At 61.6% G+C, this 57,671-nt stretch carries 52 protein-coding genes, 1 tRNA gene, 1 other RNA gene and 1 riboswitch (2 of these 55 running past the window's edge); of the genes, 23 read left to right on the forward strand and 31 right to left on the reverse strand.

Features of this window, described 5'->3' with window-relative positions; all coding sequences use genetic code 11:
- From KSW38_RS07475 to argS, 11 genes are all read right to left on the reverse strand, one after another.
- A protein-coding gene (locus tag KSW38_RS07475) for a glycosyltransferase (protein WP_216923960.1) crosses the window boundary here: on the reverse strand, positions 1-374 show its beginning. 583 nt of this gene lie to the left of the window's left edge; 374 of the gene's 957 nt are visible here — the first part of the coding sequence; its start codon is at positions 372-374; its stop codon lies beyond the left edge, outside the window.
- Positions 375-1,160 (reverse strand): WecB/TagA/CpsF family glycosyltransferase, encoded by a 786-nt coding sequence (locus KSW38_RS07480; RefSeq protein ID WP_216923961.1) that lies wholly within the window; start codon positions 1,158-1,160, stop codon positions 375-377.
- A complete protein-coding gene (locus tag KSW38_RS07485; RefSeq protein WP_216923962.1) occupies positions 1,157-1,999 on the reverse strand; it encodes an L-threonylcarbamoyladenylate synthase in 843 nt (280 codons plus the stop codon). The genes KSW38_RS07480 and KSW38_RS07485 overlap by 4 nt, the downstream gene beginning before the upstream one ends.
- 12 nt (positions 2,000-2,011) lie before the next feature.
- A complete protein-coding gene (gene prmC / locus KSW38_RS07490; RefSeq protein ID WP_216923963.1) occupies positions 2,012-2,884 on the reverse strand; it encodes a peptide chain release factor N(5)-glutamine methyltransferase in 873 nt (290 codons plus the stop codon).
- Positions 2,885-2,943: 59 nt separating this feature from the next.
- Entirely contained in the window at positions 2,944-4,017 is a 1,074-nt protein-coding gene (gene prfA / locus KSW38_RS07495; RefSeq protein WP_216923964.1) for a peptide chain release factor 1, read from the reverse strand.
- Positions 4,018-4,255: 238 nt separating this feature from the next.
- Complete coding sequence (rho, locus tag KSW38_RS07500; protein WP_216923965.1) at positions 4,256-6,442, reverse strand: transcription termination factor Rho; 2,187 nt, start codon at positions 6,440-6,442, stop codon at positions 4,256-4,258.
- Between the two features lie 307 nt (positions 6,443-6,749).
- Positions 6,750-7,724 carry a homoserine kinase gene (gene thrB, locus KSW38_RS07505; protein WP_216923966.1) on the reverse strand — a complete coding sequence of 325 codons (975 nt, stop codon included), beginning with the start codon at positions 7,722-7,724 and terminating at the stop codon, positions 6,750-6,752.
- 2 nt (positions 7,725-7,726) lie between these two features.
- Entirely contained in the window at positions 7,727-8,830 is a 1,104-nt protein-coding gene (thrC, locus tag KSW38_RS07510; RefSeq protein ID WP_216923967.1) for a threonine synthase, read from the reverse strand.
- Entirely contained in the window at positions 8,831-10,147 is a 1,317-nt protein-coding gene (locus tag KSW38_RS07515) for a homoserine dehydrogenase (protein ID WP_216923968.1), read from the reverse strand. It lies immediately after the preceding gene.
- Complete coding sequence (lysA, locus tag KSW38_RS07520) at positions 10,140-11,624, reverse strand: diaminopimelate decarboxylase (protein WP_216923969.1); 1,485 nt, start codon at positions 11,622-11,624, stop codon at positions 10,140-10,142. The genes KSW38_RS07515 and lysA overlap by 8 nt, the downstream gene beginning before the upstream one ends.
- 4 nt (positions 11,625-11,628) lie before the next feature.
- A complete protein-coding gene (gene argS / locus KSW38_RS07525) occupies positions 11,629-13,278 on the reverse strand; it encodes an arginine--tRNA ligase (RefSeq protein WP_216923970.1) in 1,650 nt (549 codons plus the stop codon).
- Between the two features lie 229 nt (positions 13,279-13,507).
- On the opposite strand from argS, the gene KSW38_RS07530 reads away from it, so the two are divergent.
- The 6 genes from KSW38_RS07530 (at position 13,508) to KSW38_RS07555 (ending at position 18,164) form a co-directional block, all read left to right on the forward strand.
- Entirely contained in the window at positions 13,508-13,984 is a 477-nt protein-coding gene (locus KSW38_RS07530) for an FMN-binding protein (RefSeq protein WP_216923971.1), read from the forward strand.
- 5 nt (positions 13,985-13,989) lie between these two features.
- The gene (locus KSW38_RS07535; RefSeq protein WP_216923972.1) at positions 13,990-14,862 is read left to right on the forward strand and encodes an FAD:protein FMN transferase; all 873 of its coding nucleotides are present in this window, start codon (positions 13,990-13,992) and stop codon (positions 14,860-14,862) included.
- Positions 14,859-16,361 (forward strand): FAD-dependent oxidoreductase, encoded by a 1,503-nt coding sequence (locus KSW38_RS07540; RefSeq protein WP_216923973.1) that lies wholly within the window; start codon positions 14,859-14,861, stop codon positions 16,359-16,361. The genes KSW38_RS07535 and KSW38_RS07540 overlap by 4 nt, the downstream gene beginning before the upstream one ends.
- A 120-nt stretch (positions 16,362-16,481) precedes the next feature.
- A tRNA-Arg gene (locus tag KSW38_RS07545) sits at positions 16,482-16,554 on the forward strand.
- Positions 16,555-16,761: 207 nt separating this feature from the next.
- A complete protein-coding gene (locus tag KSW38_RS07550; protein ID WP_216923974.1) occupies positions 16,762-17,778 on the forward strand; it encodes a M4 family metallopeptidase in 1,017 nt (338 codons plus the stop codon).
- Positions 17,779-17,861: 83 nt separating this feature from the next.
- A complete protein-coding gene (locus tag KSW38_RS07555; RefSeq protein WP_216923975.1) occupies positions 17,862-18,164 on the forward strand; it encodes a protealysin inhibitor emfourin in 303 nt (100 codons plus the stop codon).
- On the opposite strand, the gene KSW38_RS07560 is transcribed toward KSW38_RS07555, so the two are convergent.
- Positions 18,161-19,129 (reverse strand): GlxA family transcriptional regulator, encoded by a 969-nt coding sequence (locus KSW38_RS07560; RefSeq protein ID WP_216923976.1) that lies wholly within the window; start codon positions 19,127-19,129, stop codon positions 18,161-18,163. The two genes, KSW38_RS07555 and KSW38_RS07560, sit on opposite strands and share 4 nt — an antisense overlap.
- 81 nt (positions 19,130-19,210) lie before the next feature.
- Here KSW38_RS07560 and KSW38_RS07565 point away from each other — a divergent pair, with 81 nt between their 5' ends.
- Both KSW38_RS07565 and hrpA read left to right on the forward strand, forming a co-directional pair.
- Positions 19,211-19,381, forward strand: coding sequence for a hypothetical protein (locus KSW38_RS07565; RefSeq protein WP_216923977.1), 171 nt, complete (start codon positions 19,211-19,213; stop codon positions 19,379-19,381).
- Positions 19,382-19,616: 235 nt separating this feature from the next.
- Positions 19,617-23,612, forward strand: coding sequence for an ATP-dependent RNA helicase HrpA (gene hrpA, locus KSW38_RS07570; protein WP_216923978.1), 3,996 nt, complete (start codon positions 19,617-19,619; stop codon positions 23,610-23,612).
- A 3-nt stretch (positions 23,613-23,615) separates the two neighbouring features.
- Here hrpA and KSW38_RS07575 read toward each other — a convergent pair whose 3' ends face one another.
- From KSW38_RS07575 to KSW38_RS07585, 3 genes are read right to left on the reverse strand one after another with little or no spacing between them, the layout of a single operon-like run.
- Complete coding sequence (locus tag KSW38_RS07575; RefSeq protein ID WP_216923979.1) at positions 23,616-24,044, reverse strand: HIT family protein; 429 nt, start codon at positions 24,042-24,044, stop codon at positions 23,616-23,618.
- Positions 24,041-25,237, reverse strand: coding sequence for an NAD(P)-dependent alcohol dehydrogenase (locus KSW38_RS07580; protein ID WP_254186197.1), 1,197 nt, complete (start codon positions 25,235-25,237; stop codon positions 24,041-24,043). Before KSW38_RS07580 ends, KSW38_RS07575 begins: the two co-directional genes overlap by 4 nt.
- A complete protein-coding gene (locus tag KSW38_RS07585) occupies positions 25,234-26,163 on the reverse strand; it encodes a sulfurtransferase (RefSeq protein ID WP_216923980.1) in 930 nt (309 codons plus the stop codon). Before KSW38_RS07585 ends, KSW38_RS07580 begins: the two co-directional genes overlap by 4 nt.
- Positions 26,164-26,260: 97 nt before the next feature.
- Between KSW38_RS07585 and cds1 the strand changes: the two genes are divergently transcribed.
- Positions 26,261-27,343: an L-cysteine desulfhydrase Cds1 gene (gene cds1, locus KSW38_RS07590; RefSeq protein WP_216923981.1), complete on the forward strand. Its 1,083-nt coding sequence runs from the start codon at positions 26,261-26,263 to the stop codon at positions 27,341-27,343.
- Here cds1 and KSW38_RS07595 read toward each other — a convergent pair.
- Entirely contained in the window at positions 27,340-28,017 is a 678-nt protein-coding gene (locus KSW38_RS07595; RefSeq protein ID WP_216923982.1) for an MBL fold metallo-hydrolase, read from the reverse strand. The genes cds1 and KSW38_RS07595 overlap by 4 nt on opposite strands.
- A gap of 94 nt (positions 28,018-28,111) precedes the next feature.
- Between KSW38_RS07595 and KSW38_RS07600 the strand changes: the two genes are divergently transcribed.
- Positions 28,112-28,579, forward strand: coding sequence for a Fur family transcriptional regulator (locus KSW38_RS07600; RefSeq protein WP_216923983.1), 468 nt, complete (start codon positions 28,112-28,114; stop codon positions 28,577-28,579).
- Here the strand turns inward: KSW38_RS07600 and KSW38_RS07605 are convergent.
- The 5 genes from KSW38_RS07605 to KSW38_RS07625 all read right to left on the reverse strand — a co-directional run bounded on the left by KSW38_RS07605 (position 28,576) and on the right by KSW38_RS07625 (position 33,993).
- Complete coding sequence (locus KSW38_RS07605) at positions 28,576-29,466, reverse strand: metal ABC transporter permease (protein WP_216923984.1); 891 nt, start codon at positions 29,464-29,466, stop codon at positions 28,576-28,578. The genes KSW38_RS07600 and KSW38_RS07605 overlap by 4 nt on opposite strands.
- On the reverse strand, positions 29,467-30,300 hold the full coding sequence (locus KSW38_RS07610) for a metal ABC transporter ATP-binding protein (protein ID WP_216923985.1): 834 nt from the start codon (positions 30,298-30,300) through the stop codon (positions 29,467-29,469).
- A gap of 164 nt (positions 30,301-30,464) precedes the next feature.
- Entirely contained in the window at positions 30,465-31,415 is a 951-nt protein-coding gene (locus tag KSW38_RS07615; protein WP_216924168.1) for a metal ABC transporter solute-binding protein, Zn/Mn family, read from the reverse strand.
- Positions 31,416-31,570: 155 nt separating this feature from the next.
- Positions 31,571-32,644: a hemolysin family protein gene (locus KSW38_RS07620; RefSeq protein ID WP_216923986.1), complete on the reverse strand. Its 1,074-nt coding sequence runs from the start codon at positions 32,642-32,644 to the stop codon at positions 31,571-31,573.
- Positions 32,641-33,993 (reverse strand): hemolysin family protein, encoded by a 1,353-nt coding sequence (locus tag KSW38_RS07625; RefSeq protein ID WP_216923987.1) that lies wholly within the window; start codon positions 33,991-33,993, stop codon positions 32,641-32,643. The genes KSW38_RS07620 and KSW38_RS07625 overlap by 4 nt, the downstream gene beginning before the upstream one ends.
- A gap of 486 nt (positions 33,994-34,479) precedes the next feature.
- Between KSW38_RS07625 and KSW38_RS07630 the strand changes: the two genes are divergently transcribed.
- The 5 genes from KSW38_RS07630 to KSW38_RS23810 all read left to right on the forward strand — a co-directional run bounded on the left by KSW38_RS07630 (position 34,480) and on the right by KSW38_RS23810 (position 40,751).
- Positions 34,480-38,298, forward strand: coding sequence for a multifunctional oxoglutarate decarboxylase/oxoglutarate dehydrogenase thiamine pyrophosphate-binding subunit/dihydrolipoyllysine-residue succinyltransferase subunit (locus tag KSW38_RS07630; RefSeq protein WP_216923988.1), 3,819 nt, complete (start codon positions 34,480-34,482; stop codon positions 38,296-38,298).
- Between the two features lie 141 nt (positions 38,299-38,439).
- Positions 38,440-39,039, forward strand: a complete 600-nt coding sequence (locus KSW38_RS07635) for a GDSL-type esterase/lipase family protein (protein ID WP_216923989.1) — start codon at positions 38,440-38,442, stop codon at positions 39,037-39,039.
- Positions 39,040-39,122: 83 nt separating this feature from the next.
- Complete coding sequence (locus KSW38_RS07640; protein ID WP_216923990.1) at positions 39,123-39,971, forward strand: DUF4097 family beta strand repeat-containing protein; 849 nt, start codon at positions 39,123-39,125, stop codon at positions 39,969-39,971.
- Entirely contained in the window at positions 39,971-40,585 is a 615-nt protein-coding gene (locus tag KSW38_RS07645; RefSeq protein WP_216923991.1) for a PadR family transcriptional regulator, read from the forward strand. The genes KSW38_RS07640 and KSW38_RS07645 overlap by 1 nt, the downstream gene beginning before the upstream one ends.
- A gap of 91 nt (positions 40,586-40,676) precedes the next feature.
- The gene (locus KSW38_RS23810) at positions 40,677-40,751 is read left to right on the forward strand and encodes a 50S ribosomal protein bL37 (RefSeq protein ID WP_369299106.1); all 75 of its coding nucleotides are present in this window, start codon (positions 40,677-40,679) and stop codon (positions 40,749-40,751) included.
- Positions 40,752-40,866: 115 nt separating this feature from the next.
- On the opposite strand, the gene rsrA is transcribed toward KSW38_RS23810, so the two are convergent.
- Positions 40,867-41,127: a mycothiol system anti-sigma-R factor gene (rsrA, locus tag KSW38_RS07650; RefSeq protein WP_216923992.1), complete on the reverse strand. Its 261-nt coding sequence runs from the start codon at positions 41,125-41,127 to the stop codon at positions 40,867-40,869.
- Positions 41,124-41,936, reverse strand: coding sequence for a sigma-70 family RNA polymerase sigma factor (locus tag KSW38_RS07655; protein ID WP_305798951.1), 813 nt, complete (start codon positions 41,934-41,936; stop codon positions 41,124-41,126). Before KSW38_RS07655 ends, rsrA begins: the two co-directional genes overlap by 4 nt.
- Before the next feature lie 192 nt (positions 41,937-42,128).
- Between KSW38_RS07655 and KSW38_RS07660 the strand changes: the two genes are divergently transcribed.
- The 7 genes from KSW38_RS07660 (at position 42,129) to KSW38_RS07690 (ending at position 49,435) form a co-directional block, all read left to right on the forward strand.
- Complete coding sequence (locus KSW38_RS07660; RefSeq protein WP_216923993.1) at positions 42,129-42,644, forward strand: DoxX family membrane protein; 516 nt, start codon at positions 42,129-42,131, stop codon at positions 42,642-42,644.
- 6 nt (positions 42,645-42,650) lie between these two features.
- Positions 42,651-44,039: a 3-phosphoshikimate 1-carboxyvinyltransferase gene (aroA, locus tag KSW38_RS07665; protein ID WP_216923994.1), complete on the forward strand. Its 1,389-nt coding sequence runs from the start codon at positions 42,651-42,653 to the stop codon at positions 44,037-44,039.
- Between the two features lie 2 nt (positions 44,040-44,041).
- Positions 44,042-45,157: a ribosome small subunit-dependent GTPase A gene (gene rsgA / locus KSW38_RS07670; RefSeq protein ID WP_216923995.1), complete on the forward strand. Its 1,116-nt coding sequence runs from the start codon at positions 44,042-44,044 to the stop codon at positions 45,155-45,157.
- Between the two features lie 54 nt (positions 45,158-45,211).
- Entirely contained in the window at positions 45,212-46,024 is an 813-nt protein-coding gene (hisN, locus tag KSW38_RS07675) for a histidinol-phosphatase (protein WP_216923996.1), read from the forward strand.
- Positions 46,025-46,205: 181 nt separating this feature from the next.
- A riboswitch (SAM riboswitch) is annotated at positions 46,206-46,319 on the forward strand.
- A 31-nt stretch (positions 46,320-46,350) separates the two neighbouring features.
- Positions 46,351-47,760: an aminotransferase class V-fold PLP-dependent enzyme gene (locus tag KSW38_RS07680; RefSeq protein WP_216923997.1), complete on the forward strand. Its 1,410-nt coding sequence runs from the start codon at positions 46,351-46,353 to the stop codon at positions 47,758-47,760.
- 196 nt (positions 47,761-47,956) lie between these two features.
- On the forward strand, positions 47,957-48,712 hold the full coding sequence (locus tag KSW38_RS07685) for a class I SAM-dependent methyltransferase (RefSeq protein WP_254186241.1): 756 nt from the start codon (positions 47,957-47,959) through the stop codon (positions 48,710-48,712).
- 9 nt (positions 48,713-48,721) lie between these two features.
- Positions 48,722-49,435: a metal-dependent transcriptional regulator gene (locus KSW38_RS07690; protein ID WP_216923998.1), complete on the forward strand. Its 714-nt coding sequence runs from the start codon at positions 48,722-48,724 to the stop codon at positions 49,433-49,435.
- Between the two features lie 46 nt (positions 49,436-49,481).
- Here KSW38_RS07690 and KSW38_RS07695 read toward each other — a convergent pair whose 3' ends face one another.
- Positions 49,482-50,930, reverse strand: coding sequence for an MFS transporter (locus tag KSW38_RS07695; protein WP_216923999.1), 1,449 nt, complete (start codon positions 50,928-50,930; stop codon positions 49,482-49,484).
- Positions 50,931-51,024: 94 nt separating this feature from the next.
- Between KSW38_RS07695 and KSW38_RS07700 the strand changes: the two genes are divergently transcribed.
- Positions 51,025-51,354, forward strand: coding sequence for a hypothetical protein (locus tag KSW38_RS07700; RefSeq protein WP_216924171.1), 330 nt, complete (start codon positions 51,025-51,027; stop codon positions 51,352-51,354).
- A 24-nt stretch (positions 51,355-51,378) separates the two neighbouring features.
- Here the strand turns inward: KSW38_RS07700 and KSW38_RS07705 are convergent, their stop codons facing one another.
- The 7 genes from KSW38_RS07705 to prfB all read right to left on the reverse strand — a co-directional run.
- On the reverse strand, positions 51,379-52,392 hold the full coding sequence (locus KSW38_RS07705; protein ID WP_377650486.1) for a S1C family serine protease: 1,014 nt from the start codon (positions 52,390-52,392) through the stop codon (positions 51,379-51,381).
- Positions 52,393-52,569: 177 nt separating this feature from the next.
- Positions 52,570-52,938: a transfer-messenger RNA gene (ssrA, locus tag KSW38_RS07710) on the reverse strand.
- Positions 52,939-53,070: 132 nt separating this feature from the next.
- Entirely contained in the window at positions 53,071-53,541 is a 471-nt protein-coding gene (smpB, locus tag KSW38_RS07715; RefSeq protein ID WP_026540087.1) for an SsrA-binding protein SmpB, read from the reverse strand.
- Positions 53,542-53,624: 83 nt separating this feature from the next.
- Positions 53,625-55,040: a M23 family metallopeptidase gene (locus KSW38_RS07720; RefSeq protein WP_216924173.1), complete on the reverse strand. Its 1,416-nt coding sequence runs from the start codon at positions 55,038-55,040 to the stop codon at positions 53,625-53,627.
- Between the two features lie 55 nt (positions 55,041-55,095).
- On the reverse strand, positions 55,096-56,010 hold the full coding sequence (gene ftsX / locus KSW38_RS07725; protein WP_216924000.1) for a permease-like cell division protein FtsX: 915 nt from the start codon (positions 56,008-56,010) through the stop codon (positions 55,096-55,098).
- Entirely contained in the window at positions 56,007-56,771 is a 765-nt protein-coding gene (gene ftsE / locus KSW38_RS07730) for a cell division ATP-binding protein FtsE (protein ID WP_216924001.1), read from the reverse strand. Before ftsE ends, ftsX begins: the two co-directional genes overlap by 4 nt.
- A 179-nt stretch (positions 56,772-56,950) precedes the next feature.
- A protein-coding gene (prfB, locus tag KSW38_RS07735) for a peptide chain release factor 2 (protein WP_216924002.1) crosses the window boundary here: on the reverse strand, positions 56,951-57,671 show its 3' portion. It continues 395 nt past the right edge of the window; only the last 721 of its 1,116 coding nucleotides appear in the window; the start codon falls outside the window, past its right edge; the stop codon is at positions 56,951-56,953.

A 57,671-nucleotide genomic window follows, 5' to 3' on the forward strand; every position in this document is an offset into this window, starting at 1 on the left:
GCAGGAGCTTCCCCGGTCTCCTGTTCATAAGCCTCGGACACATCCAGCGCCTCACGAAGTGCCCCAGGCTGCGGTTCGGTGTCGTCGTCCATGATCCAGACGTGGTCGGCACCGTGGTCCAGGACTGCACGCTCCATACCCACAACAAATCCCCCGGCGCCGCCCACGTTGGCATTGAGCGTCACAACGTCCGTCGGAACAGCGCCCCGATAGGTCCTGAGGAATTCCGCAGTTTCGTCTGTGGACGCATTGTCCACGACGACGACGGCGTCCGGCACCTCGGTCCCGGCGGTAATGCCGGCCAGGGTGGTCTCAAGGAGTTCACGCCGGTTAAAGGTCACCACAACGGCGACCACAACGGGTTTGGACGTCATTTACTTGCCTTTGGTCTGGGATGGCTGGAAGTGGCGCCGAACCAGCAGGCCCGCCAGCTTCCACGGTTCAACAAAAACTCTGTAGGCAACACGGCCGGGATGGAGAACCAGGCGCCACGCCCATTCGAGCCCAAGGCGCCCGAGCCAACGCGGCGCAAGCTTCTGGACGCCGGCCACCTGTTCAATGGCACCGCCAACGGCACAATACACGGCGGGTGGAAACTGGGTGAGTCGTCGATGCAGGACCGTCTCCTGGAGCGGCATGCCAAGGCCCAGCAGCACCAGTTGAGGACGGAAGCGGTCCAACCACTCCACGACAGCCATTTCCAAAGCCTCGTCCCATCCTTCGCCGGGCATACCATCTACCGTTGCATCCGGAATAATCGTGCGCAGCCGGGCCACCGCTTGCGTATTTGCAGCCCGTCCGGCACCGATCACGGCCACCCGTTCCAGCCCCTTCACTCCTCCAAGAGCCGGGATCCAGTCCATGGATCCAAGTCGGTAGGCCATGGGGCCTTGTCCCAGGGGCTTCAGTTGCCGTTTGTGGGCCAATCCCCAAAGCATGGCTACAGGAGCGCCGTCAAGGAGGACGATCGAGCTTTGATCGTAAAGTGAACGGAAATCTGCACACGAGTGGAACAGCGTAATGCTGTGAAGATTGTGGCCGAGCACAGTACGGGTGGTTCCGGTGGAGATGAGTCCGTCCAGGGCATCGATCAGTTCATTGACGCGCAGCGGAGTCGCGTCGACGTCTAGGACGGGGACGCGCTGGCGGTCCGGAATCATTCGGGTTTGGCTTCACGTGGGGCGTCGGGTGCCGATGCTGGTACAGCAGGCGCCGGGTCCTCGACGGCGGGTGCTTCCGTTACTTCGATGGGTGCGTCTTGCGCCGCGGCCACTTCGGAGACAGGGTTTTCCTGTGCTGCTGCTTCGGTTTCTGCTGCCGGAGCAACGGAAGGTGCAGTCTCGCCAACGCCAAGGACGGAAGGAACAATTTCACGCAAGCGTTCCAGCGAGATGGCCCCCTGACGAACCACCCGGAAGGGTTCGGAGGTTGCATCCACGATGGTAGAAGGCAGTGCAGCAGTACCCTTCACAGGCCGGAAGCCCCCTTCAAGGTAAACCTCCACGGAATCTGCCAGCTGGAGCCGCGCCTCGGACGCGGTCTGCGCTGCTTCCTGGCCCGTGCGGTTGGCCGATGACACAGCCAGCGGCCCGGTAAGGCCCAGAAGCTCCAGTGCGAGTTCGTCGTCAGGCATCCGCAGGGCCACAGTGCCCTTGGTATCACCCAGATCCCAATCCAAAGACGGCTGGGCGTGGAGGATGAGCGTCAAGCCACCGGGCCAGAACGCCTGTGCCAAGGCCCTGGCGTCGGAGGATACATCGCTCGCGAGTCCGTCCAGGGCGTTGATGCGCGGAATCAGGACCGGTGGGGGCATTTGCCGGCTACGTCCCTTGGAAGCCAACAACATTGTCACGGCCAAGGGGGAAAACGCGTCAGCTGCAATCCCGTACACGGTGTCCGTCGGCAGCACGATGCACTTCTTTTCGCTGATGGCACGCTGCGCGTGTCGAAGTCCTTCAGCCCGCTGGTCATCGGAAGTGCAATTGTAGGTTGTGGTCACAGCGCTATTCTTTCACTCATCAGGAGCCTTGTTTGCCAGCACAGCGCTCGTGGCCCGTTCCTTGCCGTTGAGGTCAAAGTGCGTGGTGATGTCCTGCCAACGTCCTGCTCGACGCAGCATGCCGCTGATCCAGTCCGCCTGGACTTCTGCGTGTTCCATCACGAAGTAGCCGCCAGGTTTCAGGAGACGGCCCGCAGTGGCTGCTGCCGCCGTCGGGAGTTCCATGCCATCCGCTCCCCCGCCGTACAGTGCTTCGGGCGGATCATGCAGCGCAACTTCCGGCTCGTTCGGGATTGCTTCTGCGGGGATGTACGGAGGATTGGACACCACAACGTCAAAGGAGCCGTTGTGTTCGGGCAAGGCATCCCTAAGATCACCCTGGATCAGCGAGACGCCCAGCGGTTCAAGGTTCCTGCTCGCCCAGGCGTGGGCGAAAGTGCTGAACTCCACGGCATGGACTTCAGCTCCGGGAACCTCGTGGGCGATTGAACCGGCAATGGCCCCGGAACCGGTACCGAGGTCCACGATCTTGGGGTGGGACATGCCGGCCACGTGGTCGATGACAAGCTGGACAACGGATTCCGTCTCGGGCCTGGGAATGAATACGCCGGGCCCCACCCGCAGTTCAAGATGGCGGAAATACGCGACGCCGGTGATGTGCTGAAGCGGTACGCGCCCGGCACGCTCAGCCACCAGTTCGGCGTAGCCTTCAGGGGCGGGCGAATCACCAAGGAGCATAGCCCGCAACCGGCCCAGCCCCACGCCCAACAGGTGCTCCGCAAGAAGTTCGGCATCGACGCGCGGGGTAGGGACTCCGGCGTCGGATAGAACCGCGGTGGCCTCGCGAACGGCGTCCGCGAGGCTTTGGCCTGGGAAAATCGTCATATCTGTACCCCGAATTCTGTACCCCGATAGCTGGAAATCGGCAGGCTTGTGGGGCTCTGCTATTCGCCCAGAGCGTCCAGACGCGACTGCTCGTCGGCTTCAATTGCCGACTGGATGACGGGTTCCAGATCACCATTCATGACGGCGTCGAGGTTGTACGCCTTATACCCGGTGCGGTGGTCCGCAATGCGGTTTTCCGGGAAGTTGTAGGTGCGGATGCGCTCCGAGCGGTCCATCGTACGGATCTGCGACTTGCGCTGTTCGGAGTTGGCGGCGTCGATCTGTTCCTGCTGGTGGGCCAGGAGCCGGGCACGAAGCACGCGCATACCGGCTTCGCGGTTCTGCAGCTGCGACTTTTCGTTCTGCATGGCCACCACGATGCCCGTAGGCAAGTGGGTGATGCGAACGGCGGAGTCGGTGGTGTTCACGGACTGGCCACCGGGACCGGAGGAACGGTAGACGTCGATCTTGAGGTCGTTCTGGTTGATTTCAAGTTCTTCGGGTTCATCCACTTCGGGAAGCACCAGGACGCCGGCCGCGGATGTGTGGATACGGCCCTGCGACTCTGTCACCGGAACGCGTTGTACCCGGTGCACGCCGCCTTCGAACTTCAACCGCGCAAAGACGCCCTCTGCGGGGTCGTTCGAGTTGCCCTTGATGGCCACCGATACGTCCTTGTAGCCACCCAAGTCAGACTCCGTGGCGGAAATCATCTCGGTCTTCCAACCCCGGGATTCGGCGTAACGCATGTACATGCGCAGAAGGTCACCGGCGAACAACGCAGCTTCGTCGCCACCTTCGCCACCCTTGACCTCAAGGATGACGTTGCGGGCATCGTCAGGATCACGGGGAATCAGCAGACGGCGCAACTTCTCCTGGGCAGCAGGAATCTGCTCCTGCAGCACTTCTACCTCTGCGGCGAAATCGGGATCCTCGGCAGCCATTTCCTTGGCGGCTTCGAGGTCGTCATTGAGTGCGCGCCACTTGTTGTACGCCTCCACAATGCCCTGGAGCTGGGCAGAACGCCGCCCCAATTTCCGGGCAGCAGACTGATCGGCATAAACAGCAGGATCACTCAACTGCGCCTGGATAGCAGCATGCTCATCAAGCAATCCCTGTACGGACTCAAACATTTTCAAACAACCTTTCAACGCTGCGCACAAGTTTAGTGGCGCAAACAGCGGAAGGTGACACGACCGCCGTCGGGTAATTTTGCCAGCCCGCGAAGGCGAGCCGAAAACGGAACGAGCCGCTGATTCTGCTGCCCCGGGAGTGGCTTCGGGCCTGCCGGAGCGTGGTGGTCAAGTCCGAAAGGACTTGGCCGCCACGCGTAGGGGCGGGGGCAGCAGAATCAGCGGCTCAGTAAAGCAGCTATTTGTCGTTGTCCGACTTCGCTCCAAGGGTTGTCTTCTGAACCTGCATGAGGAACTCGACGTTGCTTTGCGTCTCCCGGATCTTGTTCGTCAGCAGCTCAAGGCTCTGCTGCTGCTCAAGGCCTGAAAGGACCCTGCGCAGCTTCCACATGATCTTGACTTCTTCCGGCGAGAGCAGGTTCTCTTCGCGACGTGTGCCGGACGCGTTGACGTCCACGGCCGGGAAGATTCGCTTGTCTGCCAACTGGCGGGACAGGCGGAGCTCCATGTTGCCGGTGCCCTTGAACTCCTCGAAGATAACCTCGTCCATCTTGGAGCCGGTCTCGACGAGCGCCGTTGCCAGGATGGTGAGCGAGCCACCGTTTTCGATGTTGCGGGCAGCACCGAAGAAGCGCTTCGGCGGGTAGAGCGCTGCGGAGTCCACACCACCGGACAGGATGCGGCCGGAGGCCGGTGCTGCCAGGTTGTAGGCGCGGCCCAGGCGGGTCATGGAGTCCAGGAGGACCACCACGTCCATGCCCATTTCAACGAGGCGCTTGGCGCGTTCGATAGAGAGCTCGGCAACCGTGGTGTGGTCGTCTGCGGGACGGTCGAAGGTGGAGGCGATGACCTCACCCTTGACGGTGCGCTGCATGTCCGTGACTTCTTCGGGACGTTCGTCAACCAACACCATCATGAGGTGGACCTCAGGATTGTTGGTGGTGATCGCGTTCGCAATGGACTGCAGAATGAGCGTCTTTCCGGCCTTGGGCGGGGAGACGATCAGGCCACGCTGGCCCTTGCCGATCGGAGCCACGAGGTCGATGACACGCGGACCGATCTTCTTGGGGTCGGTTTCCAGGCGCAGGCGCTCGGACGGGTACAGCGGCACGAGTTTGGCGAACTCGACACGGTCCTTGAGCTCTTCAGGAGTCTTGCCGTTGACTGAAGTTACACGAACAAGGGCGTTGAACTTCTGGCGCGAAGACTGCTGGTTGCGGTCTTCACCTTCGCGTGGTGCACGAATAGCGCCAACGACGGCGTCTCCCTTGCGGAGGTTGTACTTCTTGACCTGTGCCAGCGAAACGTAGACGTCGTTCGCACCGGGGAGGTAGCCGGAAGTCCGGATGAATGCGTAGTTCTCCAGGACGTCCAGGATGCCCGCTACGGGGAGCAGGACGTCATCTTCGGTAACCTCGATGTCGTCAACATCCGGGCCCTGCGCACGCCCACGGCGGCGTTCGTTGCGGTCGCGGAAGCGGTCGCTGCGGGTGTTGCCGTCCCGGCCGTCCTGGCCGCCACGACGGTCGCTGCGCTCGTTCTGATCGTTGCGATCACGGCGGTTCCTGCGGTTGCGGCGATTGCCCGTATCTTCGAGGTCGTTGTTGTCTTCGCGCCGGCCACGGGAGTCACGACGTTCACGCGACTGATCGCCGGACTCGGCCTGTTCGCGCTGTTCAGTACGCTGTTCAGTGCGTTCGCCGCGCTGTTCACGCTGCTCAGTCCGCTCGGCGCGCTGCTCACGCTGTTCGGTCCGTTCGCCGCGCTGCTCACGCTGCTCAGTCCGCTCGGCGCGCTGTTCACGCTGCTCGGTGCGCTCGGGACGCTGCTCGGCGGCCGGTGCTTCTACGCTTTCGTCCGGAGTTGCAGCAGTCTCGCTGCGACGACGGTTACGGGTGCGGGGCTGGCGACGCTCGGTGGCGGCTTCGCTGCCTTCCAGCGCTGCCTCGGGCTCTGCAACCGGCGCAGCGGGTGCTTCGGCAGGTGCAGCGGCCTCTGCGGCGGCCACAACACCATCGCTGGTGGCGCGGCGGCTACGGCCACGTCCACGTCCACGAGGGGCTTCCTGGGCCGGCGCTTCGGTGCTTTCTTCAGTGGCAGGAGCGCTCTTCTCCGCAACCTTGACCTCGGCAGCAGGCGCTGCCTTCGGCGCGGTTGCAGCCTTCGGCGCGGTGGCAGCCTTCGTCGATGCCTTGGCCGGGGCCTTGGCGGTAGAAGTCCCGGCACGATGGGCGGAAATGGCTGTAACCAAGTCCCCCTTACGCATACGGGACCCACCGGAGATCCCCAGCTGGCTGGCAAGAGCCTGGAGCTGGGCGAGCTTAAGGCCTGCAAGGCCGCTGCTCTTGGTGGTTGCTGCTGTTGACGACTCAGCAGCAGAAGTTGTTGTGTCCACAGCTGAAGCCAGCTCAGTGGTTTCTGTCACGAAGGATCCTTCCCCCTCGACGGCGTCCAGAGCGAGAGCTGGACGCGATGATTTGTTCTGGGCTGCAGTTCAGATCTGCAGCCGGTGATTTCGGCCGTGCCTGATGGATTGTGGCCAACAGGGCCGGATACTGATCGTCTTCACTGAACCCAGTTGCCCGGACAGCCGACTGAATTTTCAGGGAACAGAGAGAGTTCTGCGGCACCTGAGACAGGCCGGAAGGAGACGGCACCGCCAGACGTTGGCGCAGTTGACGAAAGGAACAGCGAAACCGCCAAGATCCAAAATCAGGGAACTGCCCGCGGCTTTACCGCCGGTGCACTTCCACTCTAGCACCTTCAACGTCCACAGCCAGCGTCATCACACGCCAACCGACGTTGGGTGTGTTGGCGGCAGTAAACGCCTCGATGAATTCGGCAACAGTCGCTGCTTCGCCGGGCCCGTTGGCGAGGACCATGACAGTAGGACCGGCACCGGAAACCACGGCCGCGTGACCGGCCGTCCGTAGGGCCGCAATAAGGTCCGCGCTGGGCCGCATCGCTTCGGCCCGGTAGCTCTGGTGCAGGTAGTCTTCGGTACCGGGCAGCAAAAACTCCGGCTGCGTGGTCAGCGCGTGGATCAGCAACGCTGCACGTCCGGAGTTCATCGCAGCAGCATGGTGACCCACAGACGCGGGCAAGAGTCCGCGGGCAGTTTCGGTGGAGAGTTCATAGTCTGGAACCGCCACCACAGGAACGACGGATTGGGCTACTTCAGCACGCGTACTGCTGTACTGCTCGCTGTCCTGCCATGACAGCGCCAGCCCGCCGAAAATGGCGGGGGCGACGTTGTCCGGGTGGCCTTCCATTTCGCTGGTCAGCTGCAGGATCCAGTCGAGATCCTGCTGCGCCTCTTTGGGAACCAAGGAATTAGCTGCAGTGACGGCTGCGACAACTGCGGAGGCTGAGGAGCCTAGCCCCCGTCCATGCGGATTAACGTTGTCGGCCGTGATCCTTAGGCCGGAGTGCCGGAACCCCAAACGTTCCAGGGCAAGGTCGATCGCACGCACCACCAAGTGGCTGGAGTCGCGCGGAAGGGTATCGGCGCCCTCACCGGAGAGCTCGAATTCGAGCTCTCCGGTGGTGAGCGTTTCCACCGTCAAGGTGTCATAAATGGATAGGGCCAAGCCGAGGCTGTCGTAGCCGGGACCCAGGTTGGCGCTCGTACCGGGGACCTTGACGGTCAGCCGCTGGCCTGCCGCGACGAGTTGACGATCGGTCGCGGTGGGCTGCGTTTGTTCCACTCTTACTTTTCTTCCAGTCCCAGTTCCGCGGCAACGGTCACGACGTCATTGGAAACCTTGACCGGCTGGACATCGCTACCGTCCTCCGTGCGGAGGGCCCACTGCGGGTCTTTCAGTCCGTGGCCGGTAACGGTGATGACGATGGTCTTGCCGGACGGAACCTCACCAGCAGCGTGCTTCTTGATCAGGCCTGCCACGCCAGCAGCAGAGCCGGGCTCGACGAAGACGCCTTCCTTGGACGAGAGCCAACGGTGGGCGTCCAGGATTTCCTCATCAGTGACGGCTTCAATCAGCCCACCGGATTCGTCGCGGGCAGCGACGGCTGTGTCCCATGATGCCGGGTTGCCGATGCGGATGGCAGTGGCAATGGTGTCCGGTTCAGTGATCGGGTGCCCTGCAACGAACGGCGCTGCACCCGCAGCCTGGAAACCCCACATTATGGGCGTCTTGGTGGAGACGGCCGGCAGTGTGCCGTTGGCGGTCTCGAAGGGAGCGGCGTACTCCTTGTATCCCTTCCAGTAGGCAGTGATGTTGCCGGCGTTACCAACAGGGAGAACGTGGATGTCCGGGGCATCGCCCAGGGAATCCACAACTTCGAAGGCACCGGTCTTCTGGCCCTGGATACGGGCAGGGTTGACCGAGTTCACCAGGAAGACCGGGTAGGACTCGCCCAGCTTGCGGGCAATGTCCAGGCAATTGTCGAAGTTGCCGTCCACCTGCAGCAGCGTGGCGCCGTGCGCGATCGCCTGGCTGAGCTTGCCCATGGAGATCTTGCCTTCGGGGACGAGCACAGCGCATTTGAGGCCTGCGGCCGTTGCGTAGGCCGCGGCCGAGGCCGAGGTGTTGCCGGTGGACGCACATACAACAGCTTTGGCGCCGGCTTCGACGGCTGCCGTCATGGCCATGGTCATGCCACGGTCCTTGAAGGAACCCGTGGGGTTCATGCCCTCGACCTTCAGGTACACCTGCGAGCCGGTCAGCTCGGAAAGCTTCTGTGCGTGGACGAGCGGGGTGCCGCCCTCGCCGAGGGTGATGACCTTGGTGGCTTCCGTTACAGGCAAACGATCAGCGTATTCGCGGATTACTCCGCGCCATTGGTGAGCCACTTAGACCCCTTCTACCCGCAGTACGGATGTCACAGAATTGATAACGTCCAGGCCCTTGACGGCCTCGACGGTTGCTGCGAGTGCAGCTTCGGATGCACGGTGCGTCACGATTTTCAGCTCAGCCGACTCAACGTTCGAGGCAGAGTCGCGGTGGATCGTTTGACGCATGATCTCGATGGATACGCCGTTCTCCGCAAAAATGTGGGCGATGCGAGCCAACACACCTGCTTGGTCTGCTACGTCCAGGCCGATGTAGTAGCTGGTGTTGGAGGCATCAATAGGCAGTGCCGGAACATGCCCGGTAGTTGTTTCCGTGCGGCCGGGACCGCCAAGGACCAGGCGCCTGGCAGCGGAGACGAGGTCACCCAACACAGCAGAGGCAGTGGGAGTCCCGCCTGCACCCTGGCCATAGAACATCAGCTCACCAGCGTTTTCGGCTTCGATGAAGACGGCGTTGAACGCGCCACGGACGGCTGCCAACGGGTGTTCGCGCGGCAGGAGGGTGGGGTGCACGCGCACCGAGATTCCGCTGCCGTTCTCTGAGGCTTCGATTTTCTCGGCGATGGCCAAAAGCTTGATGACGAAGCCGGCTTCCTTGGCCGAAGCGATGTCCGCAGCGCTGACCTTGGTGATCCCTTCGCAGTAGACGTCATCCAAGGAGAACCTTGTATGGAAGGACAACGATGCCAGGATCGCGGCCTTGGCAGCTGCGTCATGGCCCTCGACGTCGGCAGTGGGGTCAGCTTCGGCGTAACCGAGGCGCTGTGCTTCGGCAAGGGCGTCCGCAAACTGGGCGCCAGTGGTGTCCATCTGGTCAAGGATGAAGTTGGTGGTCCCGTTCACGATCCCGAGAACCCGCGTAATGCGATCGCCGGAGAGGCTGTCGCGGATCGGGCGCAGGATGGGAATAGCACCGGCAACGGCAGCTTCGTAGGACAGCTGAACGCCGGCCTTGTCCGCCTCTTCGTAGAGAGTGGGGCCGTCCTGCGCGAGCAGTGCCTTGTTGCCGGTGACGACGCAGGCGCCATTCTGGATGGCGGTAACGATGAGCGTACGTGCGGGTTCAATGCCGCCCATGAGCTCGATGACGAGGTCTGCGTCCTTGACGAGGGTCTCGGCGTCCGTGGTGAAGAGTTCACGCGGCAGTTCGACGTCGCGCGGCGAGTCGAGGTTGCGCACGGCAATACCGGACAGCTCGAGGCGCGCGCCACTGCGGGCGGCCAGTGCCTCGGCGTCGTCAATAAGAATGCGCGCGACCTGGGCCCCTACATTGCCACAGCCCAGCAGGGCCACCTTCAGGGTTCGCACTTCAGACATTCGCCACTCCCATGTCGCGGTTCAAGAGATCTTCTTCGGTTTCCCCGCGGACAATGAGCCTGGCGGCTCCGTCGCGGACAGCGACAACGCCAGGCCGGGCCAGGTAGTTGTAGTTGCTGGAGAGGGCCCAGCAATAGGCGCCGGTACCCGGTACTGCGAGCAAATCACCGGCTGCCACATCCGCGGGCAGATATACATCTCTAACAACTATGTCGCCGCTCTCGCAATGTTTGCCCACTACTCGGGACAGTTGCGGAGCTGCATCGGAGTCGCGGGAAGCCAAAATCGCCGAATAATCCGCGTCGTAAAGCACCGGACGGGCGTTGTCGCTCATTCCACCGTCCACCGACACATACCGACGCGGATACGTAACGTTCTCTAGACCTTTTTCCGTGCCCGGAACATCCACGCGAACAGTTTTAAGCGTGCCTACCTCATACAAGGTGAACGTGGTGCTCCCGACGATCGCGCGTCCGGGTTCGATGGAAACGCGGGGCGCTTCGATGCCGAGTTCCGCGCACTTTGAACGCACGACGGCGGCCATCGCCTGCGCGATTTCCGCTGCAGGGCGGGGCGTGTCTACTGGCGTATAGGCGATACCGTAGCCGCCCCCGAGGTCCAGTTCCGGCAGAATGACGGAGTATTTGGCCTGCATCGCTGCCTGAAAGCCGAGGAGCTTTTCAGCAGCCAGCGCGAATCCGTCCGCCTCGAAGATCTGGGAACCGATGTGGCAGTGCAACCCCAGGAGTTCCACGCTCGGGTACGACGTCGCGGCGGCAACGGCTTCCTCAGCGGCGGACAGGCCGGCTTCCTCGGTGGAGTCCTCAGCCATGGAGAGGCCAAACTTCTGGTCCTCGTGCGCTGTGGCGATGAATTCGTGGGTGTGGGCGTGCACACCCGGTGTGAGGCGCAGCATAACCTTGGCAATTTCGCCGCGACTGGAAGCAATCTTGGCGACTCGTTCCAATTCGTCAAGGCTGTCCACCACGATCCTGCCGACCTTCATGTCCAGCGCCCGGTTGATCTCGGCGTCGGACTTGTTGTTGCCGTGCAGGCCCAGGTTGGCACCCGGGACTCCGGCGCGGGCGGCAACAGCCAGTTCGCCTCCGGAACAGGTGTCCAGGCGAAGTCCTTCCTCAGCTACCCACTGTGCCACTGCCGTGCACAGGAAGGACTTGCCCGCGTAGTAGACGTCCACTCCCCCACAGATGTCGGCAAAGGCGTCGTCGAAAGCGTCCTTGAAGGCACGGGCACGGGATCGGAAGTCAGATTCGCTCATCACGAACAAAGGCGTGCCGAACTGTTCCTTGAGGTCGCTGACTGAAATCCCGTCAATAGTGACCTCACCGGCGTCGTTCTTCTCCACACCGGCTGCCCACATCGGTGCCTGAAGGACGTTAAGGTCCTCCGGGACGGCCAGCCATTCAGGGGCAAGCGGAGAGGCCTGGGGTGAATTTGGTGCGGTGTTTGTCGTCATGGCCTTACATCCGTTCCGGCGCGGAAACGCCCAGCAGTCCGAGTCCGTTGGCCAGCACCTGGCTGGTGGCATCGTTCAGCCACAGCCGGGTCCGGTTCACGTCCAACACCGGATCCTCACCCTGCGGGGAGACACGGCAGGCGTCGTACCAGCGGTGGTAGGCACCGGCGATGACCTCAAGATGGCGGGCTACGCGGTGCGGTTCGCGGAGCTCGGCTGCTTTGGCCACGATGGAGGGGTAGCTGCCCAAATAGGAGAGAAGCTCGTTCTCCGTGGCGTGATCCAGCAGCGATGCGTCGAACACAGAGCGATCGACCCCGGCTTCGGCGGCGTTGCGCGCGGTTCCCCTGGAGCGGGCATGGGCGTACTGCACATAGAACACGGGGTTCTCGTTGCTGTTCTTCTTGAGCAGTTCCGGGTCCAGTGTCAGCGGCGAGTCCGCAGGGAACCGGGCAAGGGAGTAGCGCACTGCGTCCTTGCCCAACCAGGAAATGAGGTCCTTGAGTTCGATGATGTTGCCCGCGCGCTTGGACAACTTGGCGCCGTTGACGGACACCAACTGTCCAATGAGAACCTCAATGTTTACTTCGGGGTCGTCGCCCGCGCACGCTGCAATAGCCTTGAGGCGATTGATATAGCCGTGGTGGTCTGCGCCAAGAAGGTAGATCTTCTCGGTGAATCCGCGGTCCTTCTTGGAGAGGTAGTACGCGGCATCGGCGGCGAAATATGTCGGCTCTCCGTTCGCGCGGATCATGACGCGGTCTTTGTCATCGCCGAAGTCAGTGGTGCGCAGCCAGACGGCGCCGCCGTCGTCGAAGACATGGCCCTGTTCACGGAGCCGGGCAACGGCAGATTCAATGGCACCGGCGTCGTGCAGTTCCTTCTCGGAGAAGAAGACGTCGAATTCCACGCCGAAATCTGCCAGCGTTGCTTTGATATCCGCCATCTGTGCCTCGTAGGCAGCAGCACGGATAACCGGCAGGGCAGCCTCGTCCGTGAGTTCACGGATATCCGGGTGCGCTTTGAGTACTTCATCGCCGAGTTCGCGAATGTACTCACCGGGGTAGCCGCCCTCGGGGACGCCCCGGCCGTGGAGCCGGGAAAGTACTGAGTTGGCGAAGACGTTCATCTGCGAACCGGCGTCGTTGATGTAGTACTCAGCGGTGACGTCGGCTCCCGAAGCCCGCAGCACGCGCCCGATCGCGTCGCCAAGGGCGGCCCACCGGGTATGGCCAATATGAAGAGGCCCCGTGGGGTTGGCCGAAACGAATTCCATATTCACAACATGTCCTGCGAGCGCCTGGTTGGTCCCGTAGGTGGAACCCGCCTCAACGATTGCCTTGGCAAGTGCGCCTGCCGTAGCAGCATCAACGGTGATGTTCAGGAAGCCGGGACCTGCGATTTCAACTCCGGTCACGCCGGCGATTTCCTGCAGGCGATGGCTGAGGATTCCCGCGAACTCGCGCGGATTCGTGCCGGCCTGCTTAGCCAATTGCAGGGCAATATTGGTGGCCCAGTCTCCATGGTCCCTGTTCTTGGGGCGCTCCACCCGGACGTCGTCGGGGACAGCGGATTCCGCCAAGGCGATTTCGCCGGCAGAGACGGCATCCTTAAGGCAGGTGGATATGGCAGCAGAGAGTTCTTCGGGAGTCACCCATCCAGCCTACCGGGGGCCCGCGAACTCGAGGAATTAAGGCTCGTTTATGTGGATATCTTGGACACAGCACTTATACATAAACCGCTGGCGGCACTCACAGACTGAACCATTACGCTGATTTCGACGTTGTGAAGACGTAAGAGGTGGCTCTAACGGTCATCCAGAGACCGAAACCATCCGTTGACCGCATGTTGATCACATCTTGTCCAGTTGAAACGAGCAGAACATGACTACGCCACTCCGCAAGAGCCTCTACGTCGGGTTCGCCAGCGTTTCCATTATCGGGACCGCAGCTGCCTGTGCCCCCACGACGCAAGCCCCTTCAACGCAGACACCCGCTACCCAGAATGGTGGCCAGGCTTCTACCGGCAGTCCTTCTTCCTCCGGTTCGGCTGGAAAGGGTAACTCCACGTACAAGGACGGCACGTACAGCGCCGATGGAACGTATACGTCGCCGAACGGCCAGGAGACCGTTGGCGTTGAGCTAAAGCTGGCCGGGGACAAGGTGGAGGCAGTGAATATCACCGTCCACCCCTCCAACCCCAATACCAAGAAGTTCCAGGGCGAGTTTGCCAGCGGTATCGCGTCACAGATAGTTGGCAAGGACATCGACGAACTGAACGTTTCCAAGGTGGCCGGTTCCTCGTTGACCTCCGGGGGCTTCAACGATGCCGTGGAGCAGATCAAGTCCCAGGCAAAGTAGCAGCCATGCCGCATCCGGGCTGGAGCCGATTTAGCTTCGAAGGGATCGGTACGCACTGGGAGATTTCGACGTCGTCGATCCTTGCGCTGGAAGTGCAGCGCCAACTGCTTGGAACAGTGGCGGATTACGACCACACCTATTCACGGTTCAGGCCGGATTCCCTGGTGTCCGCTCTGCAGCGCGGTCCCGGCAGCATTTCATTGCCCGGGCACTCTGTGGCCCTCCGCGACCTCTACGAGGCGCTGTACCGGATAACTGGCGGCTCCATGACACCCCTGATCGGCAATAGCTTGAACCGTCTTGGTTATGATGCCGGCTACACCTTGGTTCCTTCAGGCGCTCCTGAGGGTGCAGTTAAGTGGGAAGACGTCCTTGAATGGTCGGGAACCACGGTTTCAGGCAAGGTCCCGCTGGTGTTGGATGTTGGCGCCGCAGGAAAAGGACAGCTCGTGGACCTGCTAGGTGAAGTCCTCCGTTCAGCTGGCTACCTGGACTTCCTGGTGGATGGCAGCGGGGACATGCTGCATTCCGGAAGCCTGCCCGTCACTGTGGCGTTGGAGCATCCTTATAACCCCAAGCAGGCAATCGGCACCGTGGAATTGGACAATTCAGCCCTCTGCGCCTCCGCGTCCAACCGCCGGGCGTGGGGCGACGGCCTGCACCATGTACTGGACGGAATCACTGGGCAACCTATCCAGACCACAGTGGCCACCTGGACCATGGCCGCGAGCGCGATGGTGGCCGATGCCCTGGCCACGGCACTCTTCATGGTGGAACCTGCCGCACTTGAGGTTGAATTCGATTTTTCCTGGCTGCGGGTGTTTTCGAATGGGACTGCCACATTTTCGGCTGGTTTTGAAGGGAGACTGTTCACATGAATGCCATGAAGTCGCGACTGGACACCTGGTTGGGCCGCTTCACGATGTACCGCTGGATTTTGTGGGCTCTCGGGGTGCTGGTGGCCTACAGCCTGCTTCTGAACGTCTTGGGGTGGCTGACGTTCGGCCTGCCACAGATGCTGGTTCACTTGTGCCTGTGCCTGGGGCTTACCTATGGATCGAACCGCCTGCTGGCCTTGCTTTTCCGGACCACGCCACATTCGGAGTCTTCACTCATTACTGGCCTGCTCCTCTATTTCCTGTTCTGGCCCACATTCGTCCCCACTGACATGCTGGGTGTTGCACTGGCCTGTGTCCTGGCCAGCGCTTCGAAGTATGCTTTGGCTTTCCGTGGGCGCCACATTTTCAACCCGGCGGCTGCGGGGGCTTTTATCACGGGCTTAACCGGACTGAACATAGCCACGTGGTGGGCCGCAACGCCTGCCATGCTGTGGCTCCTTGTTCCTGGCGTCCTGGCGGTCCTGTACCGCACACGGAAAATGCTGATGGCTTCCGTTTTCCTGCTAGTGGCCACCAGTATCGTTTGTGTCGAATTGTTGGGCCGCGGCATGACCTTCGGCCAGGCCCTGTGGCAGCCGTTGGCCCAGCGCCCCCTGCTCTTCTTCGTCGGCTTCATGCTTACCGAGCCTCTCACGCTCCCCCCACGCCGTTGGCAGCAGTTGGCGCTTGCCGGCGTCGTGGGCGTTGTCTTTGCGGTTCCTTACAACTTGGGCTTCGTAGCCAATTCCCCTGAACTCGCGCTTCTGGTGGGGAACCTCATCGCTTTCTTCCTGGGCCAGCGGGGCCGCGTGCAACTGACATTCAAGGGATCCCGGGCCCTAACGCCGGGGACCAGGGAGTTCCGCTTCGAGCCTCGGCGCCCCGTTCGGCATGCGGCCGGTCAATTCATGGAACTGAACCTTCCGCATTCAGGGTCCGACGGCAAGGGCCGCCGCCGTGTCTTCAGCATCACCAGCCCCCCGGGTGCTCCAGAAGTGACCTTCGGCGTTGGAACTGCCGAACCCTTGTCCACCGCGAAGAAGACGTTGTTGGCGCTAAGGCCTGGTGACATGATTTCCGCCACGGCGGTTGGCGGAGACTTCGTGCTCCCCCGCGACGCCGGTAGGCCGGTCCTGCTGATTGCCGCAGGTATTGGCATCACGCCTTTTCTTTCCCACCTTGCGTCCGATACTGCAGCCCGTGACACCGTGGTCCTTTACCTTGCCCACGGGCGCGATGAACTCGCCGCCTGTGAGCAATTGGCGGCATCCGGCGCAAAGGTAATCGCCCGGCTCGCGGACGGCTCCACTCCCCCCGATTTCATGCACGACGCCGGAACCTCCAGGATCGATGCACGGCGCCTGAAGGAGCTGGTACCGGACATCGCGGCCCGCGAGGTTTATGTCTCCGGTTCCCCGGCGAGCGTGGATTCCCTGCGGGCCGCCGCGCGCGGTGCAGGTGCGCGGCGGGTACACGTTGACTCGTTTGCGGGGTACTAAGCTGTGGGCACAGCAGCGCCGTGGGGTGCAGGGCGCTAAAGATCATGCCGCGTTTTCTTTTGGGGCTCGGTGGCTGCTAAGCTCTAGGACGTCCCACCGGCAACGGAGGGAACCCTGGATGCCCTCGTAGCTCAGGGGATAGAGCGTCTGCCTCCGGAGCAGAAGGCCGTAGGTTCGAATCCTATCGAGGGCACACACGATACCCCGCCAGTCCAACTGGCGGGGTATTTTTGCATTCCAGACCGCACTCCGGCCGCCTCAACCCGGGTCGCCGCTATCAGTTCAGGGCTTGCCGGGCGAACACCCCAAAATTGTCAGCCCCCGCTCCTAGGCTGATCACAGTTGCCAGTCGCCAAGAGCCAGAGGGGTTGCCGTGCTTTGTTCAATCGTTCCGCCTTACATGCTTCGAAGGATTGCCGCCCAGAGCGAACCACGGCTTTGGGCTGTCGCCCGCGCCGCAAAGGAATCGCTCCTGCACATCAAGGACCTCCAGGCGGTTCGTGCCGCCCCGGCGCCCTCTACTCCCCCCAGTGCCGTGGCGGCAAAGCCCGGCCCACCAAAGCGCACCATCTACGATGCCGACACCTCGGAAAACCTGCCCGGCCGGGTAGTCCGCAAGGAAGGCGCTGCGCCTATTGGGGATGCCGCTGCCGATGAGGCCTATGACGGTTTGGGCAGTACGCACCGACTTTATGCCGAGATTTTCGGCCGGGATTCCATCGATGGGGCCGGCTTGGCCCTGGACGCTACCGTTCACTACGGCAATCTGTACGACAATGCCTTTTGGGATGGTAACCAGATGGTTTTTGGGGATGGCGACGGGGAGATTTTCCAGCGTTTCACCAAGTCAGTGAGCGTCATCGGCCACGAACTGGCTCATGGGGTCACGCAATTTACGGCAGGGCTCAATTACCGCAACCAGGCAGGTGCCCTGAACGAGTCCATGTCAGATGTCTTCGGCGTACTCGTGGAGCAATACCTGAAGAAGGAAACTACCGAGCAAGCCAGCTGGCTGATCGGCGAGGGCCTTTTTACCGACAAGGTCCAAGGTGCGGCCTTGCGCTCGATGAAGGCCCCCGGCACCGCCTACGACGACGACATCCTGGGCAAGGACCCGCAGCCGGACTCCATGGACACGTATGTTCGGACCAGCGCAGACAACGGCGGAGTGCACATCAATTCGGGCATCCCGAACAGGGCGTTCTACCTTGTCGCCTCCGAGCTGGGCGGCAATGCATGGGGTGCGCCAGGGCAGATCTGGTATGGGACACTCATCAGCGGGTCGCTGCCGCCAGCTTGCACATTTGGCAAGTTCGCCAAGTCGACTGCGGCTACCGCGGAAGAACTTTTTGGCGTTGGCTCAGTAGAGCATGACGCCGTCCTGAAGGCGTGGGAGACTGTGAAGGTCAAGGTTTAGACCAGCCGGCGGGACCGTGCGGCTCCGGGCAGTCCCGCCGTCGTTGGCTTGCCGCCAGTACGTCAAACGAGAAGTAGCCGGTCATGAAAATCATCGTCCAGCGCAGTGGGGGCCTAGCCGCGATGACACGCGTCTGGAGCGTGGAGGCAGTGTCTGACGATGACAAAGAGCGCTGGATGCCGATCGTTGAGGCATGTCCCTGGGACGAGGCGAAGAGCCAAGCCAGGACTGTGACCGAACCGGACAGGTTCATCTACTCCATCAGGGCAGGCCAACGGCGGGCGACGCTACCCGAGCGCGCAGTCACGGGGCCCTGGCAGGATTTGGTGGAGTGCGCCAAGGCTGAAGGTTCCGAGTCCCGGGGCCGCCTGGGCGCCCGCCGCTAGATTACCTCGGCCAGCTGCCCGCGGAAGGCCCTTCGGTAGCTCTGGGGACTCGTATCCAACACTTTCGTGAAGTGGTGGCGAAGCAGAACGGAATGCCCGAACCCTGCTTCCCGCGCGATTTCATCGATATTCAGCTCCGTGGACTCCAGGAGTTCCTGAGCCCGCAGGACCCGCTGGGAGTTCAACCAAGCCGCAGGTGTAGTCCCTGTTTCCGCCCTGAAGCGGCGGGCGAACGTTCTGGGCGACATATGCAGGCGCGCAGCCAACTCATTCACACTGTGTTCTTCGTCGAGGTGTTCAACCATCCATCGCAGGAGTTCCTCCATGGGCGCTGAACCACACCGGGGCATCGGCCGGTCAATGAACTGCGCTTGGCCGCCGTCGCGATGGGGTGGGACTACCATGTCACGCGCGATCGCGGCAGCTACGTTGGCGCCCAGCTCTACACGCACAAGATGGAGGCATGCATCGATACCGGCAGCAGTTCCTGCGCTGGTGATGATGGTTCCGTCCTGCACATAGAGGACGTTCTCATCCACCACTGCTGCAGGGTACCGATTCGCCAGATCCTGCGAGTAGTGCCAATGCGTGGTGCATCGGCGCCCGTCAAGCAGGCCTGCCCGCGCCAAGGCGTAAGCGCCGGAGCATATGGACATCACCCAAGCGCCCCGGACATGAGCCGCCCGGAGTGCTTCAAGGACAGGCTCCGGGACCTCCTTGTCCCTCCCGAAGGGCGCCATGATCACCAGGTCCGCATCGGCCGCAGCTTCCAGGCCCTGGTTGACATGCAGCGAGAGCCCGGACTTCATCCGGATGTCTCCCGGCTCCGGTGCGCACACCCTGAAGTCGAAAGCAGGTACGCCTGCACCGCGGTCGGACCTGTCAATGCCGAAGACCTCAAAAGCGGTGCCGAACTCGAAGATCGAGAAGTCGGGAACAACTATGACGGCTACTGATTTCAACATATCTCCAGTGTGGCAGAAAATTGTCTAAATGGGGCATTTCTGCCACTGTTTCTTGGCTGCCGCCAAGAGAAGACTGAAGGCATGGAAATCTTCGGAATCATCCTCTTCATCGTCCTCATCACCGCCGTCGCAGCCACCGTTACCGCCCTCCTGAAGGACGGACGCGGCCACAACCCACCCATCAACTCCAAGGAATCCTGGAGCGCCTTTGATGCTCCAAGTACTCCGTACTGGAATCCCCGCATCTACTAGCCGCCCGCCAGCCCACTGGCAGCGTCCAGCCAAGATTTGTCCACCCGACGCCCGTCCTTCACGGAATTCAGCAGGATTTCCTGAACGACGGGCGTCTCTGTGCGCGGCTTGCAGTAGTTCATCTGGGGGACAGCGGCGATACTGCGGACATATGAGCTGGAGGACGCGCGCGCTGGCGGACATGTGAATGCGACAGCGGACGTTGACGCGAAGCCACAGTAGACTGGCAGCAGCCATGACACTTCATATTTCCTACCCCGCTGAGCTGCCGGTATCCGAGCGCCGCGAGGATCTGATGGCGGCGATCGCCGCAAACCAGGTGACCATCATTGCCGGCGAAACCGGCTCGGGCAAAACTACCCAGATCCCCAAGATGTGCTTGGAACTGGGCCTGGCCGACAAAGGCCTGATCGGGCACACACAGCCACGCCGGCTGGCGGCCAGGACTGTGGCAGAGCGCATAGCGTCCGAGTTGGACGTCGAGATCGGCCAGGAAGTTGGCTTCCAGGTCCGGTTCACTGGCGAGGTCAGTGCATCGACCAAGATCAAGCTCATGACCGATGGCATCCTCCTGGCAGAGATCCAACGGGACAAACTCCTGCGCAAGTACAGCACCATCATCATTGACGAGGCCCACGAGCGCAGCCTCAACATCGACTTCATCCTGGGCTATCTGAAGCGGGTTCTCCCCCAGCGCCCGGACCTGAAAGTAATCATCACCTCGGCCACGATCGATCCTGAACGCTTTGCCAAGCACTTTGGTACGGAGGAGTCCCCCGCCCCCATCATCGAGGTTTCCGGCCGCACCTACCCGGTAGAGATCCGGTACCGGCCCTTGTCGCAGCCTTCCGGAGCCGACGAGGACGGTTCCGATGACGAACTGGAAGAGGACCGGGACCCGCTGGATGCGGTCTGTGACGCGGTAGACGAACTGGCCAAGGAGGCACCGGGCGACATCCTCGTGTTCTTCTCCGGCGAGCGGGAAATCCGCGACGCTGCCGAGGCAATCAATGGCCGCATCCAGACCAACCGGCGTCTGGCAGGTACGGAAGTACTCCCCCTCTTTGCCAGGTTGAGCCTTCAGGAGCAGCACCGCGTGTTCAATCCAGGTGGAAAGCGACGCATCATCCTCGCCACCAACGTGGCGGAAACCTCGCTGACTGTCCCGGGCATCAAATACGTGATCGATACGGGCACGGCCCGCATCTCGCGGTATTCGCACCGGACCAAGGTCCAGCGCCTGCCCATCGAGCGTGTATCCCAGGCCTCGGCCAACCAGCGATCCGGACGGTGTGGCCGCGTTTCCGAGGGCATCGCCATCCGTCTCTACTCAGAAGAAGACTTTGAGTCCCGTCCGCAGTTCACGGACCCGGAAATCCTGAGGACCAACCTGGCCGCTGTCATTCTGCAGATGACGGCCATGGGCGTTGCCCGCGGTCCAAAGGATGTTGAGAACTTCCCGTTCGTGGAACCGCCTGATTCACGCGCCATTAACGACGGCGTCACCCTCCTTCGCGAACTCGGCGCCCTCAGCCCGGCGACTTCGAACACGCCTGCGTCCAAGGATCCCCGCGGTAACCGTCGGAGCGGCAGTGGTCTGACCGCCGTCGGGCAGAAGCTGGCCCAGCTGCCGGTCGACCCGAGACTCGGCCGCATGATTGTCGAAGCCGGCAAACGCGGTTGTGTCCGCGAAGTGATGATTCTGGCCGCAGCCCTCACGATCCAGGATCCGCGCGAACGGCCAACCGACAAACAGCAACTCGCTTCTGAGAAGCATGCACGGTTCCGCGATGAGAACTCGGACTTCACTGGCTTCCTCAACCTCTGGAACTACATCCAGGAAAAGCAACGCGAGCTGTCATCAACGCAGTTCCGCCGGCTGTGCCGCAACGAATTCATCAACTATCTCCGCGTCCGGGAGTGGCAGGACCTGTTCACCCAACTCCGACAACTTGCCAAGCCCTTGGGTATCTCGCTGGACAATAAGCGTGAAGCAGATCCCGTAGGCAACCACGAGGGAATTCACATCAGCCTGCTGTCAGGGTTGCTGAGCCACATCGGCCTCCTTGATGAGCGCAAGCGCGAATACGCCGGCGCCCGCGGCAGCCGCTTCGCAATCTTCCCCGGTTCTGCCCTGTTCAAGAAATCGCCTGCATTCGTTATGGCCGCCGAGTTGGTGGAAACCAGCCGCTTGTGGGCACGGGTCGCAGCAAGGTTCGATCCCTTGTGGGTGGAACAGGTAGCCCCGGACCTCGTGAAGCGCTCCTACAGCGAGCCCCATTGGTCCTCCCGGCAAGGGGCCGTCATGGCCCACGAGAAAGTCACGCTGTACGGCGTGCCCATCATCCCGAACCGTCGGATCAACTACGGCCGCATCGATCCGGAACTGTCCCGTGAACTCTTCATCCGCCACGCGCTGGTGGACGGCGAGTGGAAGACCCATCACAAATTCTTCCACCGCAACCGCGTACTCCTGCAGGAGATCGAGGAGCTTGAAACCAGGATGCGCCGGCGCGACATCCTGGTGGATGACCAGACCCTCTTCGAGTTCTATGACGCCCGAGTGGGCAAGGATGTCGTGTCTGAACGGCATTTTGATATATGGTGGAAGGAGGCCCGCCAAGCGGATCCAGCGCTGCTGGATTTTGATCAGTCGCTGCTGATGAGCGAGGACGCCGAGGCCCTCGATGACTCCGCCTACCCCAAAACTTGGCTGCACAAGGGCTTCGAACTTCCACTGAGCTACGAGTTCCACCCCGTGGCTCCTGGATCTGCTCCGAATCCTTCGGACGGTGTCACCGCCGAAGTTCCGGTGTTGTTCCTGAACCAACTCGAGGACGCTCCGTTCCGCTGGCAGATTCCGGGACAACGCGTAGAACTGATCACAGCGCTTATCAAATCCCTCCCCAAACAGGTTCGGAAGAACTTCGTGCCTGCCCCTGACGTCGCCCGGCAGGCTACGGAGGCGTTGGAAAGAGACTTCGATCCCGCCACTGACGAGCTCGAGCCCTCCTTGGAACTGGTTCTTCGCCGGCTCCGCGGACACGTCATCCCACCGGGATCATGGAACTGGGAAGCCGTGCCTCCCCACCTTCGCGTCAGCTTTAAGGTGGTGGACAGCAAGGGCAAGGTCCTCGACGAAGGCAAGGACCTCGCACAACTACAGGAAAAACTGTCCCCGGCCACACGTCGGGCAATCGCCGAATCGCTCGGTGCTACACCAGCGACGACGGCCCCCGGCAAGGCTGGCACAAGAGCCGGAGCACCGGGCGCCTCAAACGGCAAGACCGCCGGTTCCGCGGCCGGGACCGGCAGCAGTCCTGATGTGTGTGCCGGCGCCCAGCCTGCCCAAGGAGCGGTGGCCGAACGCACTGGTATCACCGAATGGGACTTCGGGACCGTGCAACGCCAAGTAACCCGAACGGTCAAGGGCCACGCTGTCACCGGCTTCCCGGCGATCGTGCATGAGGGCACCTCTGTAGCCCTCAGAGTCTTCCAAACCCGCCAGGAACAGGAAGCGGCAATGCGTGGCGGGGTGATCCGGCTTCTCGCTCTTCGGATCCCTGCCCCGGACAGGTACGTGCTGGAGCACCTCAGCAATACCGAGAAGCTCACCTTTAGCCAAAATCCGCATGGCTCCGTCAGTGCCCTGATCGCTGACTGCGCCCTCGCTGCCGTCGACAAACTGACGCCAGAGGCCCTGCCCTGGGACAAGGAAGCCTTCGATGCGTTGTATGAAGTAGTCCGCGCTGAGCTGATCGATACCGTCTTTACGGTGACGGCCGTCGTCGAACGCATCCTGGCGAGCACCCGCCGGATCCAAAAGCAGCTGAAGTCCAGTGCGAGCCTGCCGCTCATCAGCGCCCTCAATGACATGAAAAGCCAGCTGGAACAGTTGGTCTTCCCGGGCTTTGTGGCACAGACGGGCTACGCGCAGCTGAGCCAGCTTCCGCGGTACCTGCAGGCGATCGAGAAGCGGCTGGAGAAGCTTCCTGGCAACGTTCAGCGCGACGGTCTGAATATGGCGATCGTCCAGGCGCTGGAGGATGACTACGACGACGCCGTGTCCGCGTTGCTCCCCGGACGCAGGGCCGGCACGGATTTAACCCGGGTGCGCTGGATGATCGAGGAGCTGCGTGTAAGCCTCTTCGCCGTCGAGTTGGGCACGGCCTACTCTGTCTCCGAGAAGCGCATCCGAACGGTGCTGAACCAGGCGTTGGCGCCGGCCTGACGGTTAGTCTTCAGGTACGCAGTCCCCGTGGCCGGCAGCCCGCAAGGCCCCGCGGAGCTTCACAGCCGTTGCATCCATGACGGCAGGGTCCGGATTATGGTCCACGTTGTGTACCTCAAAGTCCGCCATCGAGTAGGCGGGCCAGATGTGGACGTGCAAGTGGTCCACCTCGAAGCCTTCCATCAGGACACCCACGCGCTTGGCGCTGAAAAGATCTTCCTGGACCTTCCCGATCCTCTGGGCAACGTCCATGACCTTGGCTAAAAGCTCCGGGCTGGCGTGCGTCCAGGAATCCACTTCCTCACGAGGCACCACCAGTGTATGTCCCGGCGTTATCGGAGCGATTGTCAGAAACGCCACAACGTCCTCGTCCTTCCACACAAAACGGCCCGGGATTTCCCCGTTGATGATCCTGGTGAACAGCGTGCTCATGCATCTGCCCTTTCTGAGGGTTCCTGAAGTGTTGCGGTGTCCAGCACGAATCGGTACTTCACGTCTCCGGCCACCATACGGTCGTAGGCTTCGTTGAGTTGGTCGGCGCCTACGATCTCGACGTCGCTGGCAACTCCATGCTCGGCGCAGAAGTCGAGCATCTCCTGGGTTTCCTCGATCCCGCCAATCAGCGAACCTGCATAGGCCAACCGACGGCGTATAAGCAGTCCCGGGCTGACGGGCGGCATGTCTTCGGCCGGGAGCCCAAGCTGGAAAAGTGCCCCATCAAGCCGCAGCGTGCGGAAGTAGGGGTTGAGGTCATGCGGCGCAGCAACGGTGTCAATGATGACGTCGAGGCTCCGGTTCGCGCCCGCCATGGCCTCTTCATCCCTGGACAACACCACGTGGTCCGCCCCCAATTCCCGTGCGGCGTCGAACTTCGCTTCAGAGGTGGTGAACACGGTAACCTCCGCGCCCATGGCCTTGGCGATCTTGACGGCCATGTGGCCCAAGCCTCCCAACCCCACAACTCCCACCGAGTCTCCCTCTTCGACGTCGAAGTACCTCAAGGGCGAATATGTGGTGATTCCCGCGCACAACAGAGGGGCGGCTGCCGCAGGGTCCAGGGCTTCGGGGATGCGTAGCACGAAGCGCCGGTCAACCACCACCGACGTCGAATATCCTCCTTGGGTGATTGCGTTGCCATTGCGCGGGTCCGGAACTCCGTACGTGCCAATATTGCCCCGCTCGCAGTACTGCTCCAGCCCGTCCAGGCAGCTCTCGCACTCGCGGCAGGAATCCACGAGGCAGCCAACGCCAACGCGGTCACCCGGAGCGAAATCCTGCACAGCAGCACCCACCCGCGTCACCCGGCCGACGATCTCATGGCCCGGAACCAGCGGATAAGGTGGCAAACGCCATTCGCCACGGGTCACATGAACATCGGAGTGGCAAAGACCGCAGAACTCGATCGCGATCTCCACATCGTCTTCCTTGGGCGCACGGCGCGCGATAGTCAGCGGTACCAACCCACTGTCCGGGGAGGTGGCGCCAAACGCCGCCGCGAGCGTGGACCCTGCCGGATCCGACGACTGCGCAGGAACAGCATTGGCTGTGTCCATCGGAATTGGCTTCGCTGTGTCTAAGGGGATTGGCTTCGCCAAGGGCGGGGGCACGGGACGTCCAGGAGTCATGATCCGACGCTACTCCCGGCAGCGGCGCTCGTGCCACTTTGGCCGCGGGCGCTGGGAGAATCCCCGGCGTTCAGTACATATCCATCCTCGAATGGTTCAGTGCCAACGGCCACGGGATTCGCGGCGTTGTTTGACCATTGCGAGAACGAGCCCGGGAAGAGTGCCGCAGCGTGTCCGGCAATTTCGAGGGCGGCAACCTGGTGCGCAGCCGTAACGCCGGACCCGCAATAGACGGCGAGGTTGCCCGGGACATCAGCTCCCAATCCAGCGAAGCGCCTGCGCAGTTCCTCCGCTGGCAGGAACGTGCCTTCCGCGGTGAGGTTTTCGGTAGTTGGTGCGCTGACAGCGCCCGGTATGTGTCCGGCGCGGGGGTCAATAGGTTCGATTTCGCCCCTGTAACGTTCCCCGGCGCGCGCATCCAGCAGTACGCCCCGCTCATGCCAGTGCGCGGCTTCCTCCTCGGTGATAGTGGGCATTTTGCCGTCGGCCAGGGTGACATTCCCGACGGCGGGCGTCACCTCGCCTGCCTCCACAGGGTGACCTGCCGCACGCCAGGCGGCCAGTCCGCCGTCGAGCAGGTAGACGGTTTCCACGCCTGCATTCCGCAGCATCCACCAGGCGCGGGCCGCGGCCATACTGCCACTGTTGTCATAAGCGACCACGGTGTCGCCGTCGTTGATCCCCCAGCGTCGCGCGGCAAGCTGGAAGCGTTCGCTGGAGGGAAGGGGGTGCCGGCCCAGGGCAGGTTGTGCGTGGTCCGCGAGTTCGCTGGGCAGGTCCACGAAAACCGCCCCTGGCAGGTGGCCTTCCAGATATTGGCTGTGCCCATCCGTCCTGCCCAGAACCCAACGCACGTCCAGGAGCACGGTACGCTCCCCCGCCGTGAGTCGCCGGTGTACTTCGGACGCCTCCATCAGAATGGTCATCTGCTCTCCTTCAGCTAAGCCTGCGTGGGCGCTGTGCTACCTATGCCCGTCTTCCAGCCTAGTCTTGTGTTCTACGCCCCGCCGGTACGCTTGTCCGGTGAGCAATTCGTGCATTCAGGACAGGGTTTGGGCCAGCGAGGCCATCCGCAAGATCGAAGCCGAGAACAACCGTTCGGCAGATACGCACCTCTACGCAGTCCCACTGCCTGAACATTGGGGAGTCCACCTCTACCTCAAGGACGAGTCGACGCACCGATCAGGCAGCCTCAAACATCGCCTGGCCCGTTCGCTGTTCCTCTACGGACTGGTTAATGGCTGGATCACGGAGGGCACTACTATCGTGGAAGCCTCCAGCGGCAGCACGGCGGTCTCCGAAGCGTACTTCGCCCGGCTCATTGGTTTGCCCTTCATCGCTGTCATGACCAAGACCACCAGCCCTGAAAAGATCGCCCTTATCGAGGAGTTCGGGGGCGCCTGCCTCTTGGTGGATCACGCTTCAGAGGTATACGCCGTGGCGGAGGAGACCGCGAAAACGTCCGGCGGCTACTACATGGACCAGTTCACCTTCGCCGAGCGCGCCACGGACTGGAGGGGCAACAACAACATCGCTGAATCAATCTTCCAGCAGCTCTCCCGTGAAGAGCATCCGGTTCCCGCATGGATCGTGGTGGGCGCAGGAACCGGCGGCACGAGCGCGACCATTGGTCGCTACCTGCGATACAACAGGCACAACACCTGCCTTGCAGTGGTGGACCCGGAGAACTCTGCGTTCTACCCGGCATGGCGTGATGGCGATGCGGCCGCCGCCACGGGTTTGCCGTCCCGCATCGAAGGCATCGGCCGTCCCCGCGCGGAGCCGAGCTTCGTCCCGGCTGTCATTGATCACATGATCCAAGTCCCGGACGCAGCCTCTGTGGCGGCCATGCGACACCTGCGTAAGCTCACCGGCTTGCATGCAGGGCCCTCTACGGGCACCAACCTTTGGGGCGTCTGGCAACTCGTGGCGCAGATGGTCTCGGAAGGGCGAAAGGGAAGCATCGTCTCGCTCATGTGCGACGGCGGCGACCGCTATGTCGGCAGTTATTACGACGCCGGGTGGCTGGCCAGCAAAGGACTGGACCCGGCACCGTATGAAGCGGTGTTGGAGCGATTCCACGAAACCGGTGTGTGGACCGGTTAAACCTCTACTGACTCACGAGGTGCGAGTCGGGTGTAGGTGGTTCCGTAACGGGCACCGATCCGCGTGACGTGGCCTTCCACTATCCCGCGACCCAGTTCGTTAAGCAGACCGTCATGGACGGGGAACGCTTTGGGCGCGCGCACAGAGATAACAAAATCCACCACTTCCCCCACTTTGGACCATGGCGCATGGATGGGCACCAGGAGGGTTTGGACGTTGATACCGTCCGGAACCACGAATGAATCCCCAGGGTGGAAGACGTTCCCATCCACCAGGTAGCCGATGTTTGACACCACGGGAATCTGGGCATGGATGACTGCATGCTGGCCACCGAAGGTCCGCACCGGGAACCCCGCAGCCTCAAAATCGGACCCCGGCTCGACCGTATGGATGCGATCGGCCAACGCTTCGGATCCGGTTCCGTCCACCCCTGCAGCCTCGGTGAGGGACTTTGCAACACCTGCCGGCGCATAGACCTCAAGCGAAGAGTTGCTGCGCAGGGCAGCCAGCACGGCGGGCCGATCAATATGGTCGTTGTGCTCATGCGTTACAAGGACAGCGTGCGCACCTGCCAACGCTTCTTCGGACTCAGAGAAGGTGCCGGGATCGATGACCAGGACCCGCCGGTCCTTCTCCAGCCGGATACAGGCATGCGTGAACTTGGTGAGCTTCATGGTGACAGCCTAGGGGCGGCCGCCGACAGTTTCCAAGCCTCCCCTGCTGGTAAAATTGGGGTTTGCCAGCGTTTCCAGGGAAGTGAGTCTTTCAATGCCACAAGGCACCAATTCCGCCACCACCGGCCCAGTTTCGCCTGTGGTAACAGGCGTCAAGGAGCAGCGCGTCACCAAGCAACGCCTGGCCGTCAGCGCGGCGCTGGATGAATTGGACGACTTCGTCAGCACCCAGGAACTGTACCGCCTGCTGCAGAACAAGGGCATCTCCGTATCCCTTGCCACGGCCTACCGCATCCTGCAGTCACTTGCCGACGACGGACTCATTGATGTCCTGCGCAACGGGGAGGGCGAAGCCGTCTACCGCCGCTGCACCGTCACTGGACACCACCACCATTTGCTCTGCAGGAACTGCGGCAAGGCAGTGGAAGTTGAGGCCCCCGCGGTTGAGACCTGGGCGGCCCGAACAGCCGCTGAGCATGGTTTCACCGAGGTGGCGCACACCGTGGAGATCTTTGGACTGTGCCCTGAATGCACAGCCAGGAAGGCCGCCGGAAAGCTCTAGAGAGCGCCGGCAGGCTGGTCCCGCGATACTCGGCCGTTGAGGCCACGGTTGGCCCGCACCCGCCCGATGACACGGCACACTACGTAAATAAGGAATGACAACGTGGTGACATAGGGGCTGATGGGAATCCGGCTGCCAAGGGCAAGCAGAATTCCACCCACCGTGGCGGCGGTCGCGAACACAACACTCAAAAGCACCACCAGGCGTGGTGAAGTGGTAACCCGCAGTGCGGCAGCGGCCGGTGTGATGAGCAGCGCCAAAACCAGCAGTGCGCCCACAATCTGGATGGACAAAGCCACACTGACCCCCAGCAGCACCATGAAGCCGATCGCCAGGCCCCGAACGGGAACACCACGGGCTTCCGCCATTTCAGGGTCCACGCTGGCAAAACTGAGCGGGCGCCAGATTGCCCCGAGGGCAATCATCACCAGGACCGCCGTTCCCGCGAGTGCCTGGAGCTGGACAGTGTCCACGGAAACGATCTGTCCGGTGAGCAGGCCGAATTTGTTGGCGGCCCGGCCCTCATACAGGGCAAGGAACAAGATGCCCAGGCCAAGCCCGAACGGCATGATCACGCCGATGATCGAGTTCTTGTCCCGGGCCCTCACCCCCATGAGTCCCAGCAGCAGTGCCGCAGCCACTGAGCCGATCAGCGAGCCGAAAATGATATCGGCACCGATCAGCAGGGCAAAAGCCGCACCTGCAAACGACAGTTCAGAGATGCCATGGACGGCGAACGCCAGGTCCCGCTTCATCACGAACGTGCCGACGAGTCCGCCAAGAAGTCCAAGGACAGCGCCGGCCCAAATGGAGTTTTGAACCAGTGCCAGCAATTCGCCATAGTTCTCAAAGTTGAAGATGGTCTGCAGGATGCCATTGAGGTCCATTTAGAACTCCTGCCCAGCCGTGGCGTGCGCGTCGTCATGGAAGTGCGTGGTCGCGTCCGGAAGCCCGACGACGACGATCCTTCCGTTGGTGTGGATGACTTCCACGTGGCTGTTGTACAGCTCGGACAAGACTTCGGTGGTCATCACTTCCTGTGGCGTCCCTATACGGAAATGGCCGCCGGCCAGGTAGAGCACGCGGTCAACGTAGTCGATCACGGGATTGATTTCGTGCGTCACGAAAACGACGGCACTGTTCCGGGCATGGCATTGTTCGTTGATGAGTGAACTGACGCCCTGCTGATGATGCAGGTCCAAGGACAGCAAGGGTTCATCACAAAGGAGTACCTGTGGTTCCGTAGCCAGGGCTTGGGCCACCCGAAGTCGTTGTTGCTCTCCACCAGACAACTGCCCCACCGGCACTTTCGCGTAGTCCGAGGCTCCCACCAGCTCCAGCAGTTCGTCGATCCGCTGGTTTACCTTCCTTGAAGCCACCCGCATACCCCACCGGTGGCCATCAATGCCCAGCCCTACCAGGTCACGTGCGCGCAAAGGCGTGTCCGGCGCGAAGGACTTTTGTTGGGGAATGTAACCAATCCGTTTGCTGCCTCGCTCCACAGGATGCCCGCCCAAGGCAACCGTTCCTGACTTCAGTTCCTGAAGCCCCAGGAGAACCTTCAGGAAGCTGGTCTTACCGCTTCCGTTGGGCCCGAGGACGGCAAAGAACTCCCCTGGATGTATGTCGAGATCAAGATCGCGCCAGAGTGTCCTCTTGCCGAACTGAAGGCTCGCTCCGCGGAGGCTCACTACGGGTGTCAAAAGTTGTCCTCGATTCATGCGTTGCCGGCGAACGGCTGGCGAACGCAACTGGTGGTGGCACCATACAGTGGCGCCTGTGCTGGTACAGGTTTCTGTGCTGGTGAGAGACAGAGGGCCCCGCAGCCATCCTGAATATCTTAGGACGCCGACGGAGCCCCCACCGCAATGGGATGTCAGGAAATCTACTTCTTGAGCGCGGCCGTGATGGATTCCACGTTGTCTGTCATCCACTGCAGGTAGCCCTTGCCCTCCGGCAGGGTTTCGGTGAAGTTCACTACAGGCACGCCCGCCGTCTCGGCAGCCCGCTTTACGGACTCGGTCTGCGGCCCTTCCGTCTGTTCGTTGTACGCCAGCAGCCGGACACCTCCGGATCCCACCAGGTCTGTGGTTTCCTTCAGGACCGACGCCGGAACATCGGTTCCCTCTTCAATCGCTGCACTGTAGGCCTCCGGCGTCTTGTTCTCCAGTCCGGCCGCCGCCAGCAGGTACAAAGGAACGGGTTCGGTGATCGCCACAGGAGTGTGGTCGTTGCCTTCCTTCAGGGCAGCAAGCTTCCCGTTGAGCTCGGTCAGCTTCGCCTTGAACGTGTTGGCGTTGGCGGTGAAGGTCGAAGCAGATGCAGCGTCCAGGCTGCTGAGTTTGCCGGCAACCGCGTCAGCCAATTTGCCCATCGTGTCCAGGCTGTACCAGACGTGCTCGTTGAACTCGCCGTGGTCATGGTTGTGGCCCTCCTCGGAGGACGCAGCTTCGCTGTGGCTTTCCTCTTCCGGAGCCAACCCCGAGACCTCAACTGCGCTGATCATATTTTCGTGGCCAACGTTGGTCTCATCGGCGATTTTGTGGAGGAATTCGTCATAGCCTCCGCCGTTCTCCACCACGAGCTTGGCTTTGGAGATGACCAGCTTGTCTTGCGCACTGGCTTCGTAAGAATGTGGGTCCTGGCTCGTCTTGGTGATGATCGCGTTCACGTTGACTTTGTCTCCGCCGATGGCCTTCACGACATCCCCGTAAACATTCGTGGAGGTCACCACTTCAATGGCTCCCGACGATGACGATGGGGCTCCAGCCCCAGCGCTACCGGCACAGGATGAAAGCAACAGGGCGGCAAGGCCGGCAGAAGCGGCCAATGACATGCGGGCGACAGAACGACGCACGGAAACCTCGGATCTACTCAAATGAGAATCAAAAACATTTACTGGTCGGGTTCAGTTTAGTCCCAAATGGGAATGATTCCTATTTAGCAGTGCTGGCACCGACCCGGGAGGTCGGCGCCAGCCACAATTTCCCGCTATTGCTGGGTCTGCGGACCACCAAGACGGCGGATACCCGTCGCCTGGGTCGCATCGCGGATCTCGCCCACCAACTGCTCGATCACGTCCTCAAGGAACAACACGCCCTGTGTGGCGCCTCCAGGTCCAACCACACGGGCCAGATGCGATCCGGTGCGCTGCATCACAGACATCGCCTGCTCAATCTCATCCTCAGGGGACAGGTTCGCCAGGGAACGGATCCGCCCCTCGGCAATCGGATGGCGGCGACCCTCCTCAGGTATGGAGAGGATGTCCTTGACGTGCAGGTATCCGGCAAGTTCGCCGTCGTCGTCCACCATGGGGAACCGTGAGAAGCCCGTACGGCTGACCGCCTTTTCCAACTCGACGGGAGTCGACGCTGTCCTCAGGACCACCAGCTTGTCCAACGGAACCATGATGTGCGACGCCGTGTGTTCAGAGAACTCCAGGGCACCGCTGAGCAAGCCGGCGTCATCGTCCACCAGGCCATGCCGCGTGGATTCCTGCACAATCGACTGGACTTCCTCAAGGGTGAACGAAGACGACACTTCATCCTTGGGCTCGATCTTCATCAATCGGAGGATGTGGTTTGCAAGCCAGTTGAGGGTCCAGATCACCGGTTTGACCATGCGGCCGATAAACACCAACGGCGGCGCCAACAGCAGTGCCGCCTTGTCCGCCACGGATACCGAGATGTTCTTGGGGACCATCTCTCCGAACGTCACATGCAGGAACGTGACAAAGAGGAGGGCAATGGCAAAGGCGATAACATCCGCCAGCTCCATCGGGACGCCAACCATTTCAAGGGGCTCCGCCAACAGGTGATGGATGGCGGGCTCGGCAACCTGAAGAATCAAGAGCGAGCATACTGTGATGCCCAACTGCGCGCAGGCCAGCATCAGGGAGACACTTTCCATGGCCCGCAGCGTAGTCTGCGCCCGCTTTGATCCAGCTTGCGCCAAAGGCTCAATCTGGCTGCGGCGTGCGGACATGACCGCGAATTCCGCACCCACGAAGAAAGCATTGCCGATCAAAAGAACCACGAGCCAGGCAATTCCCGCCCAGTCACTCATACGGCACCTGCTTCGTGGCGGTCATTCTGCGTGTCCTCAAGCGTCGCTTCATCTTCTTCAATGTGGTGGAAGCAGATCCGGTCAATTCTCCGACCGTCCATCCGGGTCACGGTCAGCGTGCCGCCGCCGGCCTCCACCACATCACCAACTTTCGCGATGCGCCCAAGCTTGCTCATCACATAACCGCCAACAGTTTCGTAGGCGGCCTCATCGGGAACAGTCAGGTTGGGGATTTGTTCGGACACCTCATCCGGCCTCAGCAGGCCAGGAAAGTACCAGTCGCCGGATGCGCTCTGCAAAAGGCCGGGCCGGACCTTGTCGTGTTCATCGGAAACCTCCCCCACGATTTCCTCAACCAGATCTTCCAGGGTTGCTATCCCTGCAGTGCCACCATATTCATCCAGAACGACAGCCAGTTGCAGGTTTCCTTCGCGCAGTTCGGAGAGTAGGGCATCCAAATGTATGGTCTCGGGAACGCGAAGTACGTCCGTCATGATCGCCCCGGCCTGAAGCTTCGCCCGACGATCGGCAGGCACAGCCACTGCTTTCTTGATGTGGACCACGCCGCGGATGTCGTCAGCCGAATCACCAATCACCGGGAAACGGGAGTATCCGGTTCGCCGCGCGGCGTCGAGGATGTCGCTCACAGGCTGGTCGGCATCAATCGTTTCCATCCGGATGCGCGGCGTCATGACGTCCGCTGCAGTGCGGCCCGAGAAATTCAAGGTTCTCGCCACAAAGTTTGCTGTGCCTGCGTCCAGTGTGCCGAGCTCCGCGGAACGCCGGACCAGTGAAGCCAGCTCGGCGGGAGTCCGGGCTCCCGAGATTTCCTCTTTCGCTTCAAGCCCAAACAAGTTCAGTACCTTGTTGGAGAAGCCGTTCAGCACCACGATGGCCGGCTTGAAGACCGCCGTGAAAATCAGTTGTGGCCTGGCAAGCTTCCTGCCCAGCGGGAATGCAAGGGCGATGGCCATATTCTTGGGTACCAGCTCGCCCAGGAGCATCGACAACAAAGTGGCGAAGGCCATTGCGAGAACAAGGGCTATGGAATGTGCGACCTCCGGACTGAGGCCCAGCAGGCCCAGCGGCCCCACCAGGAGCTGCCCCACAGATGGCTCCATAACGAAACCCGTCAAGAGCGTGGTCAGCGTGATGCCAAGTTGGCAGCTGGAAAGTTGGGTGGACAGGGACTTCAAGCACTTCAGCAGCGGAGCTGCGCCGTGGTCGCCGTTGTCAACTGCGCGCTGAACGCTCGCCTGGTCCAGGGCAACGAGGGAAAACTCAACTGCTACAAAAAAGCCGGTGCCAAGAATCAGGGCAAAGCCGGCAAGGAGGAGAAACCATTCCACTTAGCGCTTCCCTCCAAGGGCAGGCGCTTGCAGTGCGGAACTTGCCCCCAAAGGGGAGATTCGCCCCGGCGGAGGCTGATCGGGTGCCGCAGACGCATGGTCCGTGGCACCACCGGCTTGGAAAGCCGGCGCGTGATGGGCATGTGAACGGGTGTTGCCGGCTCGAGGGGCGCGCTGTGCGGAGTTGCCTGATCGGCTCCCCCGACAGTTCCCAGGCCGGCACCTAGATTTACTGTCCATAAGGGTTTCAGTCTACAGGGCAGGTACTGCGGGCCCATGCAGTGGTGACGCGCTGAAGGAAAAATGGGTGCCTGGGCATTACGTCGGCCTCAACATGATTTAGGTCACCACTATTGGCAGTTAACCAACGATCCTAACTAGACTGACAAAGGTCTGAGTTCGCGGGACCCGGACCCTGGTGCATTGTTGCGGAAAAGCAACCTTGGCCAGCGGGAAATCAAAACTCATGGAAGAGGCGTATTTCAAGTGCCAGAGCAGCCCAGCCACCGTCTACCAGAGGAATTTGGCGGAAACGAGTGGCTCGTTGACGAACTGTACGAGCGGTACCAGCAGGACAAGAATTCGGTCGACGCCAAGTGGTGGCCGCTCTTCGAATCCTTCGATACCGGTGACGGCACTTCTTCCAACGGAACCTCCGCAGCCACAGCCGCTGCCAATCCCCCCACCCAAGTTCTTCCCGTCGTAGCTCCGGCTGAAGCGGCACCGGCACCGGCGCCGGCCGCCCCCGAAGCTGCCCCGGCCACCACCCCTGCAACCGCTGCCCCTGCTGAAGCAGCAGCCCCGGCTCCGGCGAAGAAAGCCCCCGCCACGGTTGCCAAGGACGGAGCAAAGAAGCCCGTCGGCGGCAATGCCGCACAGCCGATTCCTGCCCAGCTGCCCAAGAGCACCAAGGCTCCCACCGCTCCCGAGGAAGACGTCGTTTCCGTCCTCCGCGGACCGGCCAAGGCCATCGCTACCAACATGGTGACCAGCCTTGAGGTGCCTACGGCCACGAGTGTCCGGGCAGTTCCTGCCAAGCTGCTGATCGACAACCGCGTTGTCATCAACTCCAACCTTGCACGTGCCCGCGGCGGCAAGGTGTCCTTCACCCACCTCATTGGCTACGCGGTTGTGCGCGCGCTCTCCCAGTTCCCGTCAATGAACGTCTACTACGACGAAATTGATGGCAAGCCGAGCGCTGTCCAGCCCGCCCATGTCAACTTTGGCATCGCCATTGACATGCCCAAGCCCGATGGCACCCGCCTCCTGATGGTTCCCAACATCAAGAAGGCCGAGACCATGGACTTTGCCGAGTTCTGGCACACCTACGAGGACCTCATCAAGCGGGCCCGCAACGGCAAGCTCACGGCAGATGACCACGCCGGCACCACGGTCTCCCTGACCAACCCCGGCGGCATCGGCACGGTTCACTCAGTACCACGTCTCTCCAAGGGACAGGCAGCCATCATCGGCGTCGGCGCCCTTGACTACCCGGCCGAGTTCCAGGGTGCCAGCGAGAAGATCATCGCCCAGAACGCCATCAGCAAGATCCTCACGCTGACCTCCACCTACGACCACCGGGTCATCCAGGGCGCAGGCAGCGGCGAGTTCCTCAAGCTCGTCCACCAGCTCCTCCTTGGTGCGCAGAACTTCTACGACGAAATCTTTGAAGCCCTCCGCATTCCGTACGAACCCGTCCGTTGGAGCCCTGACCTCCAGGTAGACCCTGCAGATGAGATCAACAAGGTTGCCCGCATCCAGCAGCTCATCCACTCCTACCGTGTGCGTGGCCACCTCATGGCAGACACGGATCCCCTGGAATACGTACAGCGCAAGCACCCTGACCTTGATGTCCTGACCTACGGCCTCACGCTCTGGGACCTGGACCGCGAATGGCCCACAGGTGGCTTCGGCGGCAAGCCGCAGCTGAAGTTCCGCGACATCCTTGGTGTACTGCGGGATGCCTACTGCCGCACCACAGGCATCGAGTACATGCACATCCAGGAGCCTGCGGAGCGTAAGTGGTTCCAGGACCAGCTGGAGCACCCGTACTCCAAGCCGAGTCGGGAAGAGCAGCTGCGCATCGTTTCAAAACTCAATGCAGCCGAGGCTTTCGAGACCTTCCTCCAGACCAAGTTCGTCGGGCAGAAGCGCTTCTCCCTCGAAGGCGGCGAGTCACTTATTCCGCTCCTTGACGCTGTCATCTCGGACGCTGCCGACGACGGCCTGGACGAAGTCGCGATCGGCATGGCCCACCGTGGCCGCCTGAACGTGCTCACCAACATCGCAGGCAAGACCTACGCACAGGTGTTCCGTGAATTCGAAGGAACGCAGGACCCGCGCTCTGTCCAAGGGTCCGGCGATGTGAAGTACCACCTCGGTACTGAAGGCACCTTTACCTCGGACAACGGCAAGCAGACGAAGGTCTACCTCGCCGCCAACCCGTCCCACCTTGAAGCAGTCGACTCCGTGCTCGAGGGCATCGTCCGCGCCAAGCAGGACCGCCTGGACCAAGGGGAGTCCTTCCCGGTCCTGCCGATCATGGTTCACGGTGACGCTGCCTTCGCAGGCCAAGGTGTTGTTGCTGAGACCCTCAACCTTTCCCAGCTGCGTGGTTACCGCACGGGTGGCACCATCCACGTGATTGTGAACAACCAGGTTGGCTTCACCACGGCACCGTCCTCTTCGCGTTCGTCCACGTACTCCACGGATGTTGCCAAGATGATCCAGGCCCCCGTGTTCCACGTGAATGGCGATGACCCCGAAGCCGTGGTGCGTGTTGCGCAGCTCGCCTACGAGTTCCGCCAGCGCTTCCACAAGGACGTTGTCATCGACATGGTGTGCTACCGCCGCCGTGGTCACAACGAGGGTGATGACCCCTCGATGACGCAGCCGCTGATGTACAACCTGATCGAAGCCAAGCGTTCGGTCCGCAAGCTGTACACCGAATCGCTGATCGGCCGTGGCGACATCACCGAGGAAGAAGCCGAGCAGCTGCTCCGCGACTACCAGGAACGCCTTGAGCGGGTCTTTGCTGAGACGCATGCAGCGCAGACCTCCCCCATCCCGATCATCACGGCTGACTCTGCTGCTGTCTCGGACATCGAGCGCCCGATTGCCCAGCAGGCGGACTTCGGAACCAACTCACCGGCTTCCACGGCCATCTCCCCCGAGACCCTTGCCCGCATCGGCAAGGCCCACCTGGAGATCCCGGAGGGCTTCACGGTTCACTCCAAGCTCAAGCAGCTCCTGGAGAAGCGTGAGCAAATGTCCCGTGAAGGCGGCATTGACTGGGGCTTTGGCGAGATCGCGGCCTTCGGGTCGCTGATCATGGAGGGCGTCCCCGTCCGGCTGGCCGGCCAGGACTCGCGCCGCGGTACCTTCGTGCAGCGTCACGCAGTGTTCCACGACCGCGCGAATGGCAATGAGTGGCTGCCCCTGGGCAACCTCTCGGACAACCAGGCCAAGCTGTGGATCTATGACTCCCTGCTGTCCGAATATGCGGCCATGGGCTTTGAATACGGATACTCGGTGGAGCGCCCCGACGCCCTCGTGCTGTGGGAAGCCCAGTTCGGTGACTTCGTCAACGGTGCGCAGACCATCATCGACGAATTCATTTCCTCCGCTGAGCAGAAGTGGGGACAGCGTTCCTCGCTCGTGCTGATGCTGCCGCACGGCTACGAAGGCCAAGGTCCTGACCACTCATCTGCACGCATCGAGCGGTTCCTGCAGCTCTGTGCAGAGGACAACATGATCGTCGCCAACCCCACCACGGCAGCGTCCCACTTCCACCTGCTGCGTCGCCAGGCTTACAGCCGTCCCCGCAAGCCGTTGATCATCTTCACGCCGAAGCAGTTGCTGCGCCTCAAGGGCGCCGCGTCCGCCGTCGAGGACTTCACTACCGGCGGGTTCAGGCCAGTCATCAGCGATCCCGAGGTAGAGGCTGCAAACGTGGACCGGGTCATCCTGGTCTCCGGCCGCCTGTACTACGACCTCCTGTCCAACCGACAGAAGTCCGGGGACACCTCGACTGCCATCATCCGCGTGGAGCAGCTGTACCCGCTGCCGAAGGCCGAAATTGATGCAGAGCTCGCCAAGTACCCGAACGCTGACATCGTCTGGGCCCAGGACGAGCCCGCCAACCAGGGTCCGTGGCCGTTCATGGGCCTGAACCTAGCACCGGAGCTGGATCGCAAACTCCGCCTCGTGTCGCGTCCGGCATCTGCGTCCACCGCCGCAGGCTCCATGAAGCGTCACGCTGCTGAGCAGGATGCCTTGATCAAGCAGGCGTTCGAACGCAAGTAGCCAAGAAACTGCCCGGCTGGAGGTGCTGTCAATGCACTTCCAGCCGGGCAGTTCTGTTTAATGGGACAGGTACCCGGTTCATCAAGCCGGCCGCAGATCCAAAAGCCGTGCAAGGACCGTAACGAGTGTGAAGAGGTAACCGTGGAAGACAGGAAGCTGCGTATCGCGGCTGTAGGAGATGAATTGCTCGCCGGCTTGGGTGACCCCCGCGCCTTGGGCTGGCTCGGAAGAGTGCTGGCCCGCACGCCCCAGGACACCGTCGTGGTGGAAAGCTTCTCACTCCCCTGCCCCATGGAAGGCACCGAGGGACTGGCCTCGCGATGGCAGGACGAAGCCGGCCGCCGTTTCAGCGACTCGCACGAGAACCGATTGGTCATAGGACTCTCCGGCCGTGACCTGGAGTTCGGGCTTTCCACGGCACGCAGCCGGTTGAACCTGGCCAATATCCTTGATGGGGCCTCGCACAGTGGCGTTGAAGTGTTCGTGGTGGGCCCGCCACCCACTCTCGATCCCGCGCGCAACAAACGCCTGGCCGATTTGAACACAGCATTTGCCGATGTCACCACCCGCCGCAACCACCACTACGTTGACACTTTCTCTCCATTGCTGAACCACGAGCAATGGAGGACGGACCTCGCAGCCAATGGAGGGACACCCGGACAGGCTGGCTACGGATTGATCGCGTGGCTCGTGCTGCACCGCGGCTGGTTCCAGTGGCTTAACATCGCCCAGCCGGAGTAGCCCTCCCAGCAAACCATTGCGTTCCCCCTATTCGCGATATATCGTGTTTTCATCAACGCGATATATCGCAATTTGGAGGGATCATGTCTGACGAGCTTTGGACCGTGACCGGCCCACAAACTATTGATGTGGACGATGTCCACTCGCTCAAACTTGGAATAGTCAAGGGAAGGTTCGACGTCGTCAACCACGACGAACCCTTCGTCCGGATCGAGGTCAGCGAAATCAGCGGCGACCCCCTGACCGTCACTCTGGTTAACGGCCGCCTGGAGGTACGCCACCAACTCCAAGGACCACAAGGTTGGTTTCGAAACCTGATGGGTACCGTCAACAACACCAGCACCAACTCCGTTGTAGTCGGGATCGCACTTCCGCACGGAGTGGACGTCGAAGCGGGAACAGTAAACGGCGATGGCATGGTCTCCGGCGTCAAGGGACGGATTCGGCTCAACACAGTTTCGGGCTCGGTCATGGCCGACGACACCAGCGGTGAATTGCACGTCAACACCGTCAGTGGCGAAGTCATAGCCAGAAACCACGACGGCGTCCTGACCGCCAAGAGCGTTTCAGGTGAAGTCACCGCCTCGGGCAAGTTCAAGAACGTCAGGGCAAGCACCGTGAGCGGTGACCTCAGCTTCGACCTTCACGACTACACCAACGACCTCGGAGCCAATTCGGTGTCAGGGGACCTCACCATCCGGCTGCCGCACGACGTCGGCCTGGACATCGTTGCCAAGTCCGCCAGCGGGACCGTCATCATTGATGACCAGATGTATGCCCAACCCGGAAGCAAGGTGCAGACCATCGTCGGTCCGGATGAGAGGCTCATGCTGGTGCGGACCAACACAGTCTCCGGCAAGACTTACATCATGCATGGCACGGCGCCAGCCTCGGGAAATGACCACCCGGTGCCTGGGGAGGCGGGTCTCTGATGCCTCCTGTTTTTGCGCATGGCGCCCTGCGCTTGTACCTTCTGGCGCTGCTTGAGTCAGGACCCAAGCACGGATACGAGCTGATCAAGGCCCTGGGTGACCGGTTCGGCGGCACCTACTCCCCCAGCGCCGGGACGATCTATCCTCGTCTTGGGAAACTGGAAGAGGAAGGCCTTGTAGCTACAGAGACCGAGGGCCGCCGCACCAAGTACTTCATCACCGAAGCAGGACTGGCGGAGCTGAACCGACGGCGGCAGGAGCTTGCCGACGTCGAGGATAATATCTCAGCCTCCGTGCGTCGACTGGCCGACAACCTTCGGGAAGACATTAGAACCAACATGCGTGGCCTGAAGGCGGATCTCGCCGCTACGGCTGAGGCCGCGCGCTCCACTGCGACGGCCGCCACCTTCCAAAGCAGGACGGCGGGCTTTTCCCCTGAGGGTCACCGAATGCTCAAAGAGGCCGAGCTCCTGGTCCAATCATTCCGCGATGACATCCGCGTGGAGTTGCGTCAACACAGCGCCTCGCACCCGCTGAATCCCGTAACCCTTGAGACAGTGCGCGCAGTGTTGGACCAAGCCCGCATCTCAATCAGGAATTCGCTGCGGAGCTGACAGTCGTCCAACCCGGTTCGCGAGCGAACGCCCGGATGTGCGAAACTGGAGGGCAGCTCTATTGAGTATCAATCATCGAAGGAGGCCAGCTATGAGCAAGCGTGCACGTAAGCGTCGTGACCGTAAGCGCGGCGGCGCGAACCACGGCAAGCGTCCCAACACCTAAGCCATCGGCTTAGCGTCAAGGCTTAACAGCAAGGGCCCCGGAAACCATTCGGTTTCCGGGGCCCTTGGCGTTTGGGCGCTTTACCTGGCCCCATTGCTGGAACAGCGGCGTTGGATCAGGCCTCCACCGGCTTGATGGAGTGGATCCGGTCAAGTATCGAGTTCTTGAGGTTCTCCGGCGCGGACTCCGTGCACGAGCGCTTGACCATGGTGCGGATCAGGCACTCAAGGTCATACTGCTCAGCACATTCCTCGCAGGTGTCCAAGTGCTGCTTGATTTCTGTGAGGTCCTCGCGCGTCAGTGCGCCGTCGAGGTACTCATAGATCCGCTGCATCCGTGTATCGTCGCAATCGCCCAATCCCTGGCAGTCGCTCATTGCTCTTTCTCCTGATTGTTGCTCCCGGCCGCAGCCTGGTCTTCGGTGTGGGCCTTGAAGCCCCGTTCTGCGGCGTAATCCGCCAGCATGTCCCGCAGCATCTTGCGGCCGCGGTGCAACCGCGACATGACTGTGCCGATCGGGGTGTTCATGATTTCGGAAATCTGCTTGTAGGCATATCCCTCGACGTCGGCGAAGTACACAGCCAACCGGAATTCCTCCGGGATGGCCTGCAACGCGCTCTTGACGTCGGAATCGGGCAGGTGGTCCAAGGCTTCAGCCTCTGCGGAGCGCAACCCCGACGAGGTGTGCGATTCCGCCTTTGCCAGCTGCCAATCCTCAATCGTGTCCGAGTTGGACTGCAGCGGTTCACGCTGCCGCTTCCGATAGAGGTTGATGTAGGTATTCGTCAGGATCCGGTATAGCCAAGCCTTGAGGTTGGTCCCCGGCTTGTACTGGTGGAAAGCCGAAAACGCCTTGGTGTAAGCCTCTTGGACGAGGTCTTCGGCATCGGAGGGATTCCGCGCCATCCTCATTGCCGCTGAATACAGCTGGTCCACGTACTGCATGGCGTCGCGCTCGAAGCGCTCCCGCCGCTGTTCGGGAGTTTCCGTGGCGAGATCGACGTCGGCCGGTGCCGATGCGTCTGCTGCGCCGTCCTCCGGGGACGGGTCGGCTGCTTCGTACATGGCCGCTGCGGCCGGTTCAATGGTGCTCATCGTTGCCAAGTCTACTGTCAGCTTCCGGGAATCCGGCTGCGCAGGATACCCGGGCTCCAGGAGACCCACACGGTCCCTAACCAAGGTCAAAAAACCAACTCCGTTCAGCGAAGCGGCAACGCCTTGCCGCGGCCCGGTCTTCACCGTTCCTCTTGTTCACAACGGCAGCCGCTGGGTAAATATTCCGCAAAGATGCAAGACTAGAGCAGACTGCACCCCTTGAACACAGCACGTATTGAATATCGTCATGAATATCGTGGCAAGCCATCCAGGAGGCAAGACATGTCTGTTATCCGTTTTCTCGCGCGGCCGATGCTCGCGTCCAGCTTCGTCATTGCAGGTCTCGACAAGCTCAAGAACGCGGACGACACTGCGAAGCAACTGTCGCCGGTCCTTCGCCGTGCATCGGAGTCACTGCCCTTCCCGACAGATGAGAAGGTCCTGGCCCGCGTTATCGGCGGCGCACAACTGGGTGCAGGCGCCCTGCTCGGCCTCGGCAAGTTCTCCCGCTTCGCGGCAACGGTTCTGGCGTTGACGTCGGCACTGAACTCCTACGTGGAGTGGCGCTCAGCCGACATCAGCACCAAGGACGGCCGGAGCGCACGCCGGGCCCAACTCCTGAAGAACATTTCCCTTACCGGCGGCGTTTTGTTGGCTTCTGTCGATACTGAAGGCCGCCCCAGCCTCGCATGGCGGGCCGAACATCTGGCTGCCGACGCCAGGAAGGTCACGGGCAAGCAGCTCAAACGGGCAGACAAAGCAGTACGCAAGGCCGTTGACAACGCAGTTGGAGCATAAGGAAGCATGACAGGTACCACCGCATCAAGCACGGGTTCAACACACTCCGTCGAAACCCTGCCCCTTTGGGCGGCTCCGTACGCCACCAAGCCAGTGGATGCCACAGTGACGGTGCCGGGCTCAAAATCGCTCACCAACCGTTTCCTGGTCCTTGCAGCATTGGCCGACGGCCCTTCCCGGCTGCGAGCCCCCCTTCACTCCCGCGATTCCGTGCTGATGATTCAGGCGCTCAGGCAACTGGGCGCCACCGTTACCGAGGTACCCGGCGACGGCGATTATGGACCGGACCTTGAGATCACGCCCATGGATCCTTCAGCTTCGGGGGCGGCGACTTCCATCGATTGCGGCCTTGCCGGTACGGTCATGCGCTTCGTTCCACCTTTAGCTGCGCTACGCAATGGTCCAACCCTGTTCGACGGCGATCCCCATGCCCGGAAGCGGCCCATGGGGACCATCATCGAAGCACTGCTCGCTCTCGGAGTTCCTGTCGCCACCGAAGGCGGCAGGACGCCGTCGGCCCTTCCCTTCTCGGTGGATGGCACTGGCGAGGTTCGGGGTGGCCACCTGGTGATCGATGCCAGCGCATCGTCCCAGTTCGTCTCGGCCTTGCTGCTGGTGGGCGCCCGGTTCACCGAAGGCCTTCATCTGGAACACGTCGGCAAGCCGGTTCCCAGCCTGGACCACATCAATATGACCGTTGCCGTCCTTCGTGGAGTCGGCGTCAAGGTGGACGATTCGGTGCCCAACCACTGGCGAGTGGCGCCTGGCCCCATTCATGCCTTCGACCAGCGGATCGAACAGGACCTTTCCAACGCCGGCCCGTTCCTTGCCGCAGCCCTCGCAACCCACGGTACCGTCCGGATCCCCAACTGGCCCACCGAAACCACCCAGGTGGGTGACCTGTGGCGTACCATCCTGGTTGAGATGGGTGCCACCGTGACGCACGAAAACGGTACGCTCACGGTGAAGGGTGGCCCGGAAATCAGAGGCGCCGACTTCGACGAAACCAGTGAGCTCGCGCCCACGGTCGCTGCGCTGTGCGCACTGGCTACAGGTCCTTCACGGCTGACCGGCATCGCGCACCTTCGTGGCCACGAAACCGATCGACTCGCCGCGCTGGCCGCTGAAATCAATCGGCTCGGCGGAGACGCGGAAGAAACAGCTGACGGCCTGATTATCCGCCCGGCCACCCTGCATCCAGGCGTCGTACACAGCTACGCCGACCACCGCATGGCTACGGCGGGGGCTATTTTGGGGCTCGCCGTTCCGGGCGTTCAGGTGGAGGATATCGCCACCACGTCCAAGACGATGCCCGAATTTCCGCAGATGTGGGAGGCCATGCTGCAGCAGGGCACAGGCGACGATGAAACCGTCACCAGTGAGGCCAGCAACTGACCATGGGCCGCGACGCAAGCTCCTGGGACGAATCCGACGTCCGGATCCGTCCGAACAAAAAAGGATCAAGGCCCCGCACCAAAGACCGCCCCAGTCATGATGACGCGGTCATCGGCCGGGTCATCACGGTGGACCGCGGGCGATACACCGCCATCGTTGGGGAAGACTCCTCTGATGAACGCATTATCATCGCTGCACGCGCGCGTGAACTCCGACGAAACCCTGTTGTTCCCGGCGATTTTGTCGCTTTGGTGGGCGATGTATCGGGAGAGCCGGATACCCTTGCCCGATTGGTCCGCATAGAGGAGCGCAGGACGCTGCTCCGGCGCAGCGCTGATGATACCGACCCCATCGAAAGAGTGGTGGTGGCCAACGCAGACCAACTTGTGGTGGTGGTCGCCGCGGCCAATCCGGAGCCCCGAACCGGCTTTATCGACCGCGCCTTGGTTGCAGCCTACGACGCCGGTATCGAGCCCCTGCTGCTCGTCACCAAAGCAGACGTCAAGGACCCTGCCGAGCTGTTGTCCAACTATCTCAGCCTGGACTTTCCCATCATCATCAGCCGTACGGCAGACGATGAAGCGTCCGGCATTGACGCCCGCTCGGACGACGGACTGTCAGCGCGGCTGGACAGCCGCGCCGTTGCCGAATTGCGGGCCCACCTTGATGGAAAAGTGACTGTCATGCTGGGCCATTCGGGCGTCGGCAAGTCCACCATGGTTAATGCCCTCACAGGAGCCGAGCGTGCTACCGGTGGTGTCAACGCCGTCACCGGGCGGGGCCGGCACACGTCGTCGTCGGCGTTGGCCCTGAAGCTGGCAGACGCACCTCCCGGTAGCTGGATCATCGATACACCCGGTATCCGCTCCTTCGGCCTGGCACACGTGGACCCCGACCGCATCGTGCATTCCTTCCCCGATTTGGAACCTGGCACCGAAACTTGCGACCGCGGTTGCAAGCACGATGCCAGCGCCATCAATTGCGGACTTGACGCGTGGGTGAACGAGGGACATGCCGGTCCTTCCGGAGTGGCCCGCTTGTCTTCGCTCCGGCGACTGCTGGGCGCGGACCCGCGTTTGGAAGCGAAAGAGACCAAGGAACTCGGTACCGTCAACTAAGTGTCAGTGCACCACGATCCAACTGCGGGGAACGTTTCACGATAGTTTGGTGGCATGACCCAACCCGTTTCCAGCTACAACGACGACCTGCGACTGGCCCACGTGCTGGCGGATTCCGTGGACGCCCAAACCATGGACCGCTTCAAGGCCTTGGATCTGCAGATCGAGACCAAGCCTGACCTCACGCCCGTGACGGATGCCGACAAGGCTGCGGAAGAAGCCATCCGTGGCCAATTGTCGCGTTCCCGCCCCCGTGACGCCGTCCTCGGCGAGGAGTTCGGCAGCAGCGGCCACGGCTCCCGGCGCTGGATCATCGACCCCATCGACGGAACCAAGAACTTCGTTCGGGGCGTTCCCGTGTGGGCCACCCTGATTGCACTCGTTGACGAAGGCGAGCCGGTCGTTGGGGTTGTCAGCGCTCCCGCGCTGGGCAAGCGTTGGTGGGCAGCAAAGGACATGGGCGCCTATATGGGCCGCTCACTGGCTTCAGCCACCCGGCTCAAGGTGTCAAACGTGTCGCGGTTGGCGGATGCCTCAATGTCATATTCCAGCCTCTCCGGTTGGAAGGAACGCGGCAATCTGGACGAATTCCTGGGGCTGACGGAAGACATCTGGCGCACGCGCGCCTACGGCGACTTCTGGTCCTATTGCCTGGTTGCCGAGGGGGCTGTGGATATCGCCTGCGAGCCAGAGTTGAATCTTTACGATATGGCAGCACTCGTTCCCATTGTGACGGAAGCCGGCGGCCGGTTCACCTCGTTGGAAGGCGAGGACGGCCCCTTCGGCGGCAACGCCCTGGCAACCAACTCCATCCTGCATTCAGAGGTCCTCAAGCGGCTCAACCCTGCCCTGGATGACCTCCTCTGACCCAGCAGCACCAACAAGCAAACAGGCTTTGCACAGAATTTTCGACGGCGGGTGCCTCCTTTTCGGGGCATCCGCCGTCTTTTCTTCGCCCAAAGCCCAGTTTGAAGACCCTTCGTAACAATGTGCTTAACAAAGCGGGCGACTTTGGAACAGGCCAGAGGCGTGACCTAACCTCTTTACAGGTCACGAGTGCCAGCGCTAAACCCCGGTTTGCTGGCCGGCAACCCTCCATTCGCGGTGGGGTGCCCCGGGTGACGACCCGGCCGGTCCGGAACGGATGCGGCAAGCGCGGATCCCCGTAGGGGGTCCCTCTTGAGTGAGGTCCCATGAGCACTGCTACGTTCAACTCCACCGTTCTGACGTCCCTTGTGGTCGAAGAAGCAAGGCACGAAGCCGCTGCAGGCAGGCCCTTGGCCGCCGTCACAGGTGCAGAGCTGCAAGCTCCCCTGATCCAGGGTGGCCACGTCCGCTACGCCAACCTTGACTACGGAGCATCCGCTCCAGCCTTGACAATCGTTTCTGCGTATCTCAACGAGATCCTCCCCTACTACGCCAGTGTCCACCGCGGCGCGGGCTACGCTTCCCAGATCAGCACCTCGGTCTACGAGAATTCCCGCGACATCGTCCGGGAGTTCGTTGGGGGCCGTCCCGACGATTCCGTGATCTTCACCCGGAACACCACGGACTCACTGAACCTGTTGGCGGGCTGCCTCCCTCAGCTGGACGGAAAGCCAACGGGCGAGGTCCTTTACCTGGACATCGAGCACCATGCCAATCTCCTCCCATGGCAGGGTGTCCCTCACCGCAGTGTCGTAGCTGCTTCGACACTGACAGCTACCGTGGCCAAGCTCCGCGAGGAACTCAGCCAAGGCGGCGTGTCGTTGCTGGCGGTCACCGGGGCCTCGAACGTGACCGGTGAAATCCTGCCGATCGCGGAGCTCGCGGCACTTGCGCACGAATACGGAGCCCGGATTGTGGTGGACGCCGCTCAGCTTGCCCCCCACCGCCGCATCGACATCGCCGCAGCAGACGTCGACTACATCGTGTTCTCCGGGCACAAGCTCTACGCTCCGTTCGGCGCCGGTGTTGTTGTGGGTCGTCCTGACTGGCTTGACGCCGGCACTCCCCACCTTGCTGGCGGTGGCGCCGTTCGTGAAGCCCGCTTGGACTCGGTCAGCTGGGCTTCCGGTCCTGCACGCCATGAGGGCGGCTCCCCCAACGTCCTCGGCGCGGCAACACTGGCCCGTGCGACGCAGGTGCTCGCCGACTTGGATCAAGAGGCCTGGCACGCCCATGAAGCTGCCATCCGCTCATACCTCGTACAGGGACTTGAAGCAATCGACGGCGTGACCGTTCACCGGATCTTCAGCGACTCCGAGGACACCATCGGCGTGGTCAACTTCTCCGTGGAAGGATTCGACGCCGGGCTGGTCGCCGCCTACCTCGCCGCCGAACACGGCGTAGGACTTCGTGACGGGCGCTTCTGCGCCCATCCCCTCCTCAAGCGGCTCGGCCTCCCTTCAGGCTCGCTGCGAGCCAGCTTCGGCGTAGGCTCGCGTCTGGAGGATGCCACACGACTGCTCGCTGGTATCGAAGAACTCAAGCGCACGGGTCTGGGTTGGGACTATGTAGTGGATGAGGGCCGATGGGTACCGGCCAATGACCACCGCACCTATCCGGAATGGGCACCAAACACCCCGGGCACCGCAGGGGCTGCACCCTGCACGATCGACTAAACACTGCCACAGTTTGGTCAGCGGTGCCTTGGCCCAGGCCGGGATCATCATTGTCGCCCGTGCGGTAAATTCGTAGGGTAAATGGCGTTCGCGGTAAAGGAGTCAGTGCGTGGCCGTGCGTTCCCCTCGGGATTCCGGCGGAAGTGTTTCCGGCAGCCTTCTTTCCAGCAGCGCTGGCAGGCCGGGTGGTCCCAAGCTGCATGCCACGCGACGCCACGAACTGGGCCAGAGCTTCCAGGACGGCGGCGAACACTACGATCGGGTTCGGCCCGGATATCCCACAGACTCAGTGGATTGGCTTCTTCCTCTTGGAGCGAAATCCGCAGCTGATATTGGTGCAGGCACAGGAAAATTCACCGCGTTGCTCGTGGAACGCGGCCTGCAGGTGGCCGCCGTCGATCCTTCCACAGACATGCTGGAGCAACTTCGAAAGTCCTATCCCGGCGTTGAGGTGTTGGAGGGTACAGCCGAGGCCACAGGGCTGGCGGACTCAGCATTCGACGTCGTCAGCGTTGCCCAAGCATGGCATTGGTGTGACCCGATGAAAGCCAGCAAAGAGATTGCCCGGATCCTCCGTCCCTATGGAGTCCTTGGCCTCATTTGGAACCAGCTGGACACTTCCGTGCCCTGGGTTCACAGGTTGTCACGAATCATGCACGCCGGAGATGTGCACAAGCCCGGTTTCCGGCCAGTTATCGGACCGGAATTCACGGACTTGGAGAGCCATCTCACCAGCTGGGAGGACGCGGTGTCACCGGAGGACATCATGGAGCTCACAAAATCGCGCAGCTACTACCTCCGCGCAAATGAAGCCACCCGCGCAAAGGTCATGGGAAACCTGGAGTGGTACCTCTTCGATCATCTCGGCCATACCCCAGGCCAACTAGTTGGGTTGCCGTACCTGACGACCACCTGGCGGGCACGCAAGATCCACGGCGTCCCGCCACGGTAGGCTTGGTGTGTGAAGACCAGTACGCCCTCCTCCTCGATCGAGGACTACGTTAAGGTCATCTACTCCTATACGGAGTGGCAGGACAAACCCATTACGTCCTCGCAGCTTGCCCTGCGGCTTGGCGTTGCCAATTCCTCGGTGTCTGAAATGGTCCGCAAACTCAAGGACCAAGGCTTGGTGGACCACCAACCCTACAGTGCCATCAGGCTCACTCCGGAGGGCATGCGACTGGCTCTGTCCATGGTCCGGCGGCACCGCCTGATTGAGACTTACCTCGTTGACGAACTCGGTTACAGCTGGGACGAAGTCCATGATGAAGCTGAGATGTTGGAACACGCGGTGTCCGATACCTTCATCGAGCGCATGGCCGCCAAGCTTGGCCATCCCCTCCGGGATCCTCACGGCGACCCGATTCCATCGGCTGACGGATCGGTGGAACTCCCTCACGCGTACCGCATGATCGAATTGGACGAAGGCCACTCAGGCCGCATCACCCGAATCAGCGACGAAAATCCAGATCTTCTTCGCTATCTCGCGTCGGAAGAGATCACCTTGGATGCTCCTGTGGAGGTGGTGGGGCGCAAACCATTCGGCGGAGCCTTGGTGGTCCGGATTGGCAGCGGACCCCAGCGGCGCGAATTCGATCTCGCGGACGAAGTTACAGCGGCACTTTGGGTCCAAAGCGCCGAAGTCCACGAAGGCTGCGTGCTTCCCGCGCGCTGACTGTGCTGCGCTGACTGTGCCGCGTTGACTATGCACAGTGCATCGGCTAGCTGCGCTGGTCGGCCGACCCGCCGTCGTCGGACGCTGTATCCGGGGCGCTGTCAGCGGTAACTGCCGCTTCGGTAAGCGGGTTACGGATCCCGACGGCGGACGCCACGCCCCCGACAACGAACAGGGCCGCTGTGACAATCAAGGCATTGTACAAGCCCTCCCGTGTAAACACCGGACCAACGATCAGGCCGGCAAAGGCAATGCAGATCAGACCTGCGATACGTGCCACGGCATTGTTTACCGCGGAGCTGATCCCTGCCTCCTCTTGCGGTACCGCGCCTAGAATTGCGGCGGTGAGTGGCGCAACGAGAGTGGTAAGTCCCACGCCGAAGACGATCTGCCCCGGCAACACTTGGGTCCAGTAATTCAGAGGCTCCTGGATGGAGAGGGACATCAGAAAGCCCACACCGCATAACAGCGGCCCCACTGTCATGAACCATCGAGGACCATACTTTCCAGCCAGCCCACCGAAGTAGGACGCAGTCAGCATCAGGATGACGGTCGCCGGAAGCAGGGCGATTCCCGCTATGGTAGCCCCCATGCCCCCAACCTGCTGGAGATAGATGCCCAGGACAAAGAATCCTAGCGATATCCCACCGTAAATCGCGAGCGTTGCAAGGTTGCCCCAACCAAAGTTCCTTATGGCAAACAGCCTCAACGGCAACATCGGCTCCCTGGTCCTGGCCTCGTGGACCAGGAACAACACCATCGTCATGGCACCGACTAGGAGCGGCAGCCATACCTGGACGCTCATCCAACCCATCCGGCCCTGTTCAATGAATGCATAGACGGGACCACCTAGCCCAATCATGGCCAGCACGGCACCGAGGTAGTCGATTCGCTTGCTCTTGTCCCTGGCCGCATCCGAGGCGCGAAGACCTGCGAGCATGGGCCAGATAGCGACAGCAGGTATGACGTTGATGAAGAAAATAACCCGCCACGACAGCAGGTCCACGGAGACTCCGCCAATCAGTGGTGCCACGATGGCAGCGGCGCTCGTCCATCCGGACCATTGGCCTATGGCTTTGGACTGGGAGGGGCCAGAAAACGACGTAATGATCATGGCCAACGAACTGGGCACAAGGAGGGCGCCTGCGATACCTTGAAGCGCACGGGATACCACCAGGACCTCCCCGTTCCATGCCAGGCCGCACATCACCGAGGTCAGCGCAAAGCCCGCCAGCCCCCATTGGAGGATCCGCGCCCGCCCAAAATGGTCCGACAATGAACCGGCCACAAGGATGAGGGCCCCGAGGGTCAACAGATAGGCATCCACCACCCATTGCTGGATGACCAGGCCACCGCCGAGTTCGCGCCCGATGGCCGGCAATGCGAGGTTCACCACGAAGCCGTCCAGGATGGCGATAAAGGAAGCCACAATAGCCACCACGAGCACGCGCTTTTGAAGGGGCGTTCTCGGCAGCAAGGCCGCTGCGTCCGTCATGTGGACAGCTTACGCGGCATTCGTCCATGGCGAAGTCCCGTATCGTTAAACAGTGATTAGTAGACGTGACGCAGCATTGGCCCTTGATATCTCCATGGAAATGGCCCAGCGCCACGGCATCCCGTCACGGCTGTCAGAAGCGGAACTTCGTAGCCTCCAGGACAATCCACCAGCCTGGCTGGTCCAGTCACGTGCCAACCGGACGGGCAAACGGCCAGTTTGGGTGCATCTGACCTGCGCAGTGTGCGGGTACTCAGAGGCGGTGCGGCCCAAAAAGTGGTGGCCCAACTTCTCGTTCGTCTTTTGTGGGCACCATAAGAACAGTGAACTGCCGGAACTGTTCCTTGGTGACGTGCGCAGCGAATATGAAGGCGTCGGCAGCCGCTTTGTGGGCGTGGTCGATGTCCGCGAGGATCAGGCCTAGGCTCGGCTCATTGTTGCTGGCTCGTCATTGCTGGCTCATCTCCGAGGGAACGGCCATCAGCTGTACCGTTTTGCCGTCCCGCAGCACGGTCAAGGGGAATGGTTCGCCTATGGCCTCGGCAAAAAGCAACTTCTGCAGACTCTCTGCACTTGATACAGCCCTGCCCTGGGCCCGAAGCACCAGGTCCCCTGGCTGGAGCCCCGATAATTCCGCAGGCGAGCCGGCGATGACCTCCACCACACGGAGGCCCTCTTTCTGGCCAGTCCGCACCACCGCACTGGCATCGAGCGGGATCGGCGTACTCACCAAACCCAAGTAGGCGCGGCGCACCCTCCCATCCTTGAGCAGGGAGGCGATAATCCGTTGGGTTGTCCTATTAATAGGTACGGCGAGTCCAAGGCCCAGTCCAGCAATGGCCGTGTTGATGCCCACGATGCGGCCACGGGTGTCGGCCAGCGCACCACCGGAGTTGCCCGGATTAAGGGCAGCGTCAGTCTGGATGACATCCTCAATCACCCGCCGGTGCTCCCCTGCACGGACAGGGATGGATCGTCCCAGGCCGCTGACCACGCCGGCAGTCACGGATCCCGCAAGGCCCAGCGGGTTGCCCACCGCGATCACCAGTTGGCCAACCCGTAACGAATCGGCGTTACCCAAAATGGCGGGTGGCGGCGTGGGTTTGAGGCCTCGTACCACCGCAAGGTCAGACAACGGGTCCGCCCCCACGAGCTCTACGTCGGTCTGCTTGCCGTTCGCAAACACCGCTCTTCCAGACTGGATACCCGCCACCACATGGGCATTGGTGAGCATGTACCCGTCGCCGGTGAAGACCACAGCTGATCCGCTGCCCACACGCAGCTGCCCGTTCCGGCGCGCACTCGTCATCTCAATAGCGGCGACGTGCGGCGTGACAGAGTCCGCAACCCGGATGACGATCTGTGAGTACGCATCCAAGGCCGCGTCGTCATCCTGCTCTGTAGGAAGTTCTGCATCCCGGCCGTCATCCGGAATTTCAAACTCTGGCTCGGTACTCATCACATGCCTCCTGCTACCGCGGTGCCGTGCACGTCCTGTCCAGTACAGTTCAGTGCCTACCCTGTACAACGGCCAGGTTAGGGCAGCTAGTCCACGTTCCCCTACGCCGTGGGTGAACGGTATGTGCGATCAGGTTCAGGCAAAGAAAAGCCCCCGGATCACTAGGATCCGAGGGCTTTCCGGTGGAGATGGGGGGAATTGAACCCCCGTCCGATGTCGTTTTGTCAGGGCTTCTCCGGGCGCAGTTCGCGTCGGATTTTCTCGGCCCCAGCCATCCTGCGAACAGGTGGCTGATCCGGGCCCAGTCATCTAAAAGTCCCGTTTACCTCAATGACGAAGGCAAACAGCAGTGGCTATCTAAATGACGCCAGGAACCGGGGCGATAGCAACCCCGGGCTGACGGACTGTCTTACTGCTTAGGCAGCGAGAGCGAAGTCAGTGCGCTTAGATTCGGCACTTATTGGTTTGCAGACAGCGTTTACGAGATAATTCTGCATCCTCGGCCCGCTTCACCTGTCGCGACTAACATCGTCGAAACCGATCATCCCCGTATTTTGTTACCAAACCGGCAAGGCATTCATCAAGCGATCAAATCCCTACCGGACTATCCATCATAACGCATGCACCCGGAAGATCATTCCCGCGACACAAAGTCCTGGGCGGGTGCATCTACGTTCGAACCTAGCGGCGGTTGCGCTCCCGCAGTTCGCGCAACGATTCGCGCTTATCCTGCTGCTCTCGAAGCGTTTGGCGCTTGTCGTAGTCCTTTTTACCTCGTGCTATGGCTATTTCAACCTTCGCCCGGCCGTCCAGGAAGTAAAGCTGCAAGGGCACCACGGTGAAGCCGGATTCGCGGATCTTTTGGGAGATCTTGTCCAGTTCTTCGCGGTGAAGCAAAAGCTTACGACGGCGGCGCGCGGCATGGTTGGTCCAGCTCCCCTGGTGATACTCAGGGATATGGATGCCCTCCATCCACAGCTCGTCATTGTAGAAGGTACAGAAGCCGTCCACCATGGAGGCGTGGCCTTCACGGAGGGATTTCACTTCGGTACCCATCAGCGCAATGCCGGCCTCATAGGTATCCAGGACATGGTAGTTATGCCGGGCCTTCCGATTGGTGGCCACTACCTTACGGCCACTTTCCTTGGGCACGCTAGAACTCCTTGTTAGATGCGGATTTCAACTAGTGTACGCCAGAGCCCGCCGGCCCTTATCCCTGACGAAGGGACGGGCCACTAGAGGAGGGTCATCGGATCCACTGCGGCGCCGTTCAACCAGGTTTCAAAGTGTGCGTGGCACCCCGTCGAGTTACCTGTGCTTCCCGAGTACGCAATGAGTTGCCCCTGCGATACTTGCTGCCCGTTGGACACCACAATGCTGCTGTTGTGGTAGTAAATGGTCGTCAGGGAGTTGCCCTGCACCACCCCGTGGGACAGCTTGACCCGCCATCCACCGCCATCTGCCGAGTTCCAACCAGAGTTGAAGACAGTACCGGCGGCTGCTGCGTAAACAGGAGTGCCGCAGGGTGCACCGAAGTCGATGCCTGTGTGCATGTAACCACCCGTGCCGTAGAAATCGATGGTTCCGGGCGGGGTTGCCCGCCAACCAAACCCGGACGTAATGGGCACATAGCTTGCGAAGGGATGACGAAGTCCGAACGCTGACGGCGAACCGGCGGGCGGAGGAGAGTACGGGGGCTCAGGAGGCGCTGGCCTTCCTTGGGCAGCTGCCGCAGCGGCGGCCGCAGCAGCGGCCGCTTCGGCGAGCCGACGCTGCTCGGCCTCCCACGCCTCCCGGAGCTTGCGGTCCCTCTCGACGATTTCGGCTGCAACAGAGTCCTGTTCGGCCTTCACGCGGGCAAGATCAGCTTCGATGCCGGGCTTGGCCGCCTGTAGTTGTCCGTTCAGGCGCGTAGTGTCCTCGATGAGCTTGTCGACTTCGGCTTTCTTGCTGGCAGCCTCGTCGCGCGCAGCCTTCTCCCGCTCAAGCGCGGCGTCGGCTTTGGCCTTCAGGTCCTGGATCTCAGCCTCGACGGCAGCCAGCCGGGCCTGGGAGTTTACGTTGGTGGCGTTCTGCTGGGTCAGCTTGGTCATTGCAGCGTTCTGGCTGCGCATTGCCTGATCGGCGAGGTCCATGGACTCCGTCAGGCTGCCGGACTCGTTGGATCCGAAGAGCAGGGCGATGTTGGTGGGCACGCCTCCGGATTTATAGGCCTGTGAGGCGATTTGGCCGATCAATTTCTTCGTGTCGGTGATCTTCTGCTTGTCGCTCTCAAGCTGCTCAGTAATTTTGGCTTTGTTCTGCTGGGCGAGCTCCACCCGGGCAGCCAAAGCCTCGACCTCCTTGACAGCACTGGCCACGCGGCCCTGCGCTTCGAGAAGTGCCTGCTGGGCGCCCGGGAGTCGTCCTTGGTAGATGACGAGATCGCCCGCGGCCTTGGCGATCTTCGAGTCCACAAACTCCAAGGACGCCTGGACGCGCGCCGATTCGGCCTCGAGCGCAGCTTGCTGGTCGTCCAGGTTGTCCGCATGGGCCGTAGGTACAGCAGACAGGAGGCTAACGGCGAGGCCCAGGGCGAGAACGCCACCAAGAATCCTGGCCTGACCGGACGCAAGGCGCCGACGCAGGGAGTTCTGGTCCAACGTGGTCATCATGAGTCCTTTTCGCTTGTCAGCAGAGTCGTTCGCAGCCGCCCGTCCTTCATCACTAAACCTTCAAGTAACGCCGGAGGGTCAACAAGGAGGATATCCCGGCCAAACCACCGCCGAGCGCAATCAGCACCGGTGCGATCACCAGGACCTGCGTCGATGAGATGAAGGGAGTGTTGAGGAATTGCCTGGACAGATCACCGTTGAGCCAGAAGTGTGCCATCAGCCACAGCGTCACGGAGGCCAACAAGGCGCCGACAACAGCGGCGATCACGCCCTCCAGGATGAACGGCAACTGGATGACTGTCTTCGAGGCGCCCACCAAGCGCATGATCCCCGTTTCCCGGCGCCGGCTGAACGCTGAGAGCCGGATAGTAGTGGTTATCAGAAGTACCGCGCAGAAGATCATCACCGCGGCCACACCCATCGCCGCCACCGAAGCGCCGTTCATCCAGGAGAAGATCCGCTCCAGTACCTGGCGCTGGTCACTCACCGTCTCAACGCCAGGTTGCGAGGAAAATGTTTCGCTGATGATCTGGTACTTCTCGGGATTCTTCATGTTAATACGGAACGAGGCCGGCAACTGGTCTTGGGAGACGGAATCAACAATCGGCGAATTGGAGAACTGCTCTTTGAAGTGTTTGTAAGCTTCGGCTTGGGATTCGAACTGGAAGTCGTTGATGTACTGCTTGACTGCGGGAGACTCCAACATTGCCTGCAGATTGTCCTGCTGTTCCTTGGTGGCCGGCCCCGAGGCGCAACCAACCGCCGTCGAGCCATCGTTGCAGAGGAAGACCGCAACCTGGACTTTGTCGTACCAGTAGCCCTTCATCTGGTTGATCTGCATCTGCAGCATTCCGGCTGCGCCCACGAACGTCAGGGAAACAAAGGTCACCAAGACGACCGAGATCACCATGGACAGGTTGCGGCGCAGGCCGCTGCCGATTTCCCCAAGGATGAAAAGAAGCCTCACAGCTGTGCCCCCTGTGCGCGGTTGAGTTCCTCGCCACTGGCATCCTTCAGCCGTCGCGATTCACCCACAACCGGGATCATGGACGTGTACAGTGCCTTCGCTTCGTCGCGGATGACCTTGCCATTCTTGAGTTCCACCACGCGGCGGCGCATTTCATTAACGATGTCGTCGTCGTGGGTAGCCATGACCACAGTGGTGCCGTTCTGGTTGATCTTGTCCAGGACGCCCATGATTCCCATGGACGTAATGGGGTCAAGGTTTCCCGTGGGTTCGTCAGCAAGGAGAATGCCCGGGCGGTTGACGACGGCGCGGGCAATCGCCACACGCTGCTGCTCGCCGCCTGAAAGTTCGTGAGGCATCCGCTTTTCCTTGCCCTCAAGACCAACGGTCTTCAATACCTCAGGAACCGTCTCACGGATGATGGAACGGCTCTTGCCGATGACCTGCATGGCAAACGCCACGTTTGCGAAGACGTTCTTCTGCGGGAGAAGACGGAAATCCTGGAAGACCACGCCGATACCCCGGCGAAGCTTGGGCACTCGCCAGCTCGAAATGTTGGCCACGTTCTGGCCGGCAACGTAAACCGAACCTGAGGATGCTTTGTCTTCCTTCAGGATCAATCTCAGGAAGGTGGATTTTCCTGAGCCTGAGGCGCCCACCAGGAAGGTGAATTCACCGCGGTTGATCTCAAGGCTTACAGAATCGAGCGCCGGTCGGGCATTCTGCTCGTAGACCTTGGTGACATTCTCAAATCTGATCATGGCCCTTTAGAACCCCGCCGGACCTGACGTACTCGCCCAGTCCAACAGCCGGAGCGCGGGCTTTCGATGGGGGAAGTGAGAGCACCGGCCACTCGACTATACGCACGCAGCAGCCGGGATTCCGGGGGTTTCGGGGGCGTGTCGTGGAATCGGACGCCCCCGGCAGGCGGACTGAGACCCTAGCTGGCAGCGTTACGGTTGCCGGTGCGCCAACGGATACCGGCGTCGATGAAGTCATCGATGTCGCCGTCCAGTACAGCCGAAGTGTTGCCTACTTCGTGTTCCGTGCGCAGGTCCTTGACCATCTGGTACGGATTGAGCACGTAAGAGCGCATCTGGTCTCCCCAAGACGCCTTGACGTCACCGGCCAAGGCTTTCTTCTCAGCGTCCTGCTGTTCCTTCTTAACAAGCAGCAACCGCGACTGGAGCACACGCAAAGCAGCGGCCCGGTTTTGCAGCTGGGACTTTTCATTTTGCATTGACACTACGATGCCCGTGGGGATGTGTGTCAGGCGAACGGCGGAGTCGGTCGTATTCACCGACTGGCCTCCTGGTCCTGAGGACCTGAAGACGTCTACGCGGATCTCGTTGTCCGGAATCTCAATGGAGTCGGTCTGTTCAATCAACGGGATGACTTCGACGGCGGCGAACGAGGTCTGCCGGCGCCCCTGGTTGTCAAAGGGGCTGATACGGACCAGCCGGTGTGTGCCCGCCTCGACGCTCAGGGTGCCGAATGCGTACGGCGCCTTGACTTCGAACGTGGCGGACTTCAGGCCTGCTTCTTCAGCATAGGACGTGTCCATCACGGTAGTGGGGTAACCGTGGCGCTCCGCCCACCGCAGGTACATACGCATCAGCATCTCCGCGAAGTCGGCAGCGTCAACACCGCCGGCTCCTGCC

The organism is Paenarthrobacter aromaticivorans, assembly GCF_019038615.1.
Taxonomy (GTDB): domain Bacteria; phylum Actinomycetota; class Actinomycetes; order Actinomycetales; family Micrococcaceae; genus Arthrobacter; species Arthrobacter aromaticivorans.

Excerpts from the sequence above, each read along its gene's own strand:
- hisN (WP_216923996.1), top strand. The coding sequence starts at position 45,212 with ATGACCCAACCCGTTTCCAGCTACAACGACGACCTGCGACTGGCCCAC.
- KSW38_RS07615 (WP_216924168.1), bottom strand. The coding sequence starts at position 31,415 with ATGTCATTGGCCGCTTCTGCCGGCCTTGCCGCCCTGTTGCTTTCATCC.
- KSW38_RS07645 (WP_216923991.1), top strand. The coding sequence starts at position 39,971 with ATGCCTCCTGTTTTTGCGCATGGCGCCCTGCGCTTGTACCTTCTGGCG.
- KSW38_RS07580 (WP_254186197.1), bottom strand. The coding sequence starts at position 25,237 with ATGACTCCTGGACGTCCCGTGCCCCCGCCCTTGGCGAAGCCAATCCCC.
- KSW38_RS07600 (WP_216923983.1), top strand. The coding sequence starts at position 28,112 with ATGCCACAAGGCACCAATTCCGCCACCACCGGCCCAGTTTCGCCTGTG.
- KSW38_RS07555 (WP_216923975.1), top strand. The coding sequence starts at position 17,862 with ATGAAAATCATCGTCCAGCGCAGTGGGGGCCTAGCCGCGATGACACGC.
- ftsE (WP_216924001.1), bottom strand. The coding sequence starts at position 56,771 with ATGATCAGATTTGAGAATGTCACCAAGGTCTACGAGCAGAATGCCCGA.
- KSW38_RS07680 (WP_216923997.1), top strand. The coding sequence starts at position 46,351 with ATGAGCACTGCTACGTTCAACTCCACCGTTCTGACGTCCCTTGTGGTC.
- KSW38_RS07540 (WP_216923973.1), top strand. The coding sequence starts at position 14,859 with ATGAATGCCATGAAGTCGCGACTGGACACCTGGTTGGGCCGCTTCACG.
- lysA (WP_216923969.1), bottom strand. The coding sequence starts at position 11,624 with ATGACGACAAACACCGCACCAAATTCACCCCAGGCCTCTCCGCTTGCC.
- KSW38_RS07695 (WP_216923999.1), bottom strand. The coding sequence starts at position 50,930 with ATGACGGACGCAGCGGCCTTGCTGCCGAGAACGCCCCTTCAAAAGCGC.
- prmC (WP_216923963.1), bottom strand. The coding sequence starts at position 2,884 with ATGACGATTTTCCCAGGCCAAAGCCTCGCGGACGCCGTTCGCGAGGCC.
- rsgA (WP_216923995.1), top strand. The coding sequence starts at position 44,042 with ATGGGCCGCGACGCAAGCTCCTGGGACGAATCCGACGTCCGGATCCGT.
- KSW38_RS07535 (WP_216923972.1), top strand. The coding sequence starts at position 13,990 with ATGCCGCATCCGGGCTGGAGCCGATTTAGCTTCGAAGGGATCGGTACG.
- KSW38_RS07480 (WP_216923961.1), bottom strand. The coding sequence starts at position 1,160 with ATGATTCCGGACCGCCAGCGCGTCCCCGTCCTAGACGTCGACGCGACT.
- KSW38_RS07605 (WP_216923984.1), bottom strand. The coding sequence starts at position 29,466 with ATGGACCTCAATGGCATCCTGCAGACCATCTTCAACTTTGAGAACTAT.
- KSW38_RS07720 (WP_216924173.1), bottom strand. The coding sequence starts at position 55,040 with ATGACCACGTTGGACCAGAACTCCCTGCGTCGGCGCCTTGCGTCCGGT.
- KSW38_RS07515 (WP_216923968.1), bottom strand. The coding sequence starts at position 10,147 with ATGTCTGAAGTGCGAACCCTGAAGGTGGCCCTGCTGGGCTGTGGCAAT.
- KSW38_RS07560 (WP_216923976.1), bottom strand. The coding sequence starts at position 19,129 with ATGTTGAAATCAGTAGCCGTCATAGTTGTTCCCGACTTCTCGATCTTC.
- KSW38_RS07610 (WP_216923985.1), bottom strand. The coding sequence starts at position 30,300 with ATGAATCGAGGACAACTTTTGACACCCGTAGTGAGCCTCCGCGGAGCG.
- prfA (WP_216923964.1), bottom strand. The coding sequence starts at position 4,017 with ATGTTTGAGTCCGTACAGGGATTGCTTGATGAGCATGCTGCTATCCAG.
- KSW38_RS07640 (WP_216923990.1), top strand. The coding sequence starts at position 39,123 with ATGTCTGACGAGCTTTGGACCGTGACCGGCCCACAAACTATTGATGTG.
- KSW38_RS07700 (WP_216924171.1), top strand. The coding sequence starts at position 51,025 with ATGGAAATGGCCCAGCGCCACGGCATCCCGTCACGGCTGTCAGAAGCG.
- hrpA (WP_216923978.1), top strand. The coding sequence starts at position 19,617 with ATGACACTTCATATTTCCTACCCCGCTGAGCTGCCGGTATCCGAGCGC.
- rsrA (WP_216923992.1), bottom strand. The coding sequence starts at position 41,127 with ATGAGCGACTGCCAGGGATTGGGCGATTGCGACGATACACGGATGCAG.
- KSW38_RS07620 (WP_216923986.1), bottom strand. The coding sequence starts at position 32,644 with ATGAGTGACTGGGCGGGAATTGCCTGGCTCGTGGTTCTTTTGATCGGC.
- KSW38_RS07550 (WP_216923974.1), top strand. The coding sequence starts at position 16,762 with ATGCTTCGAAGGATTGCCGCCCAGAGCGAACCACGGCTTTGGGCTGTC.
- KSW38_RS07595 (WP_216923982.1), bottom strand. The coding sequence starts at position 28,017 with ATGAAGCTCACCAAGTTCACGCATGCCTGTATCCGGCTGGAGAAGGAC.
- aroA (WP_216923994.1), top strand. The coding sequence starts at position 42,651 with ATGACAGGTACCACCGCATCAAGCACGGGTTCAACACACTCCGTCGAA.
- KSW38_RS07585 (WP_216923980.1), bottom strand. The coding sequence starts at position 26,163 with ATGACCATTCTGATGGAGGCGTCCGAAGTACACCGGCGACTCACGGCG.
- KSW38_RS07565 (WP_216923977.1), top strand. The coding sequence starts at position 19,211 with ATGGAAATCTTCGGAATCATCCTCTTCATCGTCCTCATCACCGCCGTC.
- KSW38_RS07660 (WP_216923993.1), top strand. The coding sequence starts at position 42,129 with ATGTCTGTTATCCGTTTTCTCGCGCGGCCGATGCTCGCGTCCAGCTTC.
- KSW38_RS07575 (WP_216923979.1), bottom strand. The coding sequence starts at position 24,044 with ATGAGCACGCTGTTCACCAGGATCATCAACGGGGAAATCCCGGGCCGT.
- KSW38_RS07530 (WP_216923971.1), top strand. The coding sequence starts at position 13,508 with ATGACTACGCCACTCCGCAAGAGCCTCTACGTCGGGTTCGCCAGCGTT.